Below are 57,671 nucleotides of genomic sequence, written 5' to 3'. Positions count from 1 at the left end.
GCGAGTTCGTCGGCCTCTTCCTGATCCTCGTTGACCTGTTCCAAGGCGAGCCGCGCGAACACCCACTGCTCGGTGGCGGCCATCTGGCCGCGGGTGCGTCCGAGGAAGGTGACGAACCACTGGATCACCGTGATGATCCGGCTGCGATAGCCGACCAGGTAGTACAGGTGCAGCGCGAGCCAGGCCAGCCACGCGATGAAGCCGCCGAACTCCAGCTTGCCGACCTGGCAGACGGCGCTGAACCGCGACACGGTGGCCATGCTGCCCTTGTTGAAGTACTTGAACGGCTTGCGTTCCGCGGGCGCCTGGCCCTTGAGCCCGGCCTTGATCTGTTTGGCGGCGTAGGTCGCGCCCTGGATCGCGCCCTGCGCCTGACCCGGCACGCCGGGCACGGCCATCAGGTCGCCGACCACGAAAACGTTGGGGTGGCCCTTGATGGTGAGATCGGGTTCGACGACGACGCGCCCGGCCCGGTCCACCTCGGTGCCCTCGGAGCGTTCGGCGAGCATCTTGCCCAGCGGGCTCGCCTGCACGCCCGCCGACCAGACCTTGCACGCGGATTCGATCCGGCGGATCGTGCCGTCGGCGTCTTTCACCGTGACGCCGTGCGCGTCGATGTCGGTGACCATGGCGTTGAGCTGGATCTCCACACCCATGTTCTCGAGCCTGCGCTTGGCCTTGCCGCCCAGCTTCGGGCCCATCGGGCCGAGCACCGCGCCCGCGCCCTCGATCAGGATGACCCGCGCGTCGCGCGGATCGATGTTGTGGAAGGTGCCCTCGAGCGTGCGGTCGGCGAGTTCGGCGATCTGCCCGGCCAATTCGACGCCCGTCGGTCCGGCGCCGATGACGACGAAGGTCAGCAGCCGGTCGCGCAGTTCCTGGGTGGTCGCCAGTTCCGCGCCCTCGAACGCGCCGAGGATGCGGCCGCGCAGTTCCAGCGCGTCATCGATGGTCTTCATGCCGGGGGCGTAGGTGGCGAACTGGTCGTTGCCGAAGTACGACTGCTGCGCGCCGGTGGCGACGATCAGGCTGTCGAACGGCGTGACCGTGTTCTGGTTCAGCAACCGCGAGGTGACCGTCTTCTCCGCTAGGTCGATGTCGATCACGTCGCCGAGCAGCACCTGGGCGTTGCGCTGCTTTCTGAGCACGAGCCGGGTCGCGGGCGCGATCTCGCCGACCGAGAGGATGCCGGTGGCGACCTGGTAGAGCAGCGGCTGGAACAGGTGCGTGGAGGTCTTGGAGATCAGGGTGATGTCCACGTCGGCGCGCTTGAGGTGCTTGGTGCCGAACAGGCCGCCGAAGCCCGAGCCGATCACCACGACCTTGTGACGACGGTTCTCGACAGACTGAGTGCTCATCGTCCTGCTCCTCGACAATCGGGGGGCTCGTTCCCCCGCGAACGGTTACCGACAACGTTCAACCGTAGTCGGCCCGCCCTGGACCGTCACGACGAGATCCCCGATCCGGGCGTGTGGTGCGGTGAAGCCTCACCGTCGGCGGGCCGCGGAAGTGAAGGTCACGGCGCCCGATCCGCCTGAACGACTGCGAAGAAGAGAATACGATGAATGCTGTCGTTCAGGGAGGTGTGCGATGGTCGCAGAAGACCGGGTCGCCGTCCGAAAGCGCAGCGTGCGCGCCGCATCGGAGAACGCGGATCTCATCGACATTCCCCAGGCGAGCGTCATCGATCGCGTGCTGCGCAGGCTGCCCGAACGCCACCGGGTGCTGGCCGCCCCGCCGCGCGGCAGCACGACCGTTCCGGTGCACGGCGATATCGGGCTGCCTTATCTCGGCCGCGCGTTGCACTACATGCGGTGGGGGCCCGCCGAGATGGTGGACCGCCACCGCCGCTACGGACCGGTGGCGTTGAACACCTCGCTCGGCATCGACCGGGTGCTGGTGTCCGGACCGGAGGCGATCGACGAGGTCCTCGGCAGCCGCCGCCGCGATTTCGGCCAGGGCTGGGACTACTTCATCGGCCCGTTCTTCCGGCGCGGGCTGCTGCTGCTCGAATTCGACGAGCACATGTACCACCGCAGGATCATGCAGCAGGCCTTCACCAGGGAACGCCTCGCCGCGCATCTGGCGACCCTGACACCGATAGCGCGGGCGGCGGTGGCGCGCTGGGTGCCGCCCGGCCGGGACCGGACCACCGTGCGGCTCTACCCGACCGTCAAAGAGTTGACGCTCGAGATCGCGGGGGAGACCTTCATGGCGGTCGACGTCGGCGCGCGGCGGCGCGACCTCATCGACGCCTTCGTCGACTGCACGCACGCCGGTCTGTCGATCGTGCGCCACCCGGTTCCCGGCGGGCACTGGCGCGCGGGCCTGCGTGGCAGGCGCGTGCTCGAGCAGTACTTCACCGAGATGCTGCCCGCCAAACGGCGCTCGCAGGACCCGGACTTCTTCTCCGGCCTGTGCCACGCCCGCAGCGAGGACGGCGCGGTGTTCTCCGACGCCGACGTGGTGAACCACATGATCTTCCTGATCATGGCCGCCCACGACACCACGACGACCACCGCCACCGCGGTCGCCTACTACCTGGGCAAACATCCGGAATGGCAGCGCAGGGTACGCGCGGAGGTGCTCGCGGCGGACGCCGAAACCGGCGACGCCGCAACGACCATCGCGGACCTGGACCGCCTGCACGATCTGGACCTCGTGGTCAAGGAGTCGCTGCGGTTGATGCCGCCGGTGCCGGGTCTGGTGCGCCGCGCCGTGCGCGACACCGAGATCCTCGGCCACTACATTCCCGCGGGCACCGCGGTCGACCTGGCCTATCAGGTCAACCACCTGCTGCCCGAGCTGTGGACAAGGCCCGAGGTGTTCGATCCGCTGCGCTTCGCCGAACCGCGCCGCGAGGACCACTCGCACCGGCTGGCGTGGCTGCCCTTCGGCGCGGGCGCGCACAAGTGCATCGGCATGCACTTCGGCACCTTCGAGGTGAAGACCCTGATCTCGGCGATGGTGCGCGAATACGAGTGGGAGATCCCCGGCGACTATCGAATACCGTGGGGGTTCACCACGATTCCGTTCCCGCGCGACGGCGCCCCCATGGTGCTGCGCCGCCGCGCGTGACCGCTGGTCAGCGACCGGCGAGCAGCATTTCCGCGACCTTGGTGTCGGTCTCGGCTCCCTCGGTGTAACCGCCCGCGTCGCCGAGCGAGCTCATGATCGCCAGCGTGTACCGCTCGTCGGGGCCGGCGAAGCCGACCGAGTTGACCACCCAGCCGCCCTGCTCGGCCGACCAGCCGTTCTTGAGTCCCGGCCGCATGCGGGCGCCCGCGCCCCAGACGCCCCAGTGCTGGTTGTAGTCGACCGAGCGCATCCGGTCGAGCAGGTAGTTGCGGTCGTCGGGGTGCATCCCGGTGAGCACGTGATCCATCAGCCGGTCCAGGTCGGCGGCGGTGCACTTCTGGAACGACCAGTCGGGGAAGAGCGCGGTGCTGGTGGGCTGCGGGACGAGCGAGACCATGCCGTTGGCGCGGAAGGCGTTGTTGTACGCCATCCGGTCGAAGCCGGCGTACTTGTTCCAGAGCAGGTCGGCGGCGGCGTCGTTGGAGGTGGCGAGCATGGCCTCCAGCAGATTGCGGTCTTCCGGCGAGAGCGCGATGGCGCCGACGCGGGCGCGATTCAGCAGATCCGCGGCGATCGCGAGCTTGATGGTGGAGGCCGTCCACACGGAATTCTCGGCGTGCTCGTTCGCGTACACCCCGCCGGTCACCCGGTCGCGCACGACGTAGCCCGTGACGCCGGGGCGCGTCTTCAGGTAGGCGTCGACCGCGGCGATGCGACTGCTCATGTCGCAATCGAAGCCGGCCAGGCACGCGGCGGAGGCGCGCGGCGCGGCGGTACCGGGGAGCAGGGCGGGCGCACTCGGGATCAAGATCGCCGCGGCGGCCAGGACACAGGCGGATGCGGCCACGCGGGGAACTGTCCGGGTGGCGGCCATGGGGTAACGCACGAGGGACCACGATCGCACATCCGCGCCGCTGACGCACGTCTTGAGCTCGGCAGGAAGGTGTGTTAAGGCGACCGTTGCGCGCTTGTACCGCAGCGAGTTTCGTCGCGCCGCGATTCAGGTGAAGGCGGCGCGCAGTTCCTCGACGGTGCGTCCGTTGAGCCGATAGCAGTGCTCGAACGCCTCGGTGTGGCGGTCGCGCGGCCAGGTGTGCAGGACGACGGTGCGGCCGTAGTGGCGTGAGTTGACGAGTTCCCATCGGTCACCGATCCGGCGGACCGTGAAGCCGCCTCTCGGCAATAGGGGAATCACCATCGCATCCATGAACGCGAACCAGCCTTTCGATGCAGCTCTCCCGTTCCTCCCCGGACCAGCACTCTGGCACACGGGTCCGACGGGTTCGGCGTGACACGGCCGAGGATTCCGTTCGCGTGTGGCTCAATTCACTCGTCGACGGACGGGGCGGCGCGGTTGCGCGACGGTCGCTGGCGTATAAACGTGCAATGCCGCTGCACATCCACCGGGCCGAGCGCGCCGACGCCCTGGCGGACGCGCTGGCCGAACTGTTGGCGACGCCGCAGCCGGATCCGTTCGCGGCGGAAGTCGTCGCGGTGCCCGCCAAGGGTGTGGAGCGCTGGCTCACTCAGCGGCTGTCCGCGGTGCTCGGCGTCTCGGCGGGCGGCAGCGACGGTGTCGCGGCGAATATCCGGTTCCCGACCCCGGCGGCGCTGGTCGCCGAGGCGCTCGCGGCGAGTGCCGGTGTGGCCCAGGACGACGATCCGTGGTCGCCGCAGCGCACCGTATGGACGCTGCTGCGGGTGATCGACGCCGCGCTCGGCGAACCGTGGTGCGCGGTGCTCGCCCGCCACCTCGGCGGCGCCGACCCGTCCGGTCGCGACCACCGGATCGGCAGGCGTTACGCCACCGCGGCGCATCTGGCCGCGCTGTTCGACAGTTACGGCGCCCAGCGACCGGCGCTGATCGCCGAGTGGGCGGCGGGCGCCGACACCGATGGCGCGGGCCGTCCGGTCCCCGACGATCTGCTGTGGCAGCCCACGCTGTGGCGGCGGTTGCGCGCCGAGATCGGCCTGCCGAGTCCCGCCGAGCGATTGGACGCGGCCTGCGCCAGGCTGCGCGCCGAACCCGAACTCGTCGCACTGCCGCAACGACTTTCGCTGTTCGGGGTGACCCGGTTGCCCGCCGATCAGCTGGCGGTTCTCGCGGCGCTCGGGCACACCAGGGACGTGCACTTGTGGCTGGCGCATCCGAGCCCGGTGATGTGGTCGGCGATCGCGCGGCTGTCGCCCGCGGCGTCCCGCGCGGCCGACGCGTCCGGGCGGTCGGTGCGTCATCCGCTGCTCGCCGGGCTGGCGCGGGATGTGCGCGAGTTGCAGCAGCGATTGTCCGGACCCGCGGCGGCCGGGTCGGATACGCACCTTTCGCTGTATGACGCGAATGTCGCCGGAGCGGAATCGCGGATCGCGGCCGATCGCACGAACGACGTGGTGCGGGCTGCGATCTCGGCACCGGGGGAGCGTGGTGTCCGGCAGTCGCCGACCTCGCTGCTCGCCGCGTTGCAGGCGGGCATCCGCGACGACGTGTGGCCGCCGACCGAACTCGTCCCCGCCGACGACAGCGTGCGGGTGCACGCTTGCCACGGGCCGTCCAGGCAGGTCGAGGTCCTGCGCGAATGCCTGCTCGGCCTGTTCGCGGCCGATCCCACGCTGGAACCGCGCGACGTGCTGATCATGTGCCCGGAGGTGGAGGCGTACGCGCCGCTGGTGCGCGCCGCGTTCGGCTCGCGCGCGGGTTCCGGCGAAACCAGCACCGACGCAGCCCATCCCGCGCACTCGCTGCGGGTGCGACTGGCCGACCGCGGCCGCGGCGTGACCAATCCGCTGCTCGCGGTGATCGGCGTGCTGCTGGAGCTGGCCGACGGGCGCGTCACCGTCACCCAGGTGCTCGATCTCGCCGCGTCCGAAACCGTCCGGCGCCGTTGCGGATTCGACGACGACGCGATCGAGCGGCTGCGCGGCTGGGCCGCCGAATCCGGTGCTCGCTGGGGGATCGGGCAGCGCCAGCGCCAGGCGTTCGGGCTGGCCGATTTCGCCCAGAACACGCTGAACGGCGCGGTCGACCGGATCCTGCTCGGCGTCACCGCCGACGAATCCGCCGACGACTGGCTGGATCTCGCGCTTCCGCTGGACGACGTGGACAGCAACGACGTCGATCTCGCCGGTCGGTTCGCGGAGTTCGTCGATCGCCTCGCGGTGTGCCTGCGCGATCTGCGCGGTCCGCGTCCGGCGCACGAGTGGGCCGCTGTGCTCGGCCGGGCGCTGGACCTGCTCACCGACGTCCCCGACAGTCAAGCCTGGGTGCGCACCGAGGCGCGCAGGGAGATCGCCGCGGCCACCGAACACGCGGGCGCGGTGCCGCTGCGACTGGCCGACGTGGCCGTGCTGCTGTCGAGCAGGCTGGCCGCCCAGCCCACCCGCGCGAACTTCCGCACCGGCGAGCTCACCGTGTGCACCATGGTCCCGATGCGGTCGGTGCCGCACCGCGTGGTGGTGCTGCTCGGGCTCGACGACGAGGTGTTCCCCCGCGCGGGCGGCGTGGACGGTGACGACGTGCTCGCGCGCGATCCCCTTCTCGGCGAACGCGATCCGCGCAGCGAGGATCGGCAGCTGCTGCTGGACGCCGTGCTCGCGGCGCGGGAGAAGCTGTTGCTGTTCCACACCGGCGCCGACCCGGTCAGCGGCGCGCACCGCCCGCCGGCGATCCCGGTCGCCGAACTGCTGGACGCGCTGCGCGCCCACGTCGGCGCGGCGGGCATGGACGCCGTGCTCACCCGGCACCCGCTGCAAGGCTTCGACCGTCGCAACTTTCACGGCGACCGGCCGTTCAGCTTCGACACGGTCGCGCTGGCGGGCGCGCTGGCCGCGGGCCGCACGCCCCAGCCTCGGCCCGTCTTCCTGCCGGAACCGCTGCCCGTGCCGGAACCGTCGGATGTAGCGCTCGCCGACTTGATTTCCTTCGCCGAACATCCGGTGCGCGCCTTCCTGTGGCAGCGGCTCGGCCTGCGGGTGCCCGAACACGAAGAGGACATCGCCGACCGCCTGCCCATCGAACTGGACGGCCTCGCGAAATGGGAACTGGGCGAACGCATGCTGACCGCGCGGCTCACCGGCGCCGATCCGAACGGGCTGCGCGCCGCGGAGTGGCGGCGCGGCACCCTGCCGCCGTTCGGGCTCGGCGGCGCGGTGCTGGACGAGATCGAGCACACCGTGGACAAGCTGGTGCGCGCCTCGCTGCCGGACTACGAGGGACAGGCGAGGGCCGTCGACGTCGCCATCGATCTCGGCAACGGCCGTAGGCTCACCGGCACCGTGCCCGAGGTGCGCGGAGAAACGTTGGTGCGCACCACCTTCTCGCGCTTGGCCCCGAAACATCGCATCGCCGCGTGGGTCGCGCTGCTCGCGCTCGCCGCGACCGAGGACCGCTCCTGGCGCGCCGTCACCACCGGGCGCGGCCAATTCGGCCGCCCGGCATGGCGTTCCGTACTCACCGCGCCGGACGCGCCCGCCGCGGTGGCGATCCTGCGTGAGCTGGTGAAGCTGCGCGACGCGGGTCTGACCGAGCCGCTGCCCGTCGCCCCGGCCGCGACCGCGGCCTACGCCGAACGTCGCTTCCGCGGCGCGACCGCCGAGGAGGCCTTCGCCGCGGCCGAACGCGAATTCAACGGCGGCCCCAACGGTCCCGGTGCTTTCGGCGACCACACCGACCGCCACCTGCGCTACGTGTGGGGCTCGGCGCCGCGGCTGGAGCACTTGATGGAAGCCCCCGCTCCGGCGGGCGAGCCGGGGGAGAGCACCCGGTTCGGTGCGCTGGGCCGCCGCCTGTGGGCGCCGCTGCTCGGCGCGGAAAGCCAGGGGCAGCCGTGATCCCGACGCCGCCCCCGCGCAGGTCCCGACGCCGTCCCGGCGTGTCTGCGCGCGTTCCCGAGCGAACGTGGTGCGATTCCTCCGGGCGATTGTTCGGCGCCCGGTTCGACGAAATCCCTGTGCGGGGCGAAAGGCGGTGTGTCGCATGACCGTTCAGGACACGGTCCGCGCCCCGTCGGTGGAGGCGATCGCGTCGTTCGACCCGTACGGCCCGCTGCCGACCGGCACCACGGTGCTCGAGGCCAGCGCGGGCACCGGCAAGACGCACGCCATCGTCGGGCTCGCGGTGCGTTACGTGGCCGAGGCGGGGGTCGAGATCGGACAGCTGCTGCTGGTGACCTTCAGCCGGGCCGCGACCCAGGAGTTGCGCGAACGCGCCCGCGACCGGTTCGTGGCGGTGGCGGCCGCGCTCGCCGACGCGCAGACGGCGCCGGCACACGCCGACGACCTGGTCCGGCACTTGGCGGACACCGACGCCGCGGAAGTGCGGCGCAGGCGAGCCAGGCTGCTCACCGCGCTCTCGGATTTCGACGCGGGCACCATCGCCACCACCCACAGCTTCTGCCAGCGCATGCTCGACGAGCTGGGGCTCGCGGGCGAACACGACCCGGGTTCGCGCCTCGTCGAATCGGTCGACGAGCTGACCTGCACCGTTGCCGACGACCTCTACCTGCACCGCTACGCCCGCGCCACGCCGCCGTTCTCGCTGAAGGAGGCACACAGCCTCGCGCTGGCGGCGGTGCGCGACCGGCACGCCAGCCTGGTGCCGCGCGGCGACGGGACCGCGGGGGAGCGGGTGGCCTTCGCCGAGGCGGTGCGCGCCGAGACCGAACGCCGCAAACGCCTTGCGGGACTGCGCGATTTCGACGATCTGCTGGTGCTGCTGCACGACGTGCTCGCCGATCCCGACCATGGTCCGCGCGCCTGCGCCCGTATCCGGGATCGCTACCGCGTGGCGCTGGTCGACGAGTTCCAGGACACCGATCCGCTCCAGTGGGACATTCTGCGCCGCTCCTTCCACGGCGAGACCACGCTCGTGCTGGTCGGGGATCCCAAGCAGGCCATCTACGCGTTCCGCGGCGCCGAGGTGCTCAGCTACCTGGACGCCGTCGCGCACGCCGACCGGCGCAGCGAGCTCACCACCAACTGGCGCAGCGACGCCGGACTGCTCGCCGCGCTGGAGCGCCTGCAGGGCGGCGCCGCGCTCGGCCACCCCGAGATCACCGTCTACCCGGTCGCCGCGACGCGCCCGTGGTCGCGCCTGTCCGGGCCCGCCGAACTCGTCACACCGATGCGGGTGCGATGCCTGCCGCGCACCGGGGCGGGCCCGCTGAACAAGTCCGGCTTCCCGTCCGTCGGCCGCCAACGCGCCAAGGTCGCCGACGACCTCGCCGCCGACATCGTGCGCCTGCTGGAATCCGATGTGCGAGTGACCGTGCCCGCGCCTAAGGCGAACGCGGACTCGGCCGCACAGGTGCGAGAATCGGTGCCCGACACCGACATCGACGGCGTCGTCCGCCGTCCGGTCGGGCCGGGCGACATCGCCGTTCTGGTGCGCACGCGCTCCCAGATCGATGTGGTGCGGGCAGCGCTGGACCGCGTCGGCGTCGCCTCGGTGCTGGCGGGCGGCACCAGCGTGTTCGGCACGCCGAGCGCCACCGAGTGGCTGTGGGTGCTGCGCGCGCTGGAACAGCCGCACCGTTCCGACCGCGTCCGTTTGGCCGCGTGCACGCCGATCCTGGGCTGCACGGCCGCCGACATCGACAGCGGCGGAGCCGATCTCGTCGGACGGGTGAGCGCGCAGCTGCGCGAGGCGGCCCGGCTGTTCGCCCGCGCCGGATTCGCCGCAGTCTTCGAAAAACTTTCCGCCGAAACAGGTCTCGCGCCGCGGCTGCTCGCGATCGAGAACGGCGAACGCCAGCTCACCGACCTCAGGCACATCGCTCAGCTGCTGGATCAGGTCGCGCTCACCGAGGGTCTCGGTTTGACCGCGCTGACCCGCTGGCTGGCCGACCAGGTGCGCGACCCCACCGCGAGCGCCGTCGCCGACCGCTCTCGCAGGCTCGACCGCGACGCGGCGGCCGTGCAGATCGCCACGGTGCACGCCAGCAAGGGCCTCGAATTCCCCATCGTCTACCTGCCCTTCGCGTGGGACAGCGCCAAGAACCCGTACCCGGCCACGCTCCTGTTCCACGATGACGACGGCGCGCGCGTCCTCGATGTGGGCGGCCAGGAGGCCGTGGGCTACGCCGAGCGCAAGCTGCGCAGCGAGGCCGAGGAGGCGGGCGAGGAACTGCGGCTGCTCTACGTCGCGCTGACCCGCGCCATGTGCCAGATCGTCGCCTGGTGGGCGCCCGCCATCACCACTGCCGCGGCGCCGCTGCATCGGATGACCCTCGGCCGTCCCGACGGCGGTGAGGCGGTCCCCGGCCGGGCCGCGGTGCCCGCCGATCAGCAGGCGGTGCCGATGCTGGCGGCATGGGCGGCTGCCGCGCCGGAGGCGATCTCGGTGACCGCGGTCGAACCGGCCGAGGACGTCGAGCCGCGGCGGGTGCGCACCGAACACTCCAGTGGTGACCTGGCCGCCGCGCGCTTCGACCGCGTCATGGACCAGCACTGGCGGCGCACCTCCTACTCCGCGCTCACCGCGGGCGCGCACGAGATCGCCACGGACACCGAGCCGGAGGACGAACGCGGGCCGGAGGACGAGCCGTCCGCGCCGCCCCTGGACGCCGCCGAACCGGCCACCGTGGCCGCCCCTTCCCTGATGAACGCGCTGCCCTACGGCGCGGAGTTCGGCACCCTGGTGCACGGCGTGCTCGAGCAGATCGACACCGGCGCGGCGGATCTCGACACCGAGGTGCACACGCGCTGCCGCGCCGCGGTTGAGGAATCGATGGCCGACATCGATCCCGCCGTGCTCGGCGCGGCGCTGCTCGCCGTGTTGCGCACGCCGCTCGGATTCGGTTGTCTCGCCGACCTTTCCCGCCGCGACCAGCTCGCCGAGCTGGAGTTCGAGCTCCCGCTCGCCGGTGGCGACACCCCGTCCGCGCGGGCGGCGACGCTGCGCGGCATCGCGGATCTGCTGCGCGAGCACCTGCCGCCCGACGACGACCTGACGTCCTACGCCGACCTGCTGGCGGGCCTGGACGACATCCAGCTGCGCGGCTACCTCACCGGCAGCATCGACGCCGTGCTCCGCGTCGCCGATCCCGACGGCACACCGCGTTTCGTCGTCGTCGACTACAAGACCAACCGCCTCGGCACCGGCGACCTGACCGTCGACCACTACACCAGGGAGCGCATGGCCGCCGAGATGCTGCGCTCGCACTATCCGCTGCAAGCGCTGCTGTATTCGGTCGCGCTGCACCGGTACTTGCGCTGGCGGCTGCCCGGCTACGACCCGTCCCGTCACCTCGGCGGCTGCCGCTACCTGTTCGTCCGCGGCATGGTCGGACCCGAGACACCGCCCGGCCGAGGTGTTTTCGACTGGACGCCGCCGGTCGCGCTGGTCACGGCGCTGTCGGATCTGCTCGCGGGGGAGGTCCGATGACGTCGATTCAGTTGGCGCAGCGCGGGACCGGGCTGCTGCGGGTCTTCAACGAGGCCGGGGTCTTGTCGGCTGCGGACGTGCACGTGGCGCTGCGGCTCGGGCGGTTGGGGCGGGAGGAGTCCGAGGAGGTGCTGTTCGCGGCGGCCTTGGCCGTGCGGGCGGTGCGCTCGGGCTCGGTGTGCCTGGAGCTGAACCGGATGCGGGAGATCGGCGTCGACGCGGACGAGGACTGGGACGCGGGGGCGGGCGTCGACCCGGCGACGCTGCCGTGGCCGGACATCGCGGCGGTGACGGCCGCGCTGGAGGTCAGTCCGCTGGTCTGCGGAGGACCCGCGGGTCCGCTGTGCCCGCTGCGACTGGTGCCGCCGCAACGTGGCGACGACACCGGCCCGCTGCTCTACCTCGATCGTTATTACCAGCAGGAACAGACCATTCGGCGGGTGCTCACCGAACGCGCGGGGACCCATCCCAAGATCGACGTTCCCGTCGTACGCCGGGAACTGGACCGGCTGTTCGACAGTCCGCTGGGCGAAGGACCCGACCGCCAGCGCCTCGCCGCCGCGCTGGCCGCCACGCACTGGACCACCGTGGTGGCGGGCGGGCCGGGCACCGGGAAAACTCACACCATCGCCCGCGTTCTCGCACTGCTCGAGTCGCACCGCAGGGCCGATCCCAAGGCGGCCGCGCTGCGTATCGCGCTCGCCGCGCCGACCGGCAAGGCGGCCGCGCGGCTACAGGAGGCGGTCCGCGAACAGGCGGGCGACCTGGGCCTGCCCGAGCTGACGGCCGCCACGCTGCACCGCCTGCTCGGCTGGCAGCGCGGACGCCGCACCCGGTTCAAATACCACGAGTTCAACCGCCTGCCCTACGACGTCATCGTGGTCGACGAGACCTCCATGGTGTCGCTCACCATGATGAGCAGCCTGCTCGCCGCGTTGCGCCCCGACACCCGGCTGGTCCTGGTGGGCGACCCCGACCAGCTCGCCTCGGTGGACGCGGGCGCGGTGCTGGCCGATCTGGTCGCCGGACCCGTTGCCGGCGAACCGAATCCGGTGCTCGATGAGATCATCGGCGCGGGCGGGCACGAGCCGGGCCACGACGCGGAGGCGCTCACGCCGTTGGAGCGAACGCGGCTGCGCGGTGGCATCGTCCGGCTCACCAGGGGGCGGCGCTTCGGCGGGCGGATCGCCGATCTGGCCGTCGCGGTGCGCGCGGGCGACGCCGACGCGGCGCTGGAACTGCTGCGCGCGGGTGGTCCGGAGCTGTCGTTGTGCGCGCCGGAGGACACCGCGCCCGTGCGCGGGGACGTGGTGCGGGCGGCGCGGGCGGTCACCGACGCCGCCGTCGACGGCGACGCCGCCGGTGCGCTGCTCGCGCTGGAATCGCACCGGCTGCTGTGCGCGCACCGGCAGGGCCCGTTCGGCGTGGAGCGCTGGGACCGGATGGCCGCGGACTGGGCGGCGGCCTCCGGCGCGGGACCCGACACGCATTACGCGGCCTGGTATCCGGGGCAGCCGCTGCTGGTCACCGCCAACGACCACGAGGCGCGCATCTACAACGGCGACACCGGCGTCATCGTCCGCATGCCCGACGGATCGCTGCGCGCTGCCCTCCAGCGAGGCAGCGAGCCATATCTGGTGCACCCCACCCAATTCCCCGCGGTGGTCACGGTTTTCGCCATGACCATCCACCGCAGCCAGGGCAGTCAGTACGACACCGTCTCCGTCGTGCTGCCCGAACCCGAATCCACGCTGCTCACCAGGGAATTGCTCTACACCGCGATCACCAGGGCGCGCAAGCACGTGCGCATCATCGGCACCGACGAGGCGATCCGCGCGGCCGTGGACCGCAGGGTGCTCCGCGCCAGCGGCCTCTCCCGGCGCGAGACCCGCTGAATAGTACGCACCAGAGCAGGTTGCGCAGTGACGTCGAATCAGCTCAGCGAGAAGAGATCGGCCGCGTTGCGATAGCAGACCTGCCTCAACCAATCGTCACCGAGGTCGAGACGCTCCAGGGCTTCGATGGCGTGGCCGTAGCCGTAGGGGATGTTGGGGAAATCGCTGCCGAACAGAATGCGCTCACCGTACTCACGCACGCGGCCGTACTCGGCGACGGGGAACGGCGCGTCCGCCTCGCTGAAATCCGTCCACACCATCGTGGTGTCGAGGTAGACGCCGTCGTGCCGTTCCGCCAAGTCGAGGAACTGCGCGTACTCGGGGGTGCCCATGTGCGCGACGATCAGCCGCAGGCGCGGAAAGCGTCGCAGCAGTTCGGCGATCGGCTCTGGGCCGGTGAACCGGCCGGGAGCGGGACCGGAACCGCAGTGGATCAGCGCGGGGACCCCGGCGTCCTCGAGCAGTCCCCAGACCGGCGACAGCAGCGGGTCGCCGGGTGGGAAATCGCCGACCTGAATGTGCACCTTGAAGACTCGCGCGCCGCGTTCGAGCGCGGTGCCGACGTAGTCCGCCGCGCCGGGCTCGGGATAGAAGGTGGCGGTGTGCAGGCACTCGGGGGTGCGGGCGGCGAATTCGGCGGTCCAGTCGTTCAACCACGCGGCCATCTCCGGCTTGTGCGGGTACACCAGCGACGTGAACGCGCGAACACCGAAGTCGCGCAGCGTCTTCAGCCGCACCTGCTCGTCTTCGCGATAGGCGATCGGCCAGCTGCGGCCGGTCAGCGGACCCACCGAATCGAAGTACGACCAGACCTTGCTCAGCACCCGTTCCGGCATGAAATGGGTGTGCACGTCGATGATTCCGGGCAGGTCGAGTCGCGCGCGGAAGTCGGCGAGGTAAGCGTTGTCGTCGTCGATCACCGAAGGTCCTTCGTCGGGCGGGGTGAAGCGGGCAGTGCTCGCGTCATGCGCGGCTCTCCCGAGGGGGATAGAGGTTCTTCGCGAAATCGCCGACGCGCGCGATTAGCCGCTCGAAGAACAGCTCGGGATCGGTGCCGACGACGATGTCCGCGTTGGGTTCCCGCCCCCACATGCCCGCCCAGTCGGCCACCGTCGTCGCCCGCGTCAAGGTGCCGGTCAGCTCGACGTCGACGGTCGCCGGCCTGGTGCGGGCCAGGGACGGGTCGAGGGCCACCGCCGCGGCGAACGGGTCGTGCATGTGCGCGAGATAGCCCTGGTCGTAGGCGCGATGGAACTCGAAATAGAACCGCACGGCGTCGGACACATGGCGCACAACGGGATTCGACGCCGCCGAGCGGGTGCCAGGCACGTCGTCCTCCGACACCGTCTCCGCCGGGTGGCTGAGCGCGCGCTCGGCGAGCAGCGCCAGGTGCTTCGGATACATCTCGACGGTCTCGGTGATGTCGAGGGCGCACACCACCGGTCGGCGGTCCGGCGGGGCGGCGGAGAAGGCGTCGAACACCTCCTTGGCCGACTCGGGATCGACGTGCACGTTCCACTCGTTGGTCGGCGTGGTGTTGCCCGGATGGTTGAACGCGCCGCCCATGATGACCAACCGGCGCAGCAGCCGCGGCAGTTCGGGTTCGATGCGCAGCGCCAGCGCGAGATTGGTGAGCGGACCGGTGCACAGGCCGACGATCTCGCCGGGATGTTCGCGGGCCAGCGCCACCCACATCTGCGCGGCCGTGCGGTCGGAACACGCGCGCCGGGTCGCAGGCAGCTCGGCGTAGCCGACGCCCTGCGGGCCGTGGGTGTCCTCGGTGGTGCGCAAGGGGATGGCGAGCGGTTCGGCCGCGCCGAGGGCGACCTCCATCTCCGGCGCCCGGCATACATCCAGCCACGCGAGATTGTTGGCGGCGACCTGGCCGGCGGACACATTGCCCGCGGTCGCCGCGATACCGAGGATTTGGGCCTCGGGGGAGGCCAGCAGGTACAGCAGGGCCAGCGAATCGTCGATTCCGGTATCGACGTCCACGATCATCTTCTGCCGCACGATTCGACAGTAATCGACGCCGCCGGGTGCGGTTCGTCCAGTGTCTGACGCATGGCCGGAGGGGCGCCGCGACGCTCGGGCAAACGTACTGATTGTACGTACGTCTAGAACATACGTCTGAGACGTGCGGTAGCCTGGTCCGCATGGGAAACCGTGAAGACCTTTTGGCCGGAGCCCGCAAGGCGATCATGGAGCGCGGCGTCGCCAAGACCACCGCCCGCGACATCGCGAACGCGGCCGGGGTCAGCCTGGCCGCCATCGGCTACCACTTCGGTTCCAAGGACCGGTTGATCACCGAGGCGCTGGCCGAAGCCCTCGGCACCGGCATCGGCGACAGCATGGGTGAGCTGATCGCGGCGACCGAGGGGCGTCCGATGTCCGAAGCGTTCGCCTCGATGATCGATGGACTGCCCGCGGTGTTCGCCGCCAATCGCGAAGGCATGCTGGCCAGCATGGAGAATCTGCTGCGCATGGCCCGCTCGCCGGAATCGCGGCGGTTCATGTCCGAGAGCCTCCCGCAGGCGACCGCCGACCTCGCCACCACCCTGCGCGAAACCCACCCGCACTTGACCGAGCGGCAGGCCGAAGCGATCGGCGAACTCTACTTCGCGCTCACCCAGGGTCTTTCGGTGCTCTGGTTGATCAGCCCCGACGGCGCGCTACCGAACGGCGCCACCCTGTGGACCGCCCTCGCGGCGCTGGCCGACGCGCCCGAAACCGCCATATGAACCCGCTAGATCGAGAAATGGATTCGACGGGGAGCCGGGTGGTTGCACGCCGCGCAAGGATGCCACGGGCGCCGCATTCGTGGGGTAATTCTTGCCGCCGGGGCCGTCACTCCTCGTGAGTCAACGGACCCGCGGGGATCTCGCGCAGCTTGCGGACCGACACCACCGCGATGGCCAGTGCGGCGATACCGGCGATTCCCGCGGTGATGTGCACTCCGTGCAGGAATGCTTCGCGCGCCGCCGCGAGCACGGATTCGCCGAGGGCCGTCGGCACCTGAGTCGACACGTGCACCGCCGCGCCCAAGGTATCGCGGACGGATCCGGAGTCCGCCTCGGAGAGCCCGGCGGGTAGCGAGGACGACAGGTCGCCGCGGTAGATCGCGATGCTGATGCTGCCCAGGATCGAAATGCCCAGCGCACCGCCGAATTCCGCGCCGGTTTCGGAGACGCCCGAGGCGGCGCCCGCCTGCTCGGGCGGTGCGGCGCCGACGACGAGTTCGGTGGTGATGCCGAAGACCGGCGCCAATCCCAGCGCGGAGATCACCGAAGCCGCGAGCGCCAGACCGTAGCCGCCGGACGCGCTGAGCTGCGTCATCATCAGCAGCCCGACACCGGCCACGGCCAGTCCGCCGCCGATCAAGTAGGCGGGCCGCACCAGTTGAACCAGCCGCGGCGCCAGCTGCGATCCGACGATGAACCCGATACCCGAGGGCGCCATCGCCAGACCGGCCGCCAGCGGTGACATCGCGAGCACCAGTTGGAAGTACTGCGCGACGAACAGGAAGTAACCGAACGCGACGAAGATGCCGACGATGTTGATCAGCAGCGCGACGCGGAACCGGCTCAACCGGAACAGACGCAGATCCAACATCGGGTCGGCGCGGGTGAGCTGACGCCGCACGAACAGCACGCCGAGCGCCGCGCCACCGATCAGGCCCGCGAGCGCCGCCGCGCCGACGCCGTCCTGGGCGATCTTCTTCATGCCGAACACCACCGCGATCATGGTGCCCACGCACAGCGCGGCGCTGATCGGATCGAGCCGCCCCGCCTCGGGGTCGCGGAACTCGGGAAGCACCTTCGGGCCGAGCGCAAGCAGCAGCACCATCACCGGCACCGCGAGCAGGAACACCGACCCCCACCAGAAGTTCTCCAGCAGCACGCCACCGAAGATCGGCCCGACCGCGCCGCCCGCCGAGAACGCGCCGACCCACACGCCCACCGCCACCGAACGCTGCCGCGGATCGCGAAACATGTTGAAGATCAACGACAGCGTGGACGGCGCGAGCGTGGCTCCCGCGATGCCGAGCAGCGCCCGACAGACGATCAGCGCCTCGGCGGTGGGCGCGAACGCCGCGACCACGGAGACCACCGCGAACGACGCCGCGCCGATCATCAACATGCGGCGCCGGCCGATCCGGTCGCCGAGGGTGCCCATGGTGATCAGCAGACCGGCCACCATGAAGCCGTAGACGTCGATGATCCAGAGCAGCTGCGAGCTGGTCGGATGCAGGTCGGCGCTGATCATCGGCACCGCGAGGTGCAGCACCGTCAGGTCCATCGCGTAGACGAGGCAGGCGAGCGCGAGCACCAGAAGGCCCACCCACTCGGTCCGTCCGGCGAACGCGGGTGCCTCGCTGTGCACGCTCTCGTCGACGATGTCCACGGTGCGGGTTCCTTCCGGCGTGCCGAGGTCGATAGCCGTCATGTCTGTGCAGACGACGGGTGAACTCACATTTCATCGCCCGCGCCCGGTCGAGCGCAAAGGGTTTTTCGCGGTCCCGTCAGGGGCGCGTCGACGCCCGCTAGCGCTGGGCCGTGTGGACGGCGATTATTCGGTGGCGCGCGGTGGCGCCCGAGTCCTACAGTTCGGTGCGTTGGCAATCCGAAGGGGATAGTTAGGCTTGACCAGCTTCTTTTCTCGGTATGTAACCAGGAATACACCAAAGTTTCCGGGCCAGACGTCCAATCAGTTGAACGGCCTGGCGGTCGTCCGTCGCATGTTCGTGCCCTCGGCGTTATAGAGGCGGATTTCGCGCTTGGTTGAGGCGGATTCGCGTCGTGTGTGTCAGAGCGGCTTGATGCGCCCAAGGTCTGGGTGGTTTCACCGCCGCCCAGGCAGTGGTGCTCATGCGACTTCAGCTCCTCGGACAGGTGACGCGGCGAAGGGGTCGATGCCTGCGCCGACCCGCGTGTTGTGGGCAGCGAACGCGGTGTAGGACCGGTAGACGACGAGCATCGCCAGTCCCCAGGTGAACAGTGCGAGGGTGTAGAAGAGGGTGTGGTTGGTGTCGTCGCCGGGGATCTGCCAGAAGTCGTAGATCGAGGCGATGGCCACGTTCAAAGCGGTAGCGGCGGCCACAGCCCCGGCGTGGGCGCGCGCGCCGATCTCCCAGAGCCTCCAGGCGAAGTAGCACAGGAAGCCGGAGGTCGCGAGCGCGGTGATCAGGAAGAACACCTTCCCAGGCGTGCCGATCTCCTGCGCATATTCCGAGAGAAAGAACCCGAGAATGGCGGCGAGGGCGAAAACGCCCACTTCGAGCCTGGCCGTCGGCTTGTACCCATGGGTGACGACCAGCAATCCGAGGACCAGGATCAGCGTGAACCCGATCGAGCGCGAGAACGCGTCCAGGAAGAAGGCGATGTGGAACATCGGGGAATCGGGACCGGCCATCGTCAACCCATAGATCAGGAAATTGATTCCCGACATGCCCATGATGATCCATTCAAGGCCGATCAAATAGTTGTGATGTCCTCGAATGAATTTCACGCCGCAGATGAGTCCGATGGCGAGCATCCAGATGTCTGCCGCCGCGAAGAGTACCTCGCGCATTCGTCGCGCCTCCTTGAATGTGACCGTGATCTCGTGCGGCTTCCACAGTGGCGGGCTTGCAGGGACGCCCACAACGGCGACGTGCAACCACATGTCGCGGCGGCTGCAACACATTGCACCACGAATCCATGTGGCATCGAATTGACCTATGAGCGGCGACGAGCACCACACACCGAGGCGGTCGACTCGCCGACCGCGGTGCGATAACTGGCGATCACCCTGCTGCCGGCGCTGCTCGGATTCGCCGGTGACCGGCTGATCGCCCGCAGGCGCGGCCTGCGCGCGATCGAGGGCGCGCAGCGGCCCAACCGTTGGGGCCGGATGGTCGCCGCACCTCCGATCGCCACCCTCGTCGCCGGAATCGCCGCGCTGGTGGTGCTCGCGCTGCCGGTTGCCGACTTGCGGCTCGGGTTGCCGAATGCGGGTCAGGACCCCACGGGAACGGTGTCACGCACGTCCTACGACTTGCTCGCCACGGCCTATACCCCTGGGCTGAACGGGCCGTTCGTGGCCGTCGTCGAGGGGGAAACGGGTCGGATCCACGTCCAAGCCGAGGCCGCAGTGCAGCAGATCACCGCATTGCCCGCGGCGGTGATCATGATCGCGGTCTTCGCCGGATTCCTGTTCAGCCACGACACGATGATCGGGCCGATCGGCTTCGCCATGGGCATCGGCGTGCTGTTCGACGCACTCGTCGTCCGCATGACACTCACCCCGGCAGACATGGCCCTGCTCGGCCGCCACGCATGGTGGCTACCTGCTCCACTCGAACGCCTGATGCCCCACGTCGATATCGAAGGCGAAACCCTCCCCGAACCAGCTGCGCCGAATCCGAGCCGAAGGACGGCCGCGCTGCAGCAGCCAGGCCGGCATCGGGGGCGCGATCGGACACTCGGCGACCGAGGTGTGCAACGTGCACCAGTCTCAGGTGCATCCGTGGGCACTACGCCGTGGTGGACACACGCCGCTGCAAGCAGAGTGGCAATACGCCGGCGGCCGCGAACCGCGGGTACCCCAGCAATCCGCGTCGGAGACGGAACTCCGTGGTGAACAACAACATCCGACCTCATAGCTCTGGGTGAGTCCATTCAGTCAAGACGAAGGTGAAACCATGGCATCGACGGCAGACAGTCAGTCACGGCTCTTGCGTAAGGTATCGCGGTCGACGGATGTGCGGGAAATCCTGCAGATCGTGGCCGAGGACGGGGCGGTGATCATCGGCGAATTCTTGTCGACCGATCAGGTCCGCCGGTTCAACGCCGAACTCGACCCTGCACTGGGAGAGGTTTCGGCGGGATCGCAGCATTGGAATCCGATCATGCAGGAGTTCCACGGCGCCAACACCAAACGCATGACAGGCCTGGTGGCGCAGAGCCCGACATTTCGCAGCGAGATCCTCGACGATGATCTCCTGCATGCCCTGGGTGAGGGAACATTCCGCGATCATCTGGGGGACTGGTGGCTCTCGACCGGGCAGGTCATTCAGATCGGCCCCGGCAACCGGGCCCAGTTCCTGCATCGCGACAACGAGAACTATCCCGCCTTCGCCGCCATGGGCAAGTACGCACCCGAGGTAAGCGCCAATCTCCTTGTCGCGCTAACCGATTTCACCGACGCCAATGGCGCGACCCGAGTGCTACCGGGAACTCATCTGGCCGACGACTTCGGTATGCGCGGAGATCCTGAGGAAACCGTCGCGGCCGAGATGAGCGCCGGTGACGCGTTGTACTTCTCCGGAAAGGTCTTGCACGGGGGCGGCGCGAACCAGACCCACGACCAGTGCCGACGGGCAGTCAGCATCGCCGTTCAGACATCGTTTCTGACTCCAGAGGAGGCACACGCGCTGCTGATCGACCGAGACACAGTCCGCGGACTCTCCGTGCGGGTGCAGAAACTACTCGGGTTCCGCTCGCAGTACCCCGTGGGATCACCGGGCCTGTGGACAGCCGATGCCCACGAGATCGCTGATCGCCTGAGCCTCTGACACACCACGCTCGACGGGCCGCCATGGCAGTGCCAAAAGTGCCAGCGAGGCCCACCACAGCTCAACGAATCAGGAACCACCACCACATGCCTACTCACGACACCACCAACTCCCAGCCGACTCCCATCCGCGCCGTCGTCCTCGACGACGACGGCAAGATCACGCTCAGGGACGTCGATCTGGCGCCCCCGGGTCCCGGCGAAGTGCAGGTCCGGATCGTCGCGGCCGGGGTCTGTCACTCCGACCTGCACGTCACTGCTGGCGCATGGCAGGTGCCACAGCCGGTTGTCCTGGGGCACGAAGGATCAGGGATCGTGACCGCGGTCGGTGATGGGGTCGATGACCTCGAGATCGGCGACCACGTCGTGCTGTCGTGGGTGCCCGGCTGCGGGCACTGCCGCACCTGCCGCGCCGGACGACCCGCGCAGTGCGCGCTGGTGGCCACTATCGTCGCGCCCGGCGGGGTGCTCTACGACGGCACGACCCGCTTGTCGGACGCGACCGGCCCCATCCACCACTATCTCGGAGTGTCCTCGTTCGCCGAGGAAGTAGTGGTCCCGGCGTCCGGCGCGATCAAGATTCGCGACGACGCCCCACTCGATGACGTCGCGATCATCGGCTGCGCCATCGCTACCGGTGTCGGTGCGGTCCGCAACACCGCGGCGGTCCGTCCGGAGTCCACCGTCGCCGTGATCGGCTGCGGCGGAGTCGGTCTGGCGTGCATCCAGGGTGCGCGACTCGCGGGAGCAACCCGCATCGTCGCGGTCGACGTCGTGGCCGACAAGCTCGAACTGGCCGTCACGCTCGGAGCGACCGACACCGTCGATGCCGCCGCGGTGCCCGACGTGGTCGCCGCGCTCCGTTCGGCCGTACCCGACGGCTACGACTACGTGTTCGACGCGATCGGCAAGATCCGCACCACCGAGCAGGCCATCGCCGCACTCGGGCTCGGCGGCGCGGCCGTGATCGTCGGCCTTCCCGCCCAAGGCGAATACGCGACCTTCGATCCACTCGCGCTCGCCGAAGCCGACCAGCGCATCCTCGGCTGCAATTACGGCTCGTCCATCCCGCACCGAGACATCCCGGAACTGGTGGACGAGATGATGGCAGGCCGCCTCGATCTAGCCTCGATGATCTCCGCCCGTCGGCCGTTGTCGGAAGCCGCCGACGCCCTCGCCGACCTGTCCGCCGGCCACGCCCTGCGCCAACTCCTGCTCCCTGGCCAGGACGCCGTCGAAGGCTGAGGGACTACAACAGCACCCACCTATGGGAGTGGAGTGTGCAGCGTGCACCACCTCGCCTAGGAAGACGGTGCACCTCCTCGTAGCCGGTGATATCGACCTGCCCGAAAACTGGCAGACGCTGCGCCACCACGAACCACCGGGGGAATGCGAAGGAGCGCCATCATGTTCGACAACCTGTTTCGGAGTGGGCAAGGTGACATCCCGGATATGCCGATTCCGCGGCTCGGATCTGAACTCGAGCGGTTCGAGGAATTCGCCGTCGACTGTGTCGACCCGACACCGTTACCAGCGAGCGAGGACTGGGTGCTGATCAGATCCGCATCATGATGGACGCCAACTTCGCCGAGCCGCCGGTCGCTGCCGCCGCATCGACCAACGTTGATGGACAGCGAATTGCCGGTCCTTCTCGCTGTCATGGGCAAATCCGGTCCGGACGGCCCGTGCCTGAGCCTCGCCGAGATCCGCACGCTGATCATCGACAGACGCCTCCCGGCACGCGTCACGGCGCGCCTGAATTCTGGGGGCGAGCGGTAGATGCCGTCGATGGCGCGAAGCATGGCAGGCGGGCGTGCGGACAGCTTCCCAGCCGGGACCCGTCCACCCGAGACCGAAACGTGGGCATTGCACAGGTCCGCCGTTGCCGACAATCGCCACAGCGGGGGAGTTGAGGCCGTCGTGGCGGTTCTCGGAGAGTCGGGTGCAATCGAGCCACCGATGGTGAACAGTGCACCCATGGAGGAACTATGGCCCACGCCGAGCGAGCGGGTGTGTGCGCTGATGCGCGGCGTTGCCGAACGAATCCTGCCCACCACCGAGGAGCTCGTCGACGAAGTCTTCTCCGCCTCCCAGCTCAGAACCCAATACCAGTTCGTCGTCGAGGATCCGGTGCTCGCCGCCGGGGACCGGCGCATGCACAAGACGTATCTCATCCACTGGCTCACGGCGACCATCCAGAACCCTGGCCGGCGCGTCCCGCCGTGCGAGGATCCAGAGACTCTGAATTTCGCCCGTGACCTCGTGCGGCGAGGGCTGGACACCAGCGATCTGGGATCGTGGCGTGCCGGCCAGCGGATCTCGTGGAAACGGTGGACCGACGAGTGTTTCGCCGCGACCAGTGATCTCGAACTGCTGCGTGAGACCTTGAAGGTATCGGGGTATTCGATCATCACCTTCGTCGATGACTCGATGGCCGCTCTGGCCGAATATGTCGAAGCCGAACGCACCGACCTCGCCCGCAGCGCCCACGCCGAACGGCACGCCACCGCGCAGCTGTTGATCGAAGGCGCCCCGATCAGTCGTGCGCGCGCTGAGGCGCGCCTGGGCTATGCCCTCACCGGCACCCATGTGGCCGCCATCGTCTGGGTGGACTCCACCGAACGCTCCGAGGTGCTCGAGGCGGCGGCCGAGCACGTGATGCGGGCCTGCGGCGCCAGTCGGCGTTTGACGTTGGTGGCGAGCACGAATGCGCTCTGGTTGTGGATTCCCACCGATCAGGTCCCACCGACGTCGATGCTGCAACCGAAGCTGAAAGCACTGTCCGGTGTACGGGTGGCGTTGGGCCGACCCGGACGTGACATCGAGGGCTTTCGCCGCACCCACCTGGATGCGGCCACCGCACAGCGAGTCCTGGCACGGCTGGGTTCGGCGCGCCAGGTCGTACGCTACGAAGACATCCAGCTCATCGCGGCCCTGTCTGCCGACATGGCCCAAGGCGAACAGTTCGTCACCGACACCCTCGGCGAATTCGCGACCGCCGACACCGTGCTGCGGGATACAGCCCTGACCTATGTGCAAGAGCGCTTCAACGCCACCAGCACGGCCGAGCGCCTGTTCACCCACCGCAATACCATCGAGCGCCGACTGGCCCGCGTCGACCGGCTGTTGCCGAAACCACTGGTCGACAACGCGACCAGTGTGGTCGCCGCACTGATGTATTTGCAGCTGCGCGACGACCGTTGACCATGTTGCCGCCGCCGCCACCGGCACCGGCCGTGATGCGCTGAACTCGTGAAATTCTGACATGCGCCCAGCCTGGCGCGTCGGCCACGCCGCCGTGCACCTTCATCCATCGCCGATGCGACACCGCACCACCCTCGCGCGGCCTACTCCGCTGAGCGGCGGCCGACGACTCGGTCATGACGGTCCCGGCTCCCAGTTCCGTCCGGTGAGACCCACCACGCACCCACCAACGGTGTGCACTGTGCACCTGTCCAGGTCTCAGGTGGGGGCACGGCGCTGTAGTTGGCGACGCAGAGCCGCGGGGAAGGTGGGTTAACGCCTAACCAACGGAAAATGGGGTGAATGTGATGAACACGTCGACGATCGTCAACGAAGAGTTCGACATCGTGATCATCGGTGCCGGAATCTCGGGAATCGGCGCCGCCCGCTACGTCACGAAAGCATTCCCGAACAAACGCGTCGTCGTGCTGGAAAGCCGCGACAATATCGGTGGCACGTGGGATCTGTTCCGCTACCCCGGTATTCGATCTGATTCGGATCTGCACACCTTCGGCTACGAATTCAAGCCGTGGAAGGACAGGGCCGCGATCGCGGACGCCCCACTCATCCGCGACTACCTGCGCGAAACCGTGCAGGAGAACGATCTCCAGAAGCTGATCCGCTTCCGACACCGAGTGACCTCGGCCGACTGGTCCACGACCGAGGCGGCCTGGACACTGCGGGTCCGGATCGACAATGGCGACCACTCGATCACCCACCAGCAGATCAAGGCGAACTGGGTCTTTGCCGCGACCGGCTACTACCGCTACGACGAAGGCTTCACCCCGCATTTCGAGGGCCGTGACGACTTCGGCGGCGACATCCTCCATCCCCAGCACTGGCCGGAGGGCTACGACTACGCCGGCAAGAAAGTGGTAGTGATCGGTAGCGGCGCCACCGCGATCACGCTCGTCCCGTCGATGGCCGCGGGCCCGGGCGCGGCCGAGCACGTGACCATGCTCCAGCGCACCCCGACCTACGTGATGTCGCTGCCCCGGGTGGACTCGCTGGCGCTGACACTGACCAAGCTGTTCGGGGAGCAGCGCGGCTACGCGCTGACCCGGTTCAAGAACATCTGGCTCGACCGTGGGGTCGTGAAGGGCCTGCGCATGTTCCCCCGGGCCGGGCGTGCGCTGATCCGCCGCGTCAACAAGCGCCTGCTGCCGAAGGGTTTCGACGTCGACACCCATTTCAACCCGCCCTACGATCCGTGGGACCAGCGGCTGTGTCTGGCACCTGACGGCGACTTCTTCGCCGCGATCCGCAAGGGTGATGCCTCGGTGGTCACCGACAAGGTCGTGCGATTCACCCAGACCGGCATCCTGCTCGAATCCGGTCGTGAGCTGCCCGCCGACGTCATCATCACCGCGACGGGGCTGAACCTGCAGCTACTCGGGGGCATGGACTTGCAGGTCGACGGCACTCCGGTCAACCTCGCCGAATCGATCGCCTACCGCGGCATGCTGCTCTCCGGCGTCCCCAACTGGGCGATCGCGGTCGGGTACACGACCTCGTCGTGGACGCTGAAGATCAGCCTCATGTGCCGCTACTTCTGCGACCTGCTCGCGCACATGGACAGCCACGGTTACGACACCGCGGTAGCGGTGGCCGAGCCCGGCATGCAGACCCGGCCTGTGCTCGACATCAGTGCCGGCTACGTACTGCGGTCCCAGCACACCGTGCCCCGTCAAGGAACCGAACTGCCCTGGCGGATGGGACTGTCCTACCCCGAAGACGCCAAACTGCTGCGGGGTGCGCTGTTCGACGAAAGCTTGCACCTCAGCGCCAGCACCGACCAGCCCTTCGCTGGCGACACATCCACTCTCGGGCAACTGACCGGCGCGGCACAGGAATCCGGCAATGTCTGACCAGTCCGAGGTGAGCACGGATCAGTTCACACGTCTGCCCAGCGGCATCCGTGTCTGCTATCGCGTCGACGGTCAGCCAGGCCAACCCGCGGTGCTGCTCCTCGGTGGTCTCGGTGAAGACCTGACCATGTGGTCCCAGCGCTTCGTGACAGCGCTCGTATCCCGCGGCTTCCTCGTCATCCGGATGGACAACCGGGACAGCGGTCGGTCGACCTTCGTCTCCGATCCCGCCCCGGGGGTCCTGCGGCTGGCCTCGTCGCGCCCCCGCTCGGATGCCTACACCCTTACCGACTGCGCCACCGACTGCGCATACCTGATCGAGCACCTCGGTGTCGGTCCGGCTCATCTGGTCGGGCGATCGATGGGAGGCATGATCGCGCAGACGGTCGCCGCCGCATTTCCCACGCACGCAGCGTCATTGACCTCGATCTACTCGACAACGGGCAACCCGGCGGTCGGGCGAGCATCGCTGAAGACGACCTTCATCCTTGCCACTCAGTCGCCGAAGACGAAACCGCAGGCGATCAAGGCGCACCTTCGCCTGACCGCCAACTTGGCGGGCGCGGGGTATCCCATTGATGAGTTCGCCGAGGCCGAGCATGCAGCTACCCAATGGGACAGAACAGCCGGTGACGGCGCTGCCGGGATGCAACGCCAGCTACAGGCCATCCTGGCGTCCGGCGACCGCACCGCCGAGCTGCGCACGATCCAGGTGCCCACGCTCGTCATCAACGGCGAACGTGACCCCCTCGTCGACCCCTCCGGGGGCGAGGCGACCGCGGCCGCCATTCCCGACTCCCGCCATCTCGTCATCGCGGGAATGGGCCACCACATCCCGGACTCGCTGGCCGACTTGATCGTCGAGCGCATCGCCGCGCACATCGACAAGCACTGCGCCACACGGAAGCCACCACAGCGTCGTCGACGCACCACTGCCACAAGGCGATCTGGAGGAAACCGATGAACAAGACCACCGATACCCGCGCCGACAACGGGATCGAGTACTCCTCGTTCAGCGGCTGGATCGAACGGCCTACCGACTTCGCCCCACCGTTGGAAGGCGGGATCACCGCGGACGTCGTGGTCGTCGGCGGCGGGTATCTAGGTATGGCTACCGCCTTGCGCCTCGCCGAGCGCGGCGTCGACGTCGCACTGCTGGAATCGGAATTCTGCGGGTGGGGAGCGGCCTCACGCAATGCCGGATACCTGACCAATACCCTGGCCGGTGACGCACAGATGCTTGCTGCCATGCATCCCTGGCGCCTGCGCCGGGTCATCCAGTTCGCCGACGGCTCCGTCAACTATTCCGACGGGCTGATCGATCGGCTCGGCATCGACTGTGACTACGAACGAACCGGGAACGTGATCGCCGCCGTCACCCGGGGACAGCTCAAGCGATCACAATGGAACGCCCAGATCCTCGCCAACGCTGGAGCCGACGCCGAATTCGTCGACGGCAAAGAGTTCGGTCTACCAACAGCCTTTCTCGGCGGCATCTACGAGCGCCCGGGCGGACTCCTCAACCCCGGCAAATACGCGCGAGGCCTCCGAAGCGCACTCCTGAACTCACAGGCCAAAGTCTTCGAACACAGCCCGGTCGGATCGATCCAGCCCACGAGCACAGGCGTTACGGTCACCACCGCGAGGGGGCGTGTCCACGCCGAGCGCCTGGTGATAGCCAACAACGCTCATTCCCGGGACCTGGCCATCTCGCCCCGGAACATGACCGCGCCGCTGTGGGTCACCCTCGTCGAGACCGAACCGATCGACCCCGAACGGCTGCGCGAGACCGGGTGGACGAGCAGGGTCGGAATCTCAACCCACCACCTCGTCCTCGAGAGCTTTCGTATCACCCCGCGCAACACGATCATCTTTGGTGTCCGCCAACCCGAAACCGCCCGTGGCGTTCTCGGCGCCCGCACTCCGGACCCCGGCGTGGTTGCCGATCTGGTACGCGGATTCCGTGCTCGTTTCCCAACGTTGCACGATGTGGCGCCACAGCGTGCCTGGGGCGGGTGGATCGCGATGACGGCATCGTGGTTCCCGGTCGCCGGCGAAGCCGACAAGAACATCTACTACGCCGTCGCATGCAACGGTCACGGGCTGGCACAGGGCCCCTACCTGGGAAGCCTGCTCGCCGACCGGCTCTGCGGCGACGAGGTTTCCGACGACCTCCAGGCAGTGTGGCGCGCCCGGCCACGGTTCGCTCCCTCGCCTGCTTCCAGCCCAACGGCAGTTCGTGCGGCGTGGAGGCTCGATCGATTCTCCGACCTCCTCGACCGCCGCGTGCGCTGACAGTATTCCGCCGGCCGCACAGGCTCCGGCGCACTCCACGCTTCCGATAGACAAAGGAGTCACACCATGAGCGAGCAACTGACAGCCGACGTCGTCATCGTCGGTGCCGGGGTATCGGGTCTCACCGCAGCCCGCCGACTCCACCAAGCCGGACATTCCGTCGTCGTGCTCGAAGCCAGTGACCGGGTCGGCGGCCGCACCCTCAACCTCGATGTCGCCCCCGGGGTGATCACCGAGGGCGGCGGGCAGTGGGTCGGACCCGGCCAGGATCACGTGCTGGCGCTGCTGGACGAACTCGGCCTCGACACGTTCAAGACCTACGTCGAGGGCAAGTCGATCTATCTGCGCAAAGGCAAGAAGAAGCTGTACGAGGGCACGATCCCGCCGTTGAACCCGATGGTGCTGGCCGACTACGCCCAGATGCAGCTGCGTCTCGAGCGGATGGCGAAAACCGTCCCACTCGAAGCGCCATGGAACGCCCCCGAGGCCCGCCACTGGGACAGCATCACCTTCGGCCAGTGGATCGACGCGAACTCCTTCACCAAGGAAGTCCGGCTGCTGTTCAAGCTGGCCTTCACTGTCACCGACGGCGAAGACCTGCACAGCACTTCCCTGCTGGTGCAGTTGGCCCGCATCGCGGGCTGTGGCGGGATCGAGCACCTGGTCAACATCACCGGCGGCGCTCAGGAATCCCGGGTAGTGGGCGGCACCCAGCTGATCTCGCTGCGCATGGCCGAAGCCCTGCCCGGAAAGGTCGTACTCGATTCGCCGGTCTCGCAGATCACCCAGGACAGCACCGGGGTTCTGGTGACCTCCGCACGTGTCGACGTTCGAGCCGACCAGGTGATTGTCGCGATGGCCCCCTCGGACGCCAACCGCATCCGGTTCGCGCCGGACCTGCCCACGCGCCGGGCCATGCTGCAGCGTCGCTGGTGCAACGGCACCGAGAGCAAACTGTTCGCCATCTACGATCGGCCGTTCTGGCGGGACCAAGGATTCAACGGCCAGGCCATCACCGACCTGCGGGTCGCCAACTACGTCGTCGACAACTCCCCGCCCGACGGCAGCGTCGGGATCCTGCTCACTTTCATCGGCACCGCCGGATCCGGATACGGCCTGCACTGGAGCGATGAGATCCTCGACAACCCGGAGGTGCGCCGCGCGATGTTCCTGGCCGACCTGCAGACCCTGTTCGGGCCCGAGGCGGCCCACCCGAGGGCCTATCTGGAGAAGGACTGGACGCACGAACCGTGGATCAGTGGGTGTGTCAGCTCCCGCCCGCCCGGTGTGATCACCCAGTACACAGACGCCGACCGCCGACCGGTCGGGCGCATCCACTGGGCCGGCACCGAGACCGCCGTCGTGAACCAGGGCTACATCGACGGCGCGGTGAGTGCGGGACAGCGAGCGGCCGAAGACGTCGGCCGCGCACTGTCGCAGAACACGCCGACCTCGCCCGCGATCCCGGCCACCACTGCACAACACTGAGAGGGAATCATGTCGATCGCGCTGTTGCGCAACTACATCGATGGCTCGTTCGTGGCCTCGGTGTCCACCGAGGCGATGGACCTTGTCGATCCGGTGGACGAGCGGGTGGTGGGCCGAGCACCGATCTCGACTCGTGAGGATGTCGAGGCAGCGGTCGCCGCCGCGTCACGAGCGTTTCTCACCTGGGGTAAAACCACCCCGGCCTTCCGGCAGGCGGTGCTGTTGAAACTGGCCGACGCGATCGAGGCACACAGCGACGACATCGTCGAAGCGCAGTGCCGCAACACCGGTCAGCCGCGGGCGGTCATCGCGACCGAAGAGGTGGCAGTGGCCGCCGACCAGCTGCGCTTCTTCGCCGGAGCTGCCAGATTGCTCGAGGGAAAAGCCGCCGGGGAGTACATGGAGGGATTCACCTCCTACGTGCGGCGGGAACCGATCGGGGTGGTCGGGCAGGTGACGCCCTGGAACTACCCGTTCATGATGGCGATCTGGAAGATCGGACCGGCCCTGGCCGCCGGCAACACCGTCGTCCTCAAACCCAGCGACACCACACCCGAAAGCACCCTGGTCCTCGCCCGGCTGAGCAAAGACATCCTGCCCGACGGGGTATTCAATGTGGTACTCGGTGACCGCAGCACAGGCGCGGCACTGGTGTCGTGTCCCGCTCTCGGCCTGGTCTCGATCACCGGATCGGTGCGGGCCGGGGTCGCTGTCGCGGCCGCGGCGGCAGAGCAGGTCAAACGCGTACACCTCGAACTCGGCGGCAACGCACCAGCGGTGGTGTTCGCCGACGCCGACATCGACAAGGCGGCAGCCGGCATCGCCGAAGCGGCCTTCTTCAACGCCGGACAGGACTGCACCGCCGCAGCCCGGGTCCTGGTCCACCACAGCGTCCACGATCAGCTCGTCGAGACGCTGGTGAAGAAGGCGGAGACCCTGCGGCCGGGACTGCCCGAGGACCCGAATGCCTTCTACGGCCCGTTGAACAACATTGACCACTTCACCACGGTCACCGACAAACTCGATGCGCTGCCGTCGCACGCCCGGATCGTCACCGGCGGCAAACGTGTGGGAGACCAGGGCTACTTCCTCGAACCCACCATCATCACCGGTGTCGGTCAGCACGACGAGATCGTGCAGCAGGAGACCTTCGGGCCGGTGCTGACCGTGCAGTCCTTCGCCACCGAGTCCCAGGCCATCGACTACGCCAACGACGTGCACTACGGCCTGGCCTCGAGCGTGTGGACTCGCGACCACGGCACCGTCGAACGACTCACCCGGGCACTGGACTTCGGCGCGGTATGGGTGAACTGCCATATCCCGCTGGTCGCCGAAATGCCACACGGGGGATTCAAATACTCCGGATACGGCAAAGACCTCTCCGCCTACAGCGTCGAGGAATACACCCGGATCAAGCATGTGATGAGCACCCTCCACTGACGCCTGGACAGCCCTGCCCCCGTGGCGTCCGCTGCGCAGGCAACTCCAGGGCAGGGCTCTCTCCACGAACCACTCGAATCACATTGGTGTGGAGCACTTTTCGAACCCCGGCACCTGAGACACCCCGGTATCCGGCGCCGGACCGTCCCCGCGCGAACCATGTGCATGTTCCGAGGCGACGACAGACCAGTGCCGCGCAGCGCCGCGGCGCCCTCCGATCCATTCACCAGGAGTTATCTGATGACCGATATCGCCTATCGTCTCGCGCAACAGCGCTCTATTGTCACTGCGTTGCCTGGGCCGCGTTCTGCCGCACTGGCACGGCGGCGCGGCCAAGCCGTCGCGGCCGGGGTCGGTTCCGCGGCGCCGGTGTATGCCGCCGACGCCGATGGCGGGGTGATCGTCGACGTCGACGGCAACTCCTTCATCGACCTCGGCTCGGGGATCGCGGTGACAACCGTCGGCGCCGCCAACCCGGAGGTAGCCGCCGCGGTGGCCGAGCAGGCCCGCCGCTTCACCCACACCTGCTTCATGGTCACCCCGTACGAGGGTTACATCGAGGTCGCCGAACAGCTCGCGGCCCTGACCCCTGGCGCATACGACAAGCGCACGGTCCTGTTCAACTCCGGCGCCGAGGCCGTGGAAAATGCCGTCAAGGTGGCGCGGCTGGCCACCGGCAAGACCGCGGTCGTCGCCTTTGACCACGCCTACCACGGCCGCACCAACCTGACCATGGCACTGACCGCGAAGTCGATGCCCTACAAGGCCCAGTTCGGGCCGTTCGCGCCCGAGGTCTACCGGATGCCGGCCTCGTATCCCTACCGCGATGGGCTGACCGGGGACCTCGCCGCACGCCGCGCCATCGAGCAGATCGACAAGCAGATCGGCGCCGAATCGCTGGCAGCGATCATCATCGAACCGATCCAGGGCGAAGGCGGCTTCATCACACCGGCCCCGGGTTTTCTTCCCGCGCTGGCGGATTGGGCCAAGCAGCACGGTGTGGTGTTCATCGCCGACGAGGTGCAAACCGGTTTCGCACGCACCGGCGCCTGGTTCGCCAGTGAGCATGAGCAGATCGAGCCCGACATCATCACGATGGCCAAGGGCATCGCAGGCGGTATGCCCCTGGCCGCGATCACCGGCCGCGCCGAACTCCTGGATGCGGTACACCCGGGCGGGCTCGGGGGCACCTACGGCGGCAACCCGGTGTCCTGCGCGGCCGCGCTGGCCACCTTGCACACGATGCACGATCTCGACCTGCCGGCCCGGGCGCGGGCGATCGAGCACGCGATCAAGCCACGGTTGCAGGAATCGGCCGTTCGGACCGGAGTTATCGGCGACGTTCGCGGCCGCGGCGCGATGCTGGCCATCGAGATCGTCCACCCCGGAACCACCGATCCAGACCCCGACCTCACCAAATGGATCGCGGCCGAATCCCTCGCCCAGGGCGTGGTTCTGCTGACCTGCGGCACCCACTCCAACGTGATCCGGTTGCTGCCGCCCCTGGTGATCAGCGACGACCTGCTCGACGAGGCCACCACCGTGCTCGACGATATCCTGCGCGCAGCGGCAGGCCGCCGATGACCGACATCGACGCCCTCCTGGCCGCGCTGCCGACCGACCTGTGGATCGGCGGACACCAAGCTCCCGCGGCCACCGGGTCGACGTTCCCGGTCCACAACCCGGCCACCGGAAAGGTTCTCGTCGAGGTAGCTGACGCCGACCCAGCCGACGGCGCGCAGGCCCTGACCATCGCGGCCACCACCCAACCGGCGTGGGCCGCGACCCCGCCACGCCGCCGCGCGGGAATCCTGTACCGAGCATGGGAACTGGTGACAGCACGCCGACACGACTTCGCACTGCTGATGACCCTGGAAATGGGCAAGCCACTACCCGACAGCTACGCCGAGGTCGGCTACGGCGGTGACTTCCTGCGCTGGTTCGCAGAGGAAGCCGTTCGGATCAACGGCCGCTACACGCCCTCCCCATCGGGGAACGGGCGAATCCTGGTGACCAAACAGCCCGTCGGCCCGACCTTGGCGATCACACCGTGGAACTTCCCCTTGGCTATGGGCACCCGCAAGATCGGCCCCGCGCTCGCTGCCGGCTGCACGATGGTGGTCAAACCCGCCTCCGAAACGCCGTTGACCATGCTGCTGCTCGGCCAGATTCTCGCCGAGGCCGGTCTGCCGCCCGGTGTCCTGTCGATCCTGCCGACTTCGCGACCAGCGCAACTGACCGACCCGATGCTGGCCGACTCGCGGCTGCGCAAGCTCACCTTCACCGGATCCACCGCAGTGGGCAAACACCTGCTCGCCCGCGCGGCCACCTCGGTACTGCGCACCTCGATGGAACTCGGCGGCAATGCGCCGTTCGTTGTGTTCGCCGACGCCGATATCGACGCCGCAGTCGAGGGCGCGATGGCCGCCAAGATGCGAAACACCGGGCAGGCATGTACCGCCGCGAACCGCTTCCATGTCGACAACGCGGTCCGCGACGAATTCACTGCCCGCCTCACCGAACGCATGCGTGGGCTCACCGTCGGCCCTGGCCACCTCGACGGCGTGCAAGTCGGCCCGTTGATCACCGAAAAGCAGCGACACGCGGTCGACGAACTGGTGATCGACGCCGTCACCAAGGGCGCGGTGATCACCACCGGCGGCGCCTACGCCGACGGCGACGGCTACTTCTACCTCCCGACCGTGCTGACCGACGTCAGCGCCGATGCGCGCATTCTGCGTGAAGAGGTATTCGGACCGGTCGCCGCTATCACCGGCTTCGACGACGAGGACCAGGGCATCGCCGCCGCCAACAACACCGAATACGGCTTGGCTGCCTACATTTACACCCGTGACCTGCACCGGGCGCTGCGAGTGTCGGAGGCAATCGAAGCCGGTATGGTCGGCGTGAACCGCGGGATCATCTCCGACGTCGCTGCCCCGTTCGGCGGAATCAAACAATCCGGCCTCGGCCGGGAAGCCGGCAGCGAAGGCATCGACGAATACCTCGAGACCAAATACGTTGCGCTGCAATAGGCCTACCGGCTCCGGTCACGATCCGAGGCTTGCAGGGCGATATTCCCCGATACTCTCGGCCTGGCGCAGGAGCACGGACCTCGCTCGCGGCGCTGAGGTTGAGAGACCAGACCGCCTGGTCATCATCGCCCTCGCGGCGATGTAGGAGTCGGTCAGTGGATTCCGGGCGTGGTGGGTGTTGTGCGACATACCTTCGCAGTGTGTGGTCGAGAGACATTGGCCTCTGGCTGTGCCAGATGGTGATGTCAGTGCCGAGCCCGCGCAGGCTCACTGCCCGCGCCCTGCGGGGTGCCGCGAGTGGGGCGGGGTTCGCAACCCCGCCCCACGCGGAGGCCGCTCCGGGCTCTACGCGCAGCGGCTCATGCCGCCGGCCCTACGGGACTGGGACTGACCGGCTACTTCGCCGACCCCATTGGCATCCTGCGACAGCGGCGACAGCCCGCGGGGGTTGTCTGTCTATCCGGTGTGGACGTGAACGCCGGGCCCGGCGTCGACCAGGTTGGTGAGGGTGGCCCATTCGTCGAGTTCGGCGAGGCGTGCGGTGAGCGCGGCGCGCATACTGTCGGCGCCGGCGATGCCCAGGGCGAGGCGGCGGGGCGGGTTGTCGCCGGCCACGGCTGTGCGGATGGCGGCGGCCACGCGATCGACGCCGGAGAACGCCGAGGCAGGCAGCGCTTGGATCGCCTGCAGTAGGGCGCGCACTGTCTGGTCGTAGTCGGCGTGGGTTGCTGTAGCGGTGTCGAGGTTGGATAGGAAAGGTGTTGCGGTGAGGCCGGGCTGAACGAGAGTCACGCGGATTCCGAGGGGCACCACTTCGATTGCGAGCGCGTCGGAGAGCCCTTCGACGGCGTACTTGGTGGCTGCGAGCAGCCCGACGCCTGGATCTGCGGTCTGACCGTAGTAGGACGAGCCCTGCAGGATGTGCCCGGACCGCTGGCGCCGCAGCACCGGCAGCGTCGCGCGCAGCACGTTGAGTACGCCGAAGACGTTGGTGTCGAAGATCGCCCGTGCCTGCGTGTCGGCTGCTTCCTCGACCGCCCCGAAGAGTCCGTAGCCGGCAAGGTTGGCGACGATGTCGATGCGGCCGAAGCGAGCCACGCTCTGCTCGACCGCCTTCGCCACGGCTGTCTCGTCGCGCACATCTGCCTCGATCGTGAGCAGTCTGTCGGGTTCTCCCAAGTCACCGAGGGTTTCGGTGTGTCGAGCCACCGCGACCACAGTTTCTCCGGCCGTTAGCGCCTGAACTGCGAGCTCGCGTCCGATGCCCGAGGGGGCGCCGGTGATGAACCAGATCGGGGAGTGTTTTTCAGCATTTGTCATGTTGCGAGCGTAACGGCTTAGCTCGCAACGTTTCAAGTAGTTTGAGTGCAGTTGTTGTGATCAACTGGGTTAGCCGCTTGTCGCGTTGGTATCGTGGGGGAGTGGAGGCGACGCGTGAGGCACCGAAGTGGAACGAGGATGTCGCTGCTCTGGTGTTGCAGTTCGTCAACACCAGAGCCGACGGCGCGGGGCGTGTCGAGAACTTCGGCACTGCTTCGGGATTCGCGGACTGGGCGATCGAGCACGGCTTGCTCGACGCCGCCATCGTGGTGACCGACTCCGACGCGGCGGCTGCGCGGGAGCTTCGCGACGCATTGGTCACGGTGCTGCTGACACACTCGGGTGATCCAGATGTCGGTGACGCCCAGGTCGCCGAGGCGGAACGGTATCTGCTGCAGGCCGGTGTGCGCTATCCGCTCACAACGGTCGTCACCGCGGAAACGGCACAGCTCGTCGCCGGATCGACCGGTGTCCCTGGCGTTTTGGGTGCCGTTCTGGCCGCGGTGACCGAGATGGCGCAGCGCGGGGACTGGATGCGGCTCAAGGCATGCTGCAATCCGCCGTGCCACTTCGGCTTCATCGATCGAACCCGCAACCGGGCGGCGCGCTACTGCAGTCCGGGATGCGGATCGCAGGTGTCTATGCGCGCTCTTCGGCAGCGCCGCAAGCACGCCAGCTCCTGAACGGCCCGGTCCACCAAACCGCCTCGACGCACAGCAACTCGGCCGAGCCGCCCAGGAACACCTGGAATTGGCTCCCAGCAAGCGTTTTCGCCGACGACGAGGCGTCGCGTGAAACCAGAGGGACGCCCGTCACCGCGGCCCGGTTGCGCGAGGTGGGCGAACCCGCCCTCGCGGATGATTCGCTTACGCTGGCTGGCGGGTCGGCATGATCGTGACCCGCTGCAGGTTCACGTGCGCGGGCTGGGCCGCCAGGAAGTTGACGGCCTCGGCGATATCTTCCGGATCGAGCCGGGTCATCTCTCGTTTCGAACCCTCGAGCTCGGAGACCGCACTGCGGCTGCTCGCCGCGTGGACCGGGCCGCAGATTACGCCCGTGCACCCGGCGGTCGACGGTTCCGATGCGGAACACCCTCGTGCGCGGCATGCTGAATGGTTGGAGACCGAGGAACGCTGGTGTTCGTGTGATGAGCGCCGCGCCCGACGAGGCTGCCGTGGCACGCCGCGACCCGTCTGCCGTCGGAGCCCAGGCTGTGGCCCTCGTACTCCCCACATTCGGCCGCGACCCGTTCCTGCTCACCCTTCGCGCGGCAGTGCGCACCACCGCGCGACGGTCTGAGCGCCCCTACCGGGTGCGTACCGGCCAAGCGGGCGCTCCGGCTCCGAATTGCGGTGCGGGCCAGGCGTAGTCGGGGTACTCCGCCAGGGCGGGAGCGGCCGTTACGAGACCGCCGTGGCGCACGGTCAGGTCGGAGTTGGGGGCGGTGGCCGGGCCGTGCTGGAGAGTGCGGGCCGGGTGGGTGAGCAACCAGGAGGCCGTGCGCGCCAAGGAGACACGCACGTCGCGGCCGATGCCGTCGTAGGTGCGGGCGGCCAGCGCGTCGATCACGCCCGCGGCGAGCAGGTAGCCGGAGGCGTGGTCGAGGGCCTGCGCGGGCAGAGCGCCCGGCACCGAGGGCGCGCCCTCCAGGATGGAGATGCCGGTGGCGGCTTGCACGATGCTGTCGAAGCCGCGGCGCGCGCCCCAGGGACCGGACTCGCCCCACGCGCTGACCCGGCCGTGCACCAGGCCGGGGCGCACGGCGGTGGTGAGTCCCGCGTAGTCGAGCGCGCCCGGACGATACCCGCTGACGAGCACGTCGGCCGAGGCGAGCAGATCGTGGAACACCGCCGACTGGGCGCGCAGGTCGACGAGCGCGGAGTGCTTGCCCTGGCAGGTGTCGGCGTACTGCCACGGGATCTCGGGCAGCCACGGCGGATCCACCCGCAGCACCTCCGCCCCGAGCAGCGCCAGCGTCCTGGTGGCGACCGGCCCCGCGATCACCCGGGTCATGTCGAGCACGCGCACGCCGCGCAAGGGCTGGAACGGCGTGGCGTCGGAACGGAATTGCGCGCCCGCGCGGTCCTGCCGCGGTTCCACGGCGACCACCGGGCCGGACGCGGCGGCGTGCGCCTGCGGACTCGCGGCCCACTCGTCCTCGGTGCGCACCTGAACCGCGATCGCGCCCGCCGCCGCGGCGTTGTCCTCGATGTCGGAGGCGCGGCTCATGGCGATGTGGGCGACCGCGAGATCGAGGGGCGCGTCCTCCGGTAGGCCGAGGGCGGCGAGCAGGCGGGTTCGGTGGTGCGGGTAGTTGGCGTGGGTGCGCACCCATCCGTCGAAGGTGGGGAAGAATCCGGACAGATCGGCGAACATCGATACCTGGCGGCCGTTCGCGCGCAGCAGGCTGTCGCTGGAGAACGCCGCGGTGATCCGTTCCGGATCGATCCGGTGCGGCATCGGAGCCAGCCCGTGCGCGTCGCGCAACCGGTTGGCCGCGGCAGCCACGGCGGCCACCGATCCCGCGGCCAGTGACCATACCGGCAGTGTCGCAGCAAGATTGCTGCCAGGATCGGGGGAGTGCGTAATCTCGGAAGCGGGGACTCCGATTCCGGCTTCGTAGTCGTGGACCAGCCGTGCGTGCGCGTTCACCAGATCGAGACTAGCCGTACCGGAGGAGAAGGAGACCGACGTGGACGAGACGATCACCGCCACCGACTGGCTGCGCGTCCTGCGCACCGACCCGGCGCCGCGCCATTACCTGGTGTGTTTCCCGCCGGGCGGCGGTTCGGCGACCGCCTACCGTGACCTGGCCCGCGAACTCGGTTCCGGCGTGGCGGTACTGGCCGTGCAATATCCGGGTCGGCAAGATCGGATCGCCGAGCCGGCGGTCCCGGATCTGCACGCGCTCGCCGATCTGATCGCCGGAGAGTTGCTGGCGCACGGTCCGCGGTCCGGACTCGCGCTGTTCGGGCACAGTATGGGCGCCACCCTCGCCTACGAGACGGCCCGCAGGCTCGAGGACGGCGGGCAGGAACTCACCGCGCTGTTCGTCTCGGGCCGCCCCGCACCGTCTTTCGCCGAATCCGGCCGCCTGCACCTGGAATCCGACGAGGCGCTCATCGCGGAATTGGAGCGTCTCGCGGCCGATCCCGCGCCGATCGCGCTGCTGCGCACCGAACGCGGCCTCGCCGACCTGGTGCTGCCCGCGATGCGCAGCGACTACCAAGCCGTGGAGACCTACGCGCACCGGCAGAGCTCGCCGCTGGCCTGCGATCTCGCCGCACTGGTCAGCACCGAGGACCCGACCACCACACCGGACCAAGTCGACGAGTGGCGAGCCTTCACCTCGGGCGGGTTCGAGCGCGCGAACTTCCCCGGTGGCCACTTCTACTTCGACCAACATGTCGGCGCGCTGGCGGAATTCGTCACTCGGCACCTGCACGATCCCGCACGCCGTCGCTGAACCGTCTGCCCTGAAACGCATTACGCGAACGAAAGGACCTCGGCTTTCGCCACGGATATCCAGCGTGGGCCGAGCGGAAACCGATCAGCCGAGGTATTCCGACTCGAGGACGAGATCGTGCAGCAGCGACTGGTATTCGACGTGCGTGCGATGCTCCACAGTGCGCCAGGAAAGCCCCTCGTGCTCGCGCATGTAGCGCAGATAGTCCGGCGCGCCGGGAATCTTCACATTGTCGGCGACGACGAGGCTGCCCGGATGCAACCAGTGCACCTCGAGCAGCGCGAGCAGGTCGGGCAGGTACGCGGTCTTCAGGTGGTCGAGGAAGACGAAATCGAGCGCCCCCGAAGCGAATCCGTGATCGACGGCGAGTCTGCGCAGGGTCGTGCCGCCGTCGCCGATCTTGCCGACCACCACCTCGACTCGATCGTCGAGTCCGGCGTGCGCGATCACCTCGGTCGCGATCGCCGCGTTGGCGGCACTGGCCTCCACCGAGACCAGCCGCCCTTTCGGTGGCAGCAGTCGTCCCGTCCGCACCGCGCTGTATCCGCAGTAGGCGCCGAGCTCGAGCGCGAGCAGCGGCTTCGCCCGCCGGACCGCGGCGTCCAGCAGCAGGCCCTTCTCGTCGCCGACGTTCATCAGGATGCTGCGGTTGCGCGCGAAATCGTCGAAAGCGGCGAGCACGCTGTCCGGGTCGCCCGCCGTCGCGGTGTGCAGCACATGCTGCCGAACGGCCTCCTCGCGGCCGTCGCCGACCTGCCCGGTGCGCAGCACGGATCGTCCGCCGAGCGCGAAACGGATCGTCGACCAGCGTAGGAACGGCGCCTTGTCGCGCAGCAGCGCGCCGAGTCCGGCTCGCCGCGACCCACCGTGATCCGCCATGCGCGCCCTCCGATCGTGGTAGCCGGTGTCACCCGCGATTCTGCGCGCCCGACCCGGCCCGGCGGTGGAGGCTCACCACGGTGAGGGCTGATAGTCCTTGAGGAAGCAGCCGTAGAGGTCGTCGCCGTCCTCGCCCCGCACGATCGGATCGTAGACGCGGGCGGCGCCGTCGACCAGGTCGAGCGGGGCGTGGAAGCCCTCCTCGGCCAGGCGGATCTTGGTGTAGTGCGGGCGCTCGTCGGTGATCCAGCCGGTGTCCACGGCGGTCATCAGGATCGAGTCCGATTCGAACATCTCCTTGGCGCTGGTGCGGGTCAGCATGTTCAGCGCCGCCTTGGCCATGTTGGTGTGCGGATGTCCCGGGCCCTTGTACCCGCGGCTGAACTGACCCTCCATGGCGGAGACGTTCACGATGTACTTGCGGCGCGCCGGCGCGGCCGCCATGGCCGGGCGCAGGCGCGACACCAGGATGAACGGCGCCACCGAATTGCACAGCTGCACTTCGAGCAGCTCGGTGGGATCGACCTCGCCGACGGTCTGCACCCAGCTGTTGGTGTGCGCCAGATCGGGCACCAGCCCGCCGGCGTCGATCGCCACGCCGCGCGAAATCCGTTCCGGGGTGGCGGATCCCGCGACCAAGGCGAGTTCGGCGACGTCCGCGGCGGTGAGCGTGGGCGCCAGCGAGGCGGTGAGCGCGGTCGGGTGCGCCTGCATGGTCTTGCCGAAGCTCACCACATCGGGCAGCGCGCCAGCGGGCAGCGGACCGGACTCGGCCTTCACCAGCGCGCTGTAGGCGCCGGGGGAGCGGCGCACGGTCTGTGCCGCGTTGTTGATCAGGATGTCGAGCGGGCCCTGCGCGGCGACGTCGTCGGCGAGCGCCACCACCTGCGCCGGATCGCGCAGGTCGATGCCGACGATGCGCAGCCGGTGCAGCCAGTCGGCGCTGTCGTCCATCGCGGCGAAGCGGCGGATGGCGTCGTTGGGGAAACGGGTGGTGATGGTGGTGTGCGCGCCGTCGCGCAGCAGCCGCAGCGCGATGTACATGCCGATCTTGGCGCGGCCGCCGGTGAGCAGCGCGCGCCGGCCGGACAGATCGGTGCGCGCGTCGCGCTTGGCGTGACTGCTCTCGGCGCACTCCGGGCACAGCTGGTGGTAGAAGGCGTCGACGCGGGTGTAGCGCTGCTTGCAGATGTAGCAGGGTCGCGCGCGCATCAAGGTGCCCGCGCTCGCGCCCCTGGCCGTGGAGGTCAGCGGGATGCCCGCGGTCTCGTCATCGATGCGATTCGGCGAGCCGGTGGCGGTGGCGGCGACCACCGCGCGATCCGCGGTCGCGACCTTGTCGCGCGCCTCGACGCGGCGGCGCTGCTTGAGCTTCTTGAACATGTGCCCGACCGCACGCTGCACCGCGATCGAGTCGGGGTGTTCCTTGTCCAGCTGTCCGGCCTGGTCGAGTACCCGAAGACAGGTGGCGAGCTCGTCGGGATCGATACTGCTGTCGGCCATCGGGTCTGCGGAGGTCCTTCGTGAGCTGGGCGATCGAAGTCACCATTGTCGCAAACCCCGATGTCGGGTCGCGGTCCGGCCGTGCGGAGCGCGGACGTCTCTCCTGGCAGAGCGGGATTCCGACGCGCGACCGGCCGCTGTTTGTGCAGGAAGGGAGCGGGTAGTTGCCGCTGTGTAACTGATGATCATGCAGGTCCGCGGTGTCCTGCTAATCGCTCGCTCGGCTGGTCGCCGCGATCGTCCGGAGGAAAGATCGAGGAGGAGACCATGAGTCATTTGCTGGATTCAGTACTCGGCAGCACCGTCTACGACCGTGACGGCGACAAGGTCGGCAGGGTCAAGAGAATCTACGTGGACAACGCGAGCGGCTTCCCGACCTGGATCGCCGTCTCCACGGGCTTGTTCGGCCACGACTCGCTGGTGCCGCTGGCGGGCGCCGAACACCGGCGCGACCGCTCGGCGCTGCAGGTGCGGGTCGGCAAGGACGAGGTCAAGTCCGCGCCGTACCTGGACGAGGACGGCAACATCAGCCAGCGCAGCGAGCGAGAACTGTTCGACCACTACCACATCGACCCGGCTCTCTCGGCGTGGAAGACCTACGGCAGGCCCTACGGCGAGAACCAGATGGGCAACCAGCCCACCGCCGCGGACCGGGCGATCGACGGCGACGGGCGCACCGGCATGGAGCGGACCGACGGCGAGCTGATCCGTTCCGAGGAGCGGCTGGACATCGGCACCGAGCGCGAGGCAGCGGGCACCGCGCGCGTGCGCAAGTACGTGGTCGAAGACGAGCAGACCGTAGCTGTGCCCACCAAGCACGACGAAGCGCGTCTGGTGCGCGAGCCCATCGCCGACCCGTCCTCGGCGCGCGGCGAGATCGGCGACGACGAGCGCGAGATGACCCTGTTCCGCGACGAGGTCACCGTGCGCAAGGACTCGGTACCGGTGGAACGGGTGCGGCTCGAGGTCGACGAGGTCGACGACGAACGGACCGTGTCCGACACGGTGCGCAGGGAACGCGTCCAGACCGAAGGCATCGACGAGCCGCGCGATACCGATAGGTGGTGACCGGCCGCGCTACGGTGTCGTCGAGGACCGGAGCACATCCCTCGGCGGCGCCGGCGGCCGATTCGTTATCGAAGGAGAGGTCAGCTGTGCCGAACGACTCGGAGGTTCGCGACGCTTTCGACGCGGTACTCGCCGCGGCGGACTATCCGATCTGGGTGGTCACCACGGTCGCGTGCGGAACGCGCGCGGGATGTCTGGTCGGCTTCGGCACGCAGCTGAGCATCGACCCGCCGCGATTCGTGGTCGGGCTGTCCGAGAACAACCACACCTTCCGTGTCGCCGCGGACGCCGAACACCTCGCGGTGCACCTGCTGACCGAGCAGGACCGGGAGCTCGCGCGGTTGTTCGGCGCCGAAACAGGAGACAGCACGGACAAATTCGCGCGCTGCGCGTGGACCGAGGGTCCGCACGGGCTGCCGATCCTGAGCGCGGCGACGCACTGGTTCACGGGCCGGATCGTGGCGAGGTACGACTTCGGCGATCACGTCGGCGTCGTCCTGGAACCGACCGCGGGACACGCCGCCGATTCGGCACGTCCCGCGCTGCGCCTCGCCGCCGTCCTCGATCTCTCCCCGGGACACGAGGCCTGAGCCGAGCTCAGCCGCGGGGCAGGCTCGTGTCCGCGGCGGTCAGGTCTTCGACGAAATTGCCGAGCGCCTCGGCGACCAGCAGCGGTTCGGTGGTCGGTAGCCAGTGGTCGGCGGGGATCGAGCAGCGCCACAGTCGGTCCACCCAGCGGGCGCTGCCGTAGTAGAGGAACGGCGGCACCAGCACGTCGGTGGTGTCGACCACCAGTTGCACGGGCACCGGGGTCGGCCGGGGACGCGGCCGCAGCAGGCGGGGCGCCAGGTTGGCGTGCACGATGCGCGCGCCCGCGACCAGATCCGCCCGCCACGTCGGCGCGATCGGCGCGTACGCGGCGGGAATGCCGCCGAGCAGCTCGATCAACCAGGTGCGCATCCGTGGCGGATAGGTGACGCGGACGGCCGCGGTGCGCGCCGAGCCCGCGCCGTGCCGCCAGAATTTGCGGTCGGCCAGCAGTCGCTGGATCCGGTGCGGCCGGAGAGCCAGCTCGCGCAACTGGACGCCGAGGTGATCGAGATTGGGTCCGGAGATGGCGGTGAACGAGGCGATCCTGGTGGTGGCGCGCGGATCACAGATCGCCTCCCAGCCCTGGATCGCACCCCACCCGTGTCCGCAGACGTGCGCGGGCAGGTTCGGGCTCACCGCGTCGAGCACCGCGAAGAGATCGTCGGCCAGCTTGTCGAGCCGGAAAACGCCAGGGCCGGAGGGTGTTTCGGACCGGCCGTGCCCGCGGGCGTCGTAGGCGACGACCCGGAAGTCGTCGGCGAGCAGCGCGGCGACCTCGCGCCAGACCCGATGGGTGTCGGTGAGTCCGTGCATCAGTATCAGCGGAACGCCGCGCGGATCACCCCACTCGAAGACCGCGAGCTCGCCGTCGGCGCCGCGGACCCTGCGCTCGCGTCGCGGGCGGTGGGTTCCGCCCGATCCGGTCCTGTCGAACGATTCGGTCATAGGCTCGCCTCGGTCGCTGTCCGTCACTGCCGGGCGCGCGGCACCCGAACGTACTGGCGGTACGTTCCACGATATTGCCAGTACGGCGGCCGTCGAAGCAATGGTGTGGACGCTATGAGCTGGATCACGGACTCGTGGTCCGCCGTGTCTGTCGACCGGTGGGCGTACCGCCGGTACGGGTAGGCTGCGGCCGTGGGACGCACGCACGACAGATCCGCGAAGACGACGATCACGCGCGAGGAGATCGTCGACGCCGCCGTGCGGGTCATCGATCGGGACGGACCACGGCCGAGCATGGACGCCATCGCCAGGGCGGCAGGCATCACCAAGCCGCGCCTGTACCGGCGATTCGCCGACAAGGCCGATCTCTATGCCGAGATCGGTGACCGGATGGGCAAGTCCGTCGCGGCCGCGGCGGGCACCGACCTGACCCTGGTGCTGCAACCGCCGCGCATCGCACTGCGCCGCGTGCTCACCGGATACGCCGACCGTATTCTCGAGCACCCCAACGTGTTCCGATTCCTCGGTCGAGCGCAGATGAGCCAGCGCGGCGACGGCTCGGTGCTGCAGTTCGATCTCGGTCGCGCCGCGGCCGATCGGTTCACGCGACAGGCGCGCGAGATCGCCGAGTCCCTGCCGATCGATCCCGCCGGAATCGACTATCTCGCCCGCGCCGTCGTCGGTTCGGTCGTCGCCGTGACGGATCTGTGGCTGGGTGATTCCGGCCGCCCCGATCCGGAGAGCACAGCCGAATTCGTCGATCGGGCCGGCGGATTGGTCTGGGGACTGATCGACGGATTCCTGCGTGGGCAGGGCATCGTCGCCGACCCCGATTCGCCGATCTTCACCACGCTCGCCGCGCTGGAGTCCGCGCGCTGAACCCCTCCATCGGTCTGTCGGAGCGCACCTGTGACCGCACTTGTTGACAAGCCGCCAATAGTGCTGGAACCTGATGACGACGGACCGGCGCCGAGGCCGGTCCGAGGCGAGCAAAGGATCGAACCATGGCACGCGCCGCGTGGAGTGACGACGAGGTAGAAGCCGTACGCGACCTCGCACGGACGTTCTTCGAGAAGGAAGTCGTCCCGCACGAGGAGAAGTTCGTCGCGCAGGGCCACCCCGACCGCAACCTGTACAACCGCGCGGGCGAACTCGGCCTGCTGTGCACCGCCATCCCGACCGAATACGGCGGCGGGGGCGGCACTTTCGCGCACGAGGCGGCGATCATCGAGGAGCAGGCCTTCGCGGGCGACGGCTCGCTCGGCATGGCGGTGCACAGCTCGATCATCGCGCCGTACCTCATCGAGTTCGGTTCCGCGGAACTCAAGCGGCGGGTGCTGCCCAAGGCGGCCAGCGGCGAGATGGTGCTCTCCATCGGCATGACCGAACCCAGCACCGGCTCGGACCTGCAGAACATCAAGACGCGCGCGGTGCGCGAAGGCGACGAATACGTCATCACCGGCTCGAAGATCTTCATCACCAACGGCTGGCTCTGCGACGGCATCATCATCGCCGCGAAGACGGACCCCGCGAAGGGCGCGGCGGGCGTCTCGCTGATCTTCGCCGAGGTCGGCGACGACACCCCCGGCTTCACCCGCGGCCGCATCCTGAACAAGATCGGCGGCAAGGCCCAGGACACGGCCGAGCTGTTCTTCGACGGACTCCGGGTGCCCGCCGCGAACCTGCTCGGCGAAGCCGAAGGTCAGGGCTTTTACCAGATGATGCGGCTGCTTGCCCAGGAGCGACTCGTCACCGCCATTCTCGCCACCGCCATGATGGAGAAGGCGGTCGAGTTGACCGTCGACTACACCAAGGGCCGCGAGGCGTTCGGCAAGCCGCTGTTCGCGATGCAGAACACCAAGTTCGAACTGGCCGAATGCGCGACGCTGGCCAGGGTGTGCCGCACCTTCCTCGACGACGCGATCGTCAAGCATCTGCGCGGCGACCTCGACATCCCGACCGCGGCCATGTCGAAATACTGGATCACCGATCAACTCGGTATCGTGGTCGATCGCTGCCTGCAACTGTTCGGCGGCTACGGCTATATGACGGAGTATCCGATTTCCCAGCTCTACACCGGCGCCCGCGTCCTGCGCATCCTGGCGGGTAGCAACGAAGTGATGAAGGATCTCATTGCGCGGTCTCTCTGAAACCCGAAGCGGCGGAGCGGCGTCGACGGGGCCGAAGAGCGCCGCCGACGAGTCGCCGCGCCGCCGCAGGCTCGAACCCGACGAGCGGCGCGCGCAGATCCTCGCGTGCGCGATCGACATGTTCGGCGAACGTCCGTACGCGGCGGTGTCCACCGCGGAACTCGCGCAGCGCGCCGGAGTGGCCCGCGGGCTGATCAACCACTACTTCGGCAACAAGCGGGATCTGTATCTGGCGGTGGTGCGCCGGATGGTGACCCTGCCCAAGCTCGACGCCATGACGGTGCCCGCGGGGACCGATCGCGAGCGTGTCGACGCCAGCGTGCACTGGCTGCTGGACACCATCGGCGAGCACGGCAGCACCTGGGTGAAGGTCACCAGCCACGAGGGCGTCGGCGACGACCCCGAGGTGCAGCAGATCCTCGACGAGGCCGACGACGCCGCCGCCGAGCGCACGCTGGTGATGATCGGTTTGGCCGGTTCGGCGCACAGTGCCGAACTGCGGGCCATGGTGCGGGCGTACGGCGGGCTGGTCAAAGTCGCGGGCCGGGAGTGGATCACCCGCGGCAACCTCACTCGGGAACAGGTGCACGAACTGCTCGCCGATCTGCTGCTGACGCTGGTCACCGAGACGATGCCCAAGGTCGACCGGCGGCGCTGATCCGCCCGCCGGTTCGGCACGGCTCCGCGCGGTAACCAGCGGATACAGGTCCATCCGCGTGAATCTCGGTTCTGGATCGGGCATTTGGCAGGAGAAAATCGCTCGAATCTTTCCGAGATTCCTGCGGAAGGGCTTGGTAGCCGGGAGTAAGCTGATCTGGACGCCTTCCCGCACTATCGAAGGAGCGCTCGCGTCGCGGCCGACATCCGCGACGTTCGACTCGTCCGCTGGGTGCCGCGGAGGGCGGATGCCTGATGATCCGGCGCCGGCCCGTTGCCTGTCGGGGCGCTGATCTGGTCGCGTGGCCGTCGAGTCGACACTCCCGGTGGCGGACGGATGGTCGGCGTCCAGGCGCCCGCCCACCTGGCCGCGGCACGGCAGCCTGCGACCGCATCATCGGCGCAGCCGGGCTGTCCAATCCAGCGCCCAACTGGCTGAAAACCCATGAGCGGCCGACGCGGGCCTTTGTGAATTACTCGATCGAATCAAGGGATTACACAATGTCCAGCAAAATGATCAAGACCGCCGCCGCGACCGCCATGGCCCTGCCACTGTGCTTCCTCGCAGCGCCCGCCTCGGCGACCCCGGCTCCCGCGGAAGCGGCTCCGGTCTCCGCGTCCGTCACGCCCGCCGGAGGTTCCGTGATCCTCTGCCTGCCTCTCGGCAGTGTCGTCTTCTGTATCTGAGTTCGCCGCACTCGCCGCGCGTACCACGCGGCGTGGCGTCCGAGCCGGCCGTTCACGCGGTCGGCTTCGGCGCGCGGGGCGGCGTTGCGCCGTAGCGCTTTTCGTCACGGTTGCGACACCTGGCACTATTCCGGGCAATTCGTAGTTATCGCCGAGCGGATCGCGCGCGCTTGCGCACGTCAGGACCGATTGCCCTGGCCCGGTGAACCGGTGCTCCGTGCATTGGTCCCTCCCGCGTGCGCCAGCGCATAGCCAGCGATGTCACCGCAAGCTCGGCACGAACCTCACGTTCCGGGGGCCGAGCGTTGTGCCGAGTTCCCTATTTCGTTATCGATCGGACAATTCGGTCTTATTGCGGCAATTCGTCCGTATTCTGTCTGCGTATCGGGCGGGACCGGACAGCCCGGGTTTCCGCGCGATGAGTGAATGCGAGAGGGACCTGGATGGCACGCACGCAACAGTGGCAGGAGCGCGAGCGCTGGCCCGAGGCTTGGCCGGACGAGCGGGAACCGGAGGATCCGTTCCCCTTCGAGCCGCGGCCGATCGTCAATCCCTATGCGATCGTCGCGCTGGTGGCCGCGTTGCTCGCGTTGTTTCCCGTCGCGATCGTCTTCGGGTTCATCGCTTTCAGTCATCCGCGCGGACGGGTGATGGCTTGCTTCGCGCTGCTGCTCGGCGCGGCCGAGGTCGCGGCGGTGGCGGGGTTCTTCGTACTGTCCGGGAACATGTTGCCCGACACCGTTTCCCGCGCCAACCAGGCGACCGCGTCCACGACCGCCCAGGTCACGACGGTCGCCACCACCTCGGCGCCGACTCCGGTGGCACCGCCGCCGACCACCGCGTCCCCGACCGCCACCCCGCCGACGGTGCGCAAGGGCGAGGCCTGCACCGAAACCCAAGCCGGGCTGATCGGCGCCGCGTCCGACGGCGGAACGCTGCTGTGCCTGGCCAACGCCGCTTCCGACGACGGCTACCAGTGGTCTGGCCCGTACAACGTCGGCACCGGCGTCTACGAGGCGGGCACCAAATGCGACTCCTCCGTCGCCAAAACCGGCCGCACCTCCGACAACCACGCCCTCGTCTGCGAAACCCAATCCCGCACTTCCGCTTGGGTCCTCTGGACGGAATAGGTCTCCTACTCCGCTTTCTTCGCGCGGCTGGGTTGGACCCGGGGTGGCTCGTTGGGCATTTTCGGGTATTGCGGGGGCCAGGGGGCGTCCATGAGGCCGGCGGCCATGTCGCGGTCGGACATTTCGAGGAGGGGGGCGATGGATTGCGGTTGGCGGTCGGACCAGGGGTCGCCGTGTTCGGCGAGGCGGGCGGGGACGGTCGCGATGGTGAGTTCGTCGGGGGCGACGGTGCCCAGGTCGTCCCAGGAGATCGGGGTCGAGACCTGGGCGCCGACCTTCGGGCGCACGCACCACGCGCCGAATACCGTTTTGTGGGGGGCGTTCTGGTTGAAGTCGATGAATACCCGTTGGCCGCGTTTCTCTTTCCACCATTGCGCGGTGATCAGGTCCGGGTGTCTGCGCTCGAGCTCCCTGGCCAGCGCGACCGCGGCCGCGCGCACCTGGTAGCCGTCCCATTTCTCCTGCAGCGCGACGTAGATGTGCAGTCCGCGCGAGCCGGAGGTCTTGACCCGGCATTCGATGCCGAGTTCGGCGAACAGGTCTCTGGTGAGCACGGCGCCGTGCCTGAGATCGTCGAAACCGATACCGGGGGAGGGGTCGAGATCGATCCGCAATTCGTCGGCGATGCGCAGATCGGCGACATGGTTGGGCCAGACGTGGAAACCGAGGCACCCCTGGTTCACCGCCCACAGAATGTGCGCGAGGTCGTGTGCGACGAGCGCGTCGCTGGTGGTGCCGTTCGGCGTCGACACCTCCACGGTGTGCAGCCAGTCGGGCGCCGACTTGGGCACCCGCTTCTGGAACCACGACTTGCCCGACGCCCCATCGGGATACCGCTCCAGCAGCAGCGGCCGGTCGCGCACCACACCGAGGAACGGCTCGGCCACCGCCTGGTAGTAACGCACCAGATCGAGCTTGGTCTCGCCGCGCTTGGTGAAGTACACCTTGTCGGGATTGCTGATGGTGACGGTTCTACCGTCGACCTCGATGTCCACCGACGCGGTCATCGCGACGCCTCGGTGAAGATGGCGCTCAGCTCGGCGGGCGCCACCTCGTCCAGCTGGGCGTAGGTACACGATTCCGGCGTGCGATCGGACCGGAAGCGCACCAGCCTGCCGCCGTGGCGCAGCCGACCGGATTGCACGTGCTCGTAGCGAACCTCGGCCACCAGCTCCGGCCGCAGCGCCTCCCAGGACAGGTCCTTGCCGCCGGTCCAGCGGCTCACGCCACCCGGCATCTTGCCCTCCGCCTTCGCCTGCGCGGCGGCGTCGGCCCAGTCCCGCCACGGATGGTTCGCCAAAGCGTTCTCCCGCAACGGTTTCAGCTCCTCGACGAGCGACTCGCGCTTGGCCGCGGTGAAACTGCTCGCCACCCCGACGTGATGCAGCCGACCCTCGTCGTCGAACAATCCGAGCAGCAGCGAGCCGACGCCCTGACCGTCCTTGTGCCAGCGGAACCCCGCCACCACGCAGTCGGCCGTCCGCTCGTGCTTGACCTTCAGCATCACCCGCTTGTCCTGCTGGTACGGCTGAGCATCGGCCTTGACCATGACCCCGTCGAAACCCGCGCCCTCGAACCGGGTGAACCAGTCCTCGGCCACGTCCGGGTCGCGGGTCAGCGGCGTCAGGTGGACGCGAGCAAGCGCGGTGTCCAGAATCGTCTCCAGCAGTCGCCTGCGCTCGGCGAACGGTTCGTCGGTGAGGTCCTTGTCGCCGAGCGCGAGCAGATCGAAGGCGACGAAACTCGCGGGTGTCTCCACCGCGAGCTTGTTCACTCGCGACGCGGCCGGATGCAGCCGATTCTGCAGGGTGTCGAAATCCAGGCCGTGCTCGGTGACCACCACGATCTCGCCGTCCACCACGCATTTGTCGGGCAGCGCCTGTTTCAGCAGTTCCGCGACCTCGGGAAAATACCGGGTCAGCGGGCGGTCGTTGCGGGAACCGAGTTCGACGTCGTCGCCGTCGCGGAACACCACGCACCGGAATCCGTCCCATTTGGGTTCGAAGCTCAGGCCCGGCTCGCGCGGCACCGACGGCGCGGTCTTGGCCAGCATCGGCCGGACGGGTGGCATCACCGGTAGGTCCACACGTTCCTCCTCGGGTCACCTGGGACAGGTTGCGCAGCGACGTCGAATCAGTCCAGCGATGAGAGACCGTCCCGATCCCAACGGTAAACCCGCCTAATCCAACCAGCCGTGTTGATCGGCGAAGGCGGTGAGGCGGTCGCGGATGGTGAGGATCTCGCCCGCGGTGAGCGCGGGGCTCGCGTCGAGCAGCAGTTCGGTGATCAGGCGCTTGTGCTCGGCGGCGGTGAGCTGGCCGGTCGACGACCGGTCCTTCTTGTGGCGGGACGGCGCGGCGGCCGCACCGCCGACGGCGCTGAGATTGATCGCTTTGGGGCCCCGGTCGCCCTCGGTGACGTCGAATTCGAAGACCCGCCCCTGGCGCAGTTCGTCCTCGTCCAGTCCGATGTCGTTCACGTGCACGAACACATCCGGTCCACCGTCTTCCGGTCGAATGAACCCGAACCCCCGAGAGCTGTCGAACGACACCAATTTCCCGATGGACACCAACACCCGCTCCTCGCCGCCGTCGCTACCCGGCCACTTTAGCTCGCATTATCCGCTTCGTCGTTCGAAAGCGCCTTTTGTGGAGAGTTCACCCCGTGCGTATCGCGATCTCTTTTCCGCCGGGAAAGGAAGCGCCGCGGGCATTCTCGATCGAGAATTCGCTGGAACAGTCTTGTGTTGAATACAGGCCTGTTCGACAATGGAGTATGGCCACGAGCACTCGGCGATACCGTTCCACCCTGCGCCAGGCGAAGGCCGACGAGACGAGGGCGGCGGTGCTGGCCGCTGCCGCCGAGCTGTTCGTCGCCCGCGGGTGGGCGGGCACCTCGATGCGCGACATCGCGGGCCGCGCGGGCTGCGCGGTGGAGACGGTGTACAGCAGCGTCGGCAACAAGCGCGAGATCCTCAAAATGGTGCTCGACGTGGCCGTGGTCGGGGACGACGAGCCGGTGCCCCTGCTCGAGCGGCCGGAATTCCACGCCATCGCGGCGGGCGTCGTCCGCGAGCGCGCCGCCAAGCTGGCGGGCCTGCTCGAGACCGTGAACCGGAGATCGGCGGCGTTGCACCGGGTGCTGGCGCAAGCCGCGGCCGCCGATGCGGAACTGGCCGTCCTCGCGGCCCGCGACCGCGCGAATCGCTGGACGTCGATGCGGGCGGGGCTCGAGGCGGTGACGGGTCGACCCGTCACCGACGCCGAAGCCGACTCGCTGCGCGCTGTTCTCGGTGGCGAGGTCTACCTCGCGCTCACCGAGGAATCGGCGTGGACGCCGGACAAGTATCGAAACTGGGCGGCCGACACCGTGATTCGGCTGCTCGACCTCGCCGAGGAGTAATCGACATGACTTCCTCCGCAGACCTGGAACGGCCCGCCGACACCCGCGTGATAGGAATCGTGCATTCGGCGATGCGCCGTGATCTGCGCAGAGCCAGGAACGCGTTGAGCGCTTGGCCCTATCCGTTCGACGAGCAGCGCGTCGCGATCGCGGAACATCTGCTCTGGATCATGCGCTTCTTGCACCATCACCACGAGTCCGAAGACGAGTACCTCTATCCGCTGGTCCGCGACCGCGACCCGGCCGCGGCGCACCTGCTCGACCGGATGCACGCCGACCACCGCGCCATCGAACTCGCCATCGACCGGCTGATCCGCGCGGCGGCGGTCTATCGGGTGAGCGCCGAGGCCCGCGCCGATGTGCTCGCGGCGCTCGATCATCTGGAGACCGTGCTGTATCCGCACTTGGAACGCGAAGAGCACGAAATGATGCCGGTGGTCTCCGCCGTCGTCACCGAACGGGAGTGGCGGCGTTGGGCCGACGTGTACAACATCAAACCCCTCGGCCCGATCGAGCTTTTCGACGAGGGGTTGTTCCTCGTGGACGACGCCTCGCCCGCCGATGCCGCCGCGATCGGCGAGATGGTCCCCGCCGTCCCGCGTTGGCTGATGCTGCACGTCTTGATCAAGCGATACCGCAAAGCCGCGTTCCGGCGCTGGCACACCGCGGAATTCTCCCCGTTGCACGTCCCGCTGGGCGGCAGCGACGAGGTGTTCTGCTCTGAGCCGCCGGAGGCGGTGTGGGCGGTGCTCGCCGATGTCACCCGCGTCGGCGAGTGGAGCCACGAATGCCGCGAGGCCCACTGGCTCGGCGACAGCACCCGCGCGGAGGTCGGCGCCCGCTTCCGCGGCAGCAACAAATCGGGCATCTGGCGCTGGCGGCGCGTCTGCACTTGTACGGTCGTCGACAAACCACGAGAACTGGTCTGGGTGACCGACGGCGGCGTCTTCGGCGACAACTCCGAATGGCGTTTCCGGCTGCGGCCCACACCCGACGGGACCCGCATCGAGCAGACCTTCCGGGTGCTGGCCCTTCCGGTCTGGCTCGACTGGGTGATCTACCGATTCCTTCCCGCGCACCGCGATCGTTCCCGCGCGCTGCACGGCGATCTCGATCGGCTCGCCCAGCTGGTCGAGCGCGAATCGTCCTGAAACACTACGGGTTCATCCGGTACGCCCCCGCGTGACCGAGCACCTCCGCGTAGACGCGATCGGCCCGCGCGGCGTCGGAGATCGGCTTGCGCAGCACGCTGAGCGCCCATTCCTGTTGCGCGGCAGTGGAAGACGCCTTGCCGAACACCCCGAGCGCGTAGGCCGAGAAGTCGCGGACGAACAATTCGAAGATGGCGTCCACATGATCGTCGGGCGTGCCCGCGATCTTCGCCTGCTCCAGGATGAGCTGGCCGTAGGGCAGCAGCGTGAACAACTCGCCGACGGCCAGCTGGTAGTCCAGATCGGTCAGCTGTTCGTCGGTGGCGGGCGCCTGCACCGGGAATTGGACGAACCGCTCTGCCTGCTCCAGGAACAACGCGACGTTCGGCAGGTGACGGTAGTCGGCGAACGCGGGCCGCCAGTCGGCGAAGCGCACCTTGCCCAGACCCGCGGCGCCGGGCTGGCGGAACAGCGCCTCGTCGTCGCCCGCGTCCCGGCGCACCGGCACCGGCGGCAGGTCGGCGGCGTTGTAGAGGAAGCTCGGCATGAACTTCAGGGTGAGCGCCATGTTCACGTGCGCGGTGCCCTCCAGCCGCGGCATGGAGTCGATCAGGCCGCGCGCCATCGCGAAGTAGGTGTCCTTCTCGAAACCCTTGGCGGAGATGACATCCGAGAGCTCGCGGAAGGCGCGCTCGCCCTCGCGCGTCACCTTCATCTTGCCGATCGAGTTGAACATGACGAAACGCCGGTCCGCCGGGGACGATTCGCGCATGTAGTCGATGGCTCGCTCGTGGTAGAGCTTCATGGCGGTGATACGAATGTAGTTGTCGGACAGGATCTGTCGCACCTGGCCGAAGTCGGTGACCGGATGCCCGAACAGGATCTTGTTCGCCGCCTGATCGACGGTCTCGTAGAAGCAGTGCTGCACGATGCCGAGGGTGACCATGCCGATGTTGAACTTGCCGCAGTTCACCGCGGCCAGTGCGACGTCGAAGGCCTTGCGGCCGGTGTGCAGCACGTCGTCGGCGGTGACCGGGTAGTCCGCCAGATCGTAGGCGCTGACGTAGTTCTGGCCGTGAATGACGTTTTTCACCAGGGTGTAACTGGGGTGACCGCTGTCGGCGAGGAACCAGACGTAGGCGTCCGGGCCCTCGACGTCGGTGCGGCGGCCGATGGTCGGCACCAGTCGCGCGACATTGCCGTTGCCGATGTAGTACTTGCTGCCGTTCGCGATGAATCCGCCCGCGCCGTCGGGGGTGAGCAGCATGTCGGTGGAGTAGATGTCGGCGCCGTGGTCCTTCTCGGACAGGCCGAACGCGACGATGCCGCCACGGTCCAGCTCCTCGGCGGCGCGCGCGTGCGCCTTGCCGTTGGCGCTCTGCCAGATGGTGGCGAGGCCGAGGGTCGACACGCCCCACGCGTACCAGTACTGCGCGCCGTAGAACCCGGTGATCTCGTTGAACTTCGAGATGAACGCGGTGTCCCAGCGCTTGTCCGGATCGCCGCCCGCGTGCGCCTTGGGGGTGGCCATGTAGGCGAGGATCCGGGAGTCGGCCAGGTACGCCATCCAGTCGTCGTACCACTCGCCGCGGTGCGCGTCGGCGGTGAGCGCCTGCTTGCCCTTGCTCTCGAAGAAGTCGACGAGCGAGGCCAGCAGCCGCCGGGTCGTCGGGTCGAATTCCGCGAAGGTGTCGGTCTTCGGGTTGAACAGGGGCATGGCCGCGCTGCCTTTCATCTGAGGGCGTGTGCCATCAATTTAGAAGTGATGGCACCTGCCGTCAATTGTCTGTCGCGGATTTCCCGGCAACGACAACGGCCCGCCGCCTCGGGCGAGGCGGCGGGCCGTGGGATCTCTCGGGTCAGGAGCGGTAGATCGAGCGGTAGGCCGTGAGGGTGGCGACGCAGTGGTCGACGATCTGTTCGCGGGTCGCGCGCAGCGAACCGTTCAGCCACGCGGAGAACATTCCGGCATTGCCGCTGGCCATGCTCACCGCGGCCAGCCTGCGCCGGACCGGATCCGCGATGTGGACGAACAGGTGGTCCTGGATCAGCCGGGTGAAGGCGGGCATCACGGCGATGGTGGTCTGGCCGAGGCCGGTGCTCGAATACGGCTCGACCAGGAACAGGCGCGACTTGCGCGGATCCTCCAGCACTTTGTCCACGAGGACTTCCGACAGCGCCCGATCCCTGGACGGGTCGTCGGCCGAGGCGAACGCGGTCATCGGCTCCAGGAACTCCTCGGCGATCTGCCGGTACAGCACATCGAGCAGTTCGTCGCGGCTGCTGAAACTCTCGTAGAAATAGCGGTCGGTGAGGTTGGCACGGCGGCACACCGCGCGCATCGTGACGCCCGCCGCTCCCGCCTCGCCGATCAGATCCAGCGCGGCCTCGAGCAGCGCGGCGCGGCGCGCCTCCCGGCGCTCGGTGAGCGTCGTCCCACCCCAGATGCGGGGACCGGCGTCCTCTGATTCCTGGCCTGTCTGCACCGATTCACAGTAATGCCTACCGGACATCGGCCGTTCAGGCCCCGCTTTCCAGCGCCATTCCGGCGTCGCGCCAGCTGACGATGCCGCCCTCCAGGCTCGCCGCGTCGTATCCGGCGTGCCGGGCGAGCGCGGCGAAGCGCAGCGAGACCGCACCGACCGGACACACGAACACCACCGGCCGCGAGCGCGGGAACGGGACGCCTTGGCCCAGCATGTCGTCGAGCTGATCGTCGCGGATGTTCACCGCGCCGGGGACGTGCCCGATGCGATAGGCCATCGCGCCCCGGGTGTCGACGATGGTGGGGCGTCCGGTGCGGTCCAGTTCCGCGAGTTCGGCGGGCGAGAGCCGTGGCGTGGCCGCGAGTTCGGCGGCCGTCGGTTCCCTACGCCGGTCCGGCCGGTCGAACAGGTCCGGCCTGCGCTTCTTGATGTAGGAGAGGTATGGCTCGAGCCGATCACAGACGACGATCACCGCGACCACCGGATCGCTCGCGTCACGCGCCGAGAGGTCCAGCTGGGCAAGGGTTTCCAGGGCCGCCGCGTAGGCCGCGCCGCTGGTCGGCCCGGCCAGCACGCCGTATCCGGTGGCCAGCCGCAGCGTCGCGTCGACGGCGTCGCCGGATGTCACGGTGACGATGCGGTCGTAGAAATCCGGCTGGAACAGCCCGACGTCCCACATCTCCGTCTCCGAGCGAATGCCCGGGATGAAATCCGAGCGCTCGGAAACGACGGCGATCGTGCGCAATTCGGGATTGTGCTTGCGCAGATAGGTCGCCGCACCCCGGGTGGACCCGGTGGTGCCGAGCCCGCCGACGAGATAATCCACCCGGGCGATGCCGTCGGCCGCGAGGTCCTCGTGGATCTCCCGACCGGTCCCCAGACAGTGCGCCTCGACGTTCTTCTCGTTGGTGTACTGCGACGGATGATGATACGCGCCGGGCTCTTTCGCCATGGTCGACTCGATCACCGAATACACGTCGTTCGGCGTGGTCGGGTCCGGGCACTCGGAAAGCCCGGGCAGCTCGACGATATCGGTGCCGAGCAGTCGCAGCAGATCGCGCACCTCGGTGACCTTGATCCGATTGGTCACCGCGCGCAGCCCGACGCCGGAGAGTCCCCCGAGCACCCGCAGCGCCTTGGCGGTGTTGCCGCTGGACGCCTCGATCAGCGTCTGTCCCGCGGCGGTGATCGCGTCCAGGTCGTCCCGGATCATGCCCCAGGCGACCCGGTCCTTCACCGAGCCGAACGGGTTGTGCGACTCCAGTTTCGCGTACAACTCGACGTGCTCGAGCCCGTGGACCGCGGGATCGAGGCGCAGCAGCGGCGTATTGCCGATCAGCTCGGTGATGTGGTCGTAGCGCATCAGGGCGCCCCGGCTTCCCGCGGCACCGGGGCGGGCCGTCGCGCCGACAGCGGATCGGCCGGAACGTGCGGTTCGTAGTCGGCGTCGCGGCAGACTTGGAAACCGCCCGCGCGGTGGGCCACGGCCAGTTTCGGCGGCGGTGGCTGCATCGACGCCGAGGCCGCCGAGAGGTCCATGTGGTAGGCGGCGGTGTTGGGAAAGACGACCAGATCCCCCGTCCTCGGGCGATTCGCCAGCCAGACCTTGTGGTTGGTGATCAGGTCGCGCTCGAGGCACAGGCGTCCGGCGAAGAACACTCCCACCGGCCCGGTTTCGCGCACCGGTCGCAGCGCGGAGGCGGTGGCGGCCGCCGACCGCGGCGGGGTGATCGCGCCGTCGCCGGACCACTCGCGCGGGACACTGCCGTGCGCGGAGCCGGGCAGCACGATCGGATCGACCATCACCTCCTGATCGGCCGGTGTCACCGCGTCACGGCTGAGGTCGACGTTCACCAGCAGCGTGCCGTCCCCGAGTTCCTTGACGAACACGACCCGCGCCACCGTCACCCCGGCGTGGTCGACGAGGGCCTTGCCGGGCTCGAGCCAGAGATCGAGCAGATTG

General features: G+C 68.6%; 47 protein-coding genes (2 of these 47 running past the window's edge). 28 read left to right on the top strand and 19 right to left on the bottom strand.

The features are described 5' to 3' along the window. Window positions 1-1,358: the 5' portion of an NAD(P)/FAD-dependent oxidoreductase gene (locus tag ABZV58_RS30500; RefSeq protein WP_355003636.1), read on the bottom strand. 76 nt of this gene lie to the left of the window's left edge; only the first 1,358 of its 1,434 coding nucleotides appear in the window; it begins with the start codon at window positions 1,356-1,358; the stop codon falls past the left edge of the window. A 232-nt stretch (window positions 1,359-1,590) separates the two neighbouring features. Here ABZV58_RS30500 and ABZV58_RS30495 point away from each other — a divergent pair, with 232 nt between their 5' ends. Then, a complete protein-coding gene (locus ABZV58_RS30495; protein WP_355003635.1) occupies window positions 1,591-3,078 on the top strand; it encodes a cytochrome P450 in 1,488 nt (495 codons plus the stop codon). Window positions 3,079-3,085: 7 nt separating this feature from the next. Here the strand turns inward: ABZV58_RS30495 and ABZV58_RS30490 are convergent, their stop codons facing one another. After that, window positions 3,086-3,952, bottom strand: a complete 867-nt coding sequence (locus ABZV58_RS30490) for a tat pathway signal sequence (protein ID WP_355003732.1) — start codon at window positions 3,950-3,952, stop codon at window positions 3,086-3,088. A 126-nt stretch (window positions 3,953-4,078) separates the two neighbouring features. Further along, on the bottom strand, window positions 4,079-4,276 hold the full coding sequence (locus tag ABZV58_RS30485; protein ID WP_355003634.1) for a hypothetical protein: 198 nt from the start codon (window positions 4,274-4,276) through the stop codon (window positions 4,079-4,081). A gap of 188 nt (window positions 4,277-4,464) precedes the next feature. Between ABZV58_RS30485 and recC the strand changes: the two genes are divergently transcribed. From recC to recD, 3 genes are all read left to right on the top strand, one after another. Further along, entirely contained in the window at window positions 4,465-7,902 is a 3,438-nt protein-coding gene (recC, locus tag ABZV58_RS30480; protein ID WP_355003633.1) for an exodeoxyribonuclease V subunit gamma, read from the top strand. A 145-nt stretch (window positions 7,903-8,047) separates the two neighbouring features. Next, window positions 8,048-11,455 (top strand): UvrD-helicase domain-containing protein, encoded by a 3,408-nt coding sequence (locus ABZV58_RS30475; RefSeq protein ID WP_355003632.1) that lies wholly within the window; start codon window positions 8,048-8,050, stop codon window positions 11,453-11,455. Beyond that, a complete protein-coding gene (gene recD, locus ABZV58_RS30470) occupies window positions 11,452-13,350 on the top strand; it encodes an exodeoxyribonuclease V subunit alpha (protein WP_355003631.1) in 1,899 nt (632 codons plus the stop codon). Before ABZV58_RS30475 ends, recD begins: the two co-directional genes overlap by 4 nt. A 38-nt stretch (window positions 13,351-13,388) precedes the next feature. Here the strand turns inward: recD and ABZV58_RS30465 are convergent, their stop codons facing one another. After that, the gene (locus tag ABZV58_RS30465; RefSeq protein ID WP_355003630.1) at window positions 13,389-14,270 is read right to left on the bottom strand and encodes an amidohydrolase family protein; all 882 of its coding nucleotides are present in this window, start codon (window positions 14,268-14,270) and stop codon (window positions 13,389-13,391) included. Between the two features lie 43 nt (window positions 14,271-14,313). After that, window positions 14,314-15,363: a nucleoside hydrolase gene (locus ABZV58_RS30460; RefSeq protein WP_355003629.1), complete on the bottom strand. Its 1,050-nt coding sequence runs from the start codon at window positions 15,361-15,363 to the stop codon at window positions 14,314-14,316. Window positions 15,364-15,506: 143 nt separating this feature from the next. Here ABZV58_RS30460 and ABZV58_RS30455 point away from each other — a divergent pair, with 143 nt between their 5' ends. Next, a complete protein-coding gene (locus ABZV58_RS30455) occupies window positions 15,507-16,091 on the top strand; it encodes a helix-turn-helix domain-containing protein (protein WP_355003628.1) in 585 nt (194 codons plus the stop codon). A 106-nt stretch (window positions 16,092-16,197) separates the two neighbouring features. Here ABZV58_RS30455 and ABZV58_RS30450 read toward each other — a convergent pair whose 3' ends face one another. Together ABZV58_RS30450 and ABZV58_RS30445 are read right to left on the bottom strand one after the other, a co-directional pair. Continuing rightward, complete coding sequence (locus ABZV58_RS30450; protein ID WP_355003627.1) at window positions 16,198-17,796, bottom strand: MFS transporter; 1,599 nt, start codon at window positions 17,794-17,796, stop codon at window positions 16,198-16,200. A 420-nt stretch (window positions 17,797-18,216) separates the two neighbouring features. Next, the gene (locus tag ABZV58_RS30445) at window positions 18,217-18,921 is read right to left on the bottom strand and encodes a transporter (RefSeq protein ID WP_355003731.1); all 705 of its coding nucleotides are present in this window, start codon (window positions 18,919-18,921) and stop codon (window positions 18,217-18,219) included. Between the two features lie 372 nt (window positions 18,922-19,293). Between ABZV58_RS30445 and ABZV58_RS30440 the strand changes: the two genes are divergently transcribed. The 12 genes from ABZV58_RS30440 to ABZV58_RS30385 all read left to right on the top strand — a co-directional run bounded on the left by ABZV58_RS30440 (window position 19,294) and on the right by ABZV58_RS30385 (window position 34,273). Next, a complete protein-coding gene (locus tag ABZV58_RS30440) occupies window positions 19,294-19,971 on the top strand; it encodes an MMPL family transporter (RefSeq protein ID WP_355003626.1) in 678 nt (225 codons plus the stop codon). A 61-nt stretch (window positions 19,972-20,032) separates the two neighbouring features. Beyond that, window positions 20,033-20,905: a phytanoyl-CoA dioxygenase family protein gene (locus ABZV58_RS30435; RefSeq protein WP_355003625.1), complete on the top strand. Its 873-nt coding sequence runs from the start codon at window positions 20,033-20,035 to the stop codon at window positions 20,903-20,905. A gap of 86 nt (window positions 20,906-20,991) precedes the next feature. Beyond that, window positions 20,992-22,149 (top strand): Zn-dependent alcohol dehydrogenase, encoded by a 1,158-nt coding sequence (locus ABZV58_RS30430; protein ID WP_355003624.1) that lies wholly within the window; start codon window positions 20,992-20,994, stop codon window positions 22,147-22,149. Window positions 22,150-22,311: 162 nt separating this feature from the next. After that, entirely contained in the window at window positions 22,312-22,476 is a 165-nt protein-coding gene (locus ABZV58_RS30425; protein ID WP_355003623.1) for a hypothetical protein, read from the top strand. A gap of 405 nt (window positions 22,477-22,881) precedes the next feature. Further along, window positions 22,882-24,108, top strand: a complete 1,227-nt coding sequence (locus tag ABZV58_RS30420) for a helix-turn-helix domain-containing protein (RefSeq protein WP_355003730.1) — start codon at window positions 22,882-22,884, stop codon at window positions 24,106-24,108. Between the two features lie 347 nt (window positions 24,109-24,455). After that, a complete protein-coding gene (locus ABZV58_RS30415) occupies window positions 24,456-26,015 on the top strand; it encodes an NAD(P)/FAD-dependent oxidoreductase (RefSeq protein WP_355003622.1) in 1,560 nt (519 codons plus the stop codon). After that, window positions 26,008-26,979 (top strand): alpha/beta hydrolase, encoded by a 972-nt coding sequence (locus ABZV58_RS30410; RefSeq protein ID WP_355003621.1) that lies wholly within the window; start codon window positions 26,008-26,010, stop codon window positions 26,977-26,979. Before ABZV58_RS30415 ends, ABZV58_RS30410 begins: the two co-directional genes overlap by 8 nt. Then, on the top strand, window positions 26,976-28,310 hold the full coding sequence (locus ABZV58_RS30405) for an FAD-binding oxidoreductase (protein WP_355003620.1): 1,335 nt from the start codon (window positions 26,976-26,978) through the stop codon (window positions 28,308-28,310). Before ABZV58_RS30410 ends, ABZV58_RS30405 begins: the two co-directional genes overlap by 4 nt. Window positions 28,311-28,376: 66 nt before the next feature. Beyond that, entirely contained in the window at window positions 28,377-29,798 is a 1,422-nt protein-coding gene (locus ABZV58_RS30400; protein ID WP_355003619.1) for an FAD-dependent oxidoreductase, read from the top strand. Between the two features lie 9 nt (window positions 29,799-29,807). Continuing rightward, window positions 29,808-31,238 carry an aminobutyraldehyde dehydrogenase gene (locus ABZV58_RS30395; RefSeq protein ID WP_355003618.1) on the top strand — a complete coding sequence of 477 codons (1,431 nt, stop codon included), beginning with the start codon at window positions 29,808-29,810 and terminating at the stop codon, window positions 31,236-31,238. A 240-nt stretch (window positions 31,239-31,478) separates the two neighbouring features. Continuing rightward, window positions 31,479-32,822 carry a 4-aminobutyrate--2-oxoglutarate transaminase gene (gabT, locus tag ABZV58_RS30390; RefSeq protein ID WP_355003617.1) on the top strand — a complete coding sequence of 448 codons (1,344 nt, stop codon included), beginning with the start codon at window positions 31,479-31,481 and terminating at the stop codon, window positions 32,820-32,822. Further along, window positions 32,819-34,273 (top strand): NAD-dependent succinate-semialdehyde dehydrogenase, encoded by a 1,455-nt coding sequence (locus tag ABZV58_RS30385; RefSeq protein ID WP_355003616.1) that lies wholly within the window; start codon window positions 32,819-32,821, stop codon window positions 34,271-34,273. Before gabT ends, ABZV58_RS30385 begins: the two co-directional genes overlap by 4 nt. Window positions 34,274-34,729: 456 nt before the next feature. Here the strand turns inward: ABZV58_RS30385 and ABZV58_RS30380 are convergent, their stop codons facing one another. Further along, the gene (locus tag ABZV58_RS30380; protein WP_355003615.1) at window positions 34,730-35,629 is read right to left on the bottom strand and encodes an SDR family NAD(P)-dependent oxidoreductase; all 900 of its coding nucleotides are present in this window, start codon (window positions 35,627-35,629) and stop codon (window positions 34,730-34,732) included. A gap of 65 nt (window positions 35,630-35,694) precedes the next feature. On the opposite strand from ABZV58_RS30380, the gene ABZV58_RS30375 reads away from it, so the two are divergent. Further along, complete coding sequence (locus ABZV58_RS30375; protein ID WP_355003614.1) at window positions 35,695-36,276, top strand: CGNR zinc finger domain-containing protein; 582 nt, start codon at window positions 35,695-35,697, stop codon at window positions 36,274-36,276. A gap of 622 nt (window positions 36,277-36,898) precedes the next feature. On the opposite strand, the gene ABZV58_RS30370 is transcribed toward ABZV58_RS30375, so the two are convergent. Then, on the bottom strand, window positions 36,899-38,245 hold the full coding sequence (locus tag ABZV58_RS30370; RefSeq protein WP_355003613.1) for a CoA transferase: 1,347 nt from the start codon (window positions 38,243-38,245) through the stop codon (window positions 36,899-36,901). Between the two features lie 40 nt (window positions 38,246-38,285). On the opposite strand from ABZV58_RS30370, the gene ABZV58_RS30365 reads away from it, so the two are divergent. Then, window positions 38,286-39,059 carry an alpha/beta fold hydrolase gene (locus ABZV58_RS30365; protein WP_355003612.1) on the top strand — a complete coding sequence of 258 codons (774 nt, stop codon included), beginning with the start codon at window positions 38,286-38,288 and terminating at the stop codon, window positions 39,057-39,059. A gap of 84 nt (window positions 39,060-39,143) precedes the next feature. Here ABZV58_RS30365 and ABZV58_RS30360 read toward each other — a convergent pair whose 3' ends face one another. Both ABZV58_RS30360 and ABZV58_RS30355 read right to left on the bottom strand, forming a co-directional pair. Beyond that, window positions 39,144-39,938, bottom strand: coding sequence for a class I SAM-dependent methyltransferase (locus ABZV58_RS30360; RefSeq protein ID WP_355003611.1), 795 nt, complete (start codon window positions 39,936-39,938; stop codon window positions 39,144-39,146). 72 nt (window positions 39,939-40,010) lie between these two features. After that, window positions 40,011-41,441 carry an SDR family NAD(P)-dependent oxidoreductase gene (locus ABZV58_RS30355; RefSeq protein ID WP_355003610.1) on the bottom strand — a complete coding sequence of 477 codons (1,431 nt, stop codon included), beginning with the start codon at window positions 41,439-41,441 and terminating at the stop codon, window positions 40,011-40,013. Window positions 41,442-41,708: 267 nt separating this feature from the next. On the opposite strand from ABZV58_RS30355, the gene ABZV58_RS30350 reads away from it, so the two are divergent. Then, window positions 41,709-42,509: a PRC and DUF2382 domain-containing protein gene (locus ABZV58_RS30350; RefSeq protein ID WP_355003609.1), complete on the top strand. Its 801-nt coding sequence runs from the start codon at window positions 41,709-41,711 to the stop codon at window positions 42,507-42,509. Between the two features lie 86 nt (window positions 42,510-42,595). Beyond that, a complete protein-coding gene (locus ABZV58_RS30345; RefSeq protein WP_355003608.1) occupies window positions 42,596-43,099 on the top strand; it encodes a flavin reductase family protein in 504 nt (167 codons plus the stop codon). Window positions 43,100-43,106: 7 nt separating this feature from the next. Here ABZV58_RS30345 and ABZV58_RS30340 read toward each other — a convergent pair whose 3' ends face one another. Then, a complete protein-coding gene (locus tag ABZV58_RS30340; RefSeq protein WP_355003607.1) occupies window positions 43,107-44,045 on the bottom strand; it encodes an alpha/beta fold hydrolase in 939 nt (312 codons plus the stop codon). Between the two features lie 192 nt (window positions 44,046-44,237). On the opposite strand from ABZV58_RS30340, the gene ABZV58_RS30335 reads away from it, so the two are divergent. The 5 genes from ABZV58_RS30335 (at window position 44,238) to ABZV58_RS30315 (ending at window position 48,669) form a co-directional block, all read left to right on the top strand. Next, on the top strand, window positions 44,238-44,924 hold the full coding sequence (locus tag ABZV58_RS30335; protein ID WP_355003606.1) for a TetR/AcrR family transcriptional regulator: 687 nt from the start codon (window positions 44,238-44,240) through the stop codon (window positions 44,922-44,924). 125 nt (window positions 44,925-45,049) lie between these two features. After that, a complete protein-coding gene (locus tag ABZV58_RS30330; RefSeq protein ID WP_355003605.1) occupies window positions 45,050-46,195 on the top strand; it encodes an acyl-CoA dehydrogenase family protein in 1,146 nt (381 codons plus the stop codon). Between the two features lie 97 nt (window positions 46,196-46,292). After that, the gene (locus tag ABZV58_RS30325) at window positions 46,293-46,853 is read left to right on the top strand and encodes a helix-turn-helix domain-containing protein (protein WP_355003729.1); all 561 of its coding nucleotides are present in this window, start codon (window positions 46,293-46,295) and stop codon (window positions 46,851-46,853) included. A 500-nt stretch (window positions 46,854-47,353) separates the two neighbouring features. After that, complete coding sequence (locus ABZV58_RS30320) at window positions 47,354-47,539, top strand: hypothetical protein (RefSeq protein WP_355003604.1); 186 nt, start codon at window positions 47,354-47,356, stop codon at window positions 47,537-47,539. A 443-nt stretch (window positions 47,540-47,982) separates the two neighbouring features. Beyond that, window positions 47,983-48,669 (top strand): hypothetical protein, encoded by a 687-nt coding sequence (locus ABZV58_RS30315; RefSeq protein ID WP_355003603.1) that lies wholly within the window; start codon window positions 47,983-47,985, stop codon window positions 48,667-48,669. 5 nt (window positions 48,670-48,674) lie between these two features. On the opposite strand, the gene ligD is transcribed toward ABZV58_RS30315, so the two are convergent. From ligD to ABZV58_RS30300, 3 genes are all read right to left on the bottom strand, one after another. After that, complete coding sequence (ligD, locus tag ABZV58_RS30310; protein ID WP_355003602.1) at window positions 48,675-49,676, bottom strand: non-homologous end-joining DNA ligase; 1,002 nt, start codon at window positions 49,674-49,676, stop codon at window positions 48,675-48,677. Next, window positions 49,673-50,755, bottom strand: a complete 1,083-nt coding sequence (locus ABZV58_RS30305; protein ID WP_355003601.1) for an ATP-dependent DNA ligase — start codon at window positions 50,753-50,755, stop codon at window positions 49,673-49,675. The genes ligD and ABZV58_RS30305 overlap by 4 nt, the downstream gene beginning before the upstream one ends. 93 nt (window positions 50,756-50,848) lie before the next feature. Then, a complete protein-coding gene (locus ABZV58_RS30300; protein WP_253811062.1) occupies window positions 50,849-51,244 on the bottom strand; it encodes a cold shock domain-containing protein in 396 nt (131 codons plus the stop codon). Between the two features lie 200 nt (window positions 51,245-51,444). On the opposite strand from ABZV58_RS30300, the gene ABZV58_RS30295 reads away from it, so the two are divergent. Both ABZV58_RS30295 and ABZV58_RS30290 read left to right on the top strand, forming a co-directional pair. Then, window positions 51,445-52,071, top strand: a complete 627-nt coding sequence (locus ABZV58_RS30295) for a helix-turn-helix domain-containing protein (protein ID WP_355003600.1) — start codon at window positions 51,445-51,447, stop codon at window positions 52,069-52,071. Window positions 52,072-52,076: 5 nt separating this feature from the next. After that, entirely contained in the window at window positions 52,077-53,222 is a 1,146-nt protein-coding gene (locus tag ABZV58_RS30290; protein ID WP_355003599.1) for a hemerythrin domain-containing protein, read from the top strand. A 4-nt stretch (window positions 53,223-53,226) separates the two neighbouring features. Here ABZV58_RS30290 and ABZV58_RS30285 read toward each other — a convergent pair whose 3' ends face one another. From ABZV58_RS30285 to ABZV58_RS30270, 4 genes are all read right to left on the bottom strand, one after another. Beyond that, a complete protein-coding gene (locus tag ABZV58_RS30285; RefSeq protein ID WP_355003598.1) occupies window positions 53,227-54,957 on the bottom strand; it encodes an acyl-CoA dehydrogenase family protein in 1,731 nt (576 codons plus the stop codon). Between the two features lie 124 nt (window positions 54,958-55,081). Then, window positions 55,082-55,708 (bottom strand): TetR/AcrR family transcriptional regulator, encoded by a 627-nt coding sequence (locus tag ABZV58_RS30280; protein WP_355003597.1) that lies wholly within the window; start codon window positions 55,706-55,708, stop codon window positions 55,082-55,084. A 34-nt stretch (window positions 55,709-55,742) separates the two neighbouring features. Further along, complete coding sequence (locus ABZV58_RS30275) at window positions 55,743-57,071, bottom strand: pyridoxal-phosphate dependent enzyme (RefSeq protein WP_355003596.1); 1,329 nt, start codon at window positions 57,069-57,071, stop codon at window positions 55,743-55,745. Beyond that, window positions 57,071-57,671 carry the final stretch of an alanine racemase gene (locus ABZV58_RS30270; RefSeq protein WP_355003595.1) on the bottom strand. Its footprint extends 965 nt past the window's final position, so only the last 601 of its 1,566 coding nucleotides appear in the window; the start codon falls outside the window, past its right edge — the gene reads right to left on this strand; its stop codon occupies window positions 57,071-57,073. The genes ABZV58_RS30275 and ABZV58_RS30270 overlap by 1 nt, the downstream gene beginning before the upstream one ends.

This window comes from Nocardia sp. NPDC004654 (genome assembly GCF_040609595.1).
Classification (GTDB): Bacteria; Actinomycetota; Actinomycetes; order Mycobacteriales; family Mycobacteriaceae; genus Nocardia.
This window is presented reverse-complemented; position numbering and strand designations above follow the sequence as displayed.

Bases quoted from the DNA above. Each gene is read 5' to 3' on its own strand.
- ABZV58_RS30495 (WP_355003635.1), top strand. From the start codon at position 1,591: ATGGTCGCAGAAGACCGGGTCGCCGTCCGAAAGCGCAGCGTGCGCGCC.
- ABZV58_RS30490 (WP_355003732.1), bottom strand. From the start codon at position 3,952: ATGGCCGCCACCCGGACAGTTCCCCGCGTGGCCGCATCCGCCTGTGTC.
- ABZV58_RS30485 (WP_355003634.1), bottom strand. From the start codon at position 4,276: ATGGTGATTCCCCTATTGCCGAGAGGCGGCTTCACGGTCCGCCGGATC.
- recC (WP_355003633.1), top strand. From the start codon at position 4,465: ATGCCGCTGCACATCCACCGGGCCGAGCGCGCCGACGCCCTGGCGGAC.
- ABZV58_RS30475 (WP_355003632.1), top strand. From the start codon at position 8,048: ATGACCGTTCAGGACACGGTCCGCGCCCCGTCGGTGGAGGCGATCGCG.
- recD (WP_355003631.1), top strand. From the start codon at position 11,452: ATGACGTCGATTCAGTTGGCGCAGCGCGGGACCGGGCTGCTGCGGGTC.
- ABZV58_RS30455 (WP_355003628.1), top strand. From the start codon at position 15,507: ATGGGAAACCGTGAAGACCTTTTGGCCGGAGCCCGCAAGGCGATCATG.
- ABZV58_RS30450 (WP_355003627.1), bottom strand. From the start codon at position 17,796: ATGACGGCTATCGACCTCGGCACGCCGGAAGGAACCCGCACCGTGGAC.
- ABZV58_RS30445 (WP_355003731.1), bottom strand. From the start codon at position 18,921: ATGCGCGAGGTACTCTTCGCGGCGGCAGACATCTGGATGCTCGCCATC.
- ABZV58_RS30435 (WP_355003625.1), top strand. From the start codon at position 20,033: ATGGCATCGACGGCAGACAGTCAGTCACGGCTCTTGCGTAAGGTATCG.
- ABZV58_RS30430 (WP_355003624.1), top strand. From the start codon at position 20,992: ATGCCTACTCACGACACCACCAACTCCCAGCCGACTCCCATCCGCGCC.
- ABZV58_RS30425 (WP_355003623.1), top strand. From the start codon at position 22,312: ATGTTCGACAACCTGTTTCGGAGTGGGCAAGGTGACATCCCGGATATG.
- ABZV58_RS30420 (WP_355003730.1), top strand. From the start codon at position 22,882: ATGGAGGAACTATGGCCCACGCCGAGCGAGCGGGTGTGTGCGCTGATG.
- ABZV58_RS30415 (WP_355003622.1), top strand. From the start codon at position 24,456: ATGAACACGTCGACGATCGTCAACGAAGAGTTCGACATCGTGATCATC.
- ABZV58_RS30410 (WP_355003621.1), top strand. From the start codon at position 26,008: ATGTCTGACCAGTCCGAGGTGAGCACGGATCAGTTCACACGTCTGCCC.
- ABZV58_RS30405 (WP_355003620.1), top strand. From the start codon at position 26,976: ATGAACAAGACCACCGATACCCGCGCCGACAACGGGATCGAGTACTCC.
- ABZV58_RS30400 (WP_355003619.1), top strand. From the start codon at position 28,377: ATGAGCGAGCAACTGACAGCCGACGTCGTCATCGTCGGTGCCGGGGTA.
- ABZV58_RS30395 (WP_355003618.1), top strand. From the start codon at position 29,808: ATGTCGATCGCGCTGTTGCGCAACTACATCGATGGCTCGTTCGTGGCC.
- gabT (WP_355003617.1), top strand. From the start codon at position 31,479: ATGACCGATATCGCCTATCGTCTCGCGCAACAGCGCTCTATTGTCACT.
- ABZV58_RS30385 (WP_355003616.1), top strand. From the start codon at position 32,819: ATGACCGACATCGACGCCCTCCTGGCCGCGCTGCCGACCGACCTGTGG.
- ABZV58_RS30360 (WP_355003611.1), bottom strand. From the start codon at position 39,938: ATGGCGGATCACGGTGGGTCGCGGCGAGCCGGACTCGGCGCGCTGCTG.
- ABZV58_RS30355 (WP_355003610.1), bottom strand. From the start codon at position 41,441: ATGGCCGACAGCAGTATCGATCCCGACGAGCTCGCCACCTGTCTTCGG.
- ABZV58_RS30350 (WP_355003609.1), top strand. From the start codon at position 41,709: ATGAGTCATTTGCTGGATTCAGTACTCGGCAGCACCGTCTACGACCGT.
- ABZV58_RS30340 (WP_355003607.1), bottom strand. From the start codon at position 44,045: ATGACCGAATCGTTCGACAGGACCGGATCGGGCGGAACCCACCGCCCG.
- ABZV58_RS30330 (WP_355003605.1), top strand. From the start codon at position 45,050: ATGGCACGCGCCGCGTGGAGTGACGACGAGGTAGAAGCCGTACGCGAC.
- ABZV58_RS30320 (WP_355003604.1), top strand. From the start codon at position 47,354: ATGTCCAGCAAAATGATCAAGACCGCCGCCGCGACCGCCATGGCCCTG.
- ABZV58_RS30315 (WP_355003603.1), top strand. From the start codon at position 47,983: ATGGCACGCACGCAACAGTGGCAGGAGCGCGAGCGCTGGCCCGAGGCT.
- ligD (WP_355003602.1), bottom strand. From the start codon at position 49,676: ATGACCGCGTCGGTGGACATCGAGGTCGACGGTAGAACCGTCACCATC.
- ABZV58_RS30295 (WP_355003600.1), top strand. From the start codon at position 51,445: ATGGCCACGAGCACTCGGCGATACCGTTCCACCCTGCGCCAGGCGAAG.
- ABZV58_RS30290 (WP_355003599.1), top strand. From the start codon at position 52,077: ATGACTTCCTCCGCAGACCTGGAACGGCCCGCCGACACCCGCGTGATA.
- ABZV58_RS30285 (WP_355003598.1), bottom strand. From the start codon at position 54,957: ATGAAAGGCAGCGCGGCCATGCCCCTGTTCAACCCGAAGACCGACACC.
- ABZV58_RS30275 (WP_355003596.1), bottom strand. From the start codon at position 57,071: ATGCGCTACGACCACATCACCGAGCTGATCGGCAATACGCCGCTGCTG.